General features: G+C 66.3%; 54 protein-coding genes and 1 pseudogene. 24 read left to right on the top strand and 31 right to left on the bottom strand.

Annotated features, from left to right (window positions below; all coding sequences use genetic code 11):
• Nucleotides 1-205 precede the first annotated feature (205 nt).
• Both G3W89_RS01075 and G3W89_RS01070 read left to right on the top strand, forming a co-directional pair.
• Nucleotides 206-811 (top strand): hypothetical protein, encoded by a 606-nt coding sequence (locus tag G3W89_RS01075; RefSeq protein WP_162572378.1) that lies wholly within the window; start codon nt 206-208, stop codon nt 809-811.
• Between the two features lie 10 nt (nt 812-821).
• Nucleotides 822-1,223 (top strand): phage holin family protein, encoded by a 402-nt coding sequence (locus G3W89_RS01070; RefSeq protein ID WP_162572377.1) that lies wholly within the window; start codon nt 822-824, stop codon nt 1,221-1,223.
• Here the strand turns inward: G3W89_RS01070 and G3W89_RS01065 are convergent.
• Both G3W89_RS01065 and G3W89_RS01060 read right to left on the bottom strand, forming a co-directional pair.
• On the bottom strand, nt 1,220-2,470 hold the full coding sequence (locus G3W89_RS01065; RefSeq protein WP_162572376.1) for an MFS transporter: 1,251 nt from the start codon (nt 2,468-2,470) through the stop codon (nt 1,220-1,222). The two genes, G3W89_RS01070 and G3W89_RS01065, sit on opposite strands and share 4 nt — an antisense overlap.
• 59 nt (nt 2,471-2,529) lie before the next feature.
• Complete coding sequence (locus tag G3W89_RS01060; protein WP_443083142.1) at nt 2,530-4,566, bottom strand: acetoacetate--CoA ligase; 2,037 nt, start codon at nt 4,564-4,566, stop codon at nt 2,530-2,532.
• Between the two features lie 128 nt (nt 4,567-4,694).
• Here G3W89_RS01060 and G3W89_RS01055 point away from each other — a divergent pair, with 128 nt between their 5' ends.
• The 3 genes from G3W89_RS01055 to G3W89_RS01045 are packed head-to-tail and all read left to right on the top strand — an operon-like array spanning nt 4,695 to nt 6,902.
• Nucleotides 4,695-5,402 (top strand): phosphatase PAP2 family protein, encoded by a 708-nt coding sequence (locus G3W89_RS01055; protein ID WP_162572375.1) that lies wholly within the window; start codon nt 4,695-4,697, stop codon nt 5,400-5,402.
• Between the two features lie 34 nt (nt 5,403-5,436).
• Complete coding sequence (locus G3W89_RS01050; protein ID WP_162572374.1) at nt 5,437-5,691, top strand: acyl carrier protein; 255 nt, start codon at nt 5,437-5,439, stop codon at nt 5,689-5,691.
• On the top strand, nt 5,688-6,902 hold the full coding sequence (locus G3W89_RS01045) for a beta-ketoacyl-[acyl-carrier-protein] synthase family protein (protein WP_162572373.1): 1,215 nt from the start codon (nt 5,688-5,690) through the stop codon (nt 6,900-6,902). Before G3W89_RS01050 ends, G3W89_RS01045 begins: the two co-directional genes overlap by 4 nt.
• Before the next feature lie 6 nt (nt 6,903-6,908).
• Here G3W89_RS01045 and G3W89_RS01040 read toward each other — a convergent pair whose 3' ends face one another.
• Nucleotides 6,909-7,151, bottom strand: coding sequence for a DNA-directed RNA polymerase subunit alpha C-terminal domain-containing protein (locus G3W89_RS01040; protein WP_162572372.1), 243 nt, complete (start codon nt 7,149-7,151; stop codon nt 6,909-6,911).
• Nucleotides 7,152-7,486: 335 nt separating this feature from the next.
• On the opposite strand from G3W89_RS01040, the gene G3W89_RS01035 reads away from it, so the two are divergent.
• The 9 genes from G3W89_RS01035 to G3W89_RS33460 all read left to right on the top strand — a co-directional run bounded on the left by G3W89_RS01035 (nt 7,487) and on the right by G3W89_RS33460 (nt 15,161).
• Complete coding sequence (locus G3W89_RS01035; protein ID WP_162572371.1) at nt 7,487-8,518, top strand: ABC transporter substrate-binding protein; 1,032 nt, start codon at nt 7,487-7,489, stop codon at nt 8,516-8,518.
• Nucleotides 8,519-8,520: 2 nt separating this feature from the next.
• Nucleotides 8,521-9,303, top strand: coding sequence for an ABC transporter ATP-binding protein (locus G3W89_RS01030; protein WP_162572370.1), 783 nt, complete (start codon nt 8,521-8,523; stop codon nt 9,301-9,303).
• A 14-nt stretch (nt 9,304-9,317) separates the two neighbouring features.
• Nucleotides 9,318-10,166, top strand: coding sequence for an ABC transporter permease (locus G3W89_RS01025; RefSeq protein ID WP_174258221.1), 849 nt, complete (start codon nt 9,318-9,320; stop codon nt 10,164-10,166).
• 119 nt (nt 10,167-10,285) lie between these two features.
• Nucleotides 10,286-11,665 (top strand): FAD-dependent oxidoreductase, encoded by a 1,380-nt coding sequence (locus G3W89_RS01020; RefSeq protein ID WP_162572369.1) that lies wholly within the window; start codon nt 10,286-10,288, stop codon nt 11,663-11,665.
• Nucleotides 11,662-12,834: a CaiB/BaiF CoA transferase family protein gene (locus tag G3W89_RS01015; RefSeq protein WP_232076249.1), complete on the top strand. Its 1,173-nt coding sequence runs from the start codon at nt 11,662-11,664 to the stop codon at nt 12,832-12,834. Before G3W89_RS01020 ends, G3W89_RS01015 begins: the two co-directional genes overlap by 4 nt.
• Entirely contained in the window at nt 12,831-13,607 is a 777-nt protein-coding gene (locus tag G3W89_RS01010) for an enoyl-CoA hydratase-related protein (protein WP_162572368.1), read from the top strand. Before G3W89_RS01015 ends, G3W89_RS01010 begins: the two co-directional genes overlap by 4 nt.
• 27 nt (nt 13,608-13,634) lie before the next feature.
• The gene (gene fdxA / locus G3W89_RS01005; protein ID WP_162572367.1) at nt 13,635-13,973 is read left to right on the top strand and encodes a ferredoxin; all 339 of its coding nucleotides are present in this window, start codon (nt 13,635-13,637) and stop codon (nt 13,971-13,973) included.
• A gap of 36 nt (nt 13,974-14,009) precedes the next feature.
• The gene (locus tag G3W89_RS01000; protein WP_162572366.1) at nt 14,010-14,924 is read left to right on the top strand and encodes a LysR family transcriptional regulator; all 915 of its coding nucleotides are present in this window, start codon (nt 14,010-14,012) and stop codon (nt 14,922-14,924) included.
• Between the two features lie 102 nt (nt 14,925-15,026).
• Nucleotides 15,027-15,161 carry a hypothetical protein gene (locus G3W89_RS33460; protein ID WP_269474938.1) on the top strand — a complete coding sequence of 45 codons (135 nt, stop codon included), beginning with the start codon at nt 15,027-15,029 and terminating at the stop codon, nt 15,159-15,161.
• Here G3W89_RS33460 and G3W89_RS00995 read toward each other — a convergent pair.
• The 3 genes from G3W89_RS00995 to G3W89_RS00985 all read right to left on the bottom strand — a co-directional run bounded on the left by G3W89_RS00995 (nt 15,126) and on the right by G3W89_RS00985 (nt 16,220).
• Nucleotides 15,126-15,329, bottom strand: a complete 204-nt coding sequence (locus G3W89_RS00995) for a DUF3606 domain-containing protein (protein WP_332107429.1) — start codon at nt 15,327-15,329, stop codon at nt 15,126-15,128. The two genes, G3W89_RS33460 and G3W89_RS00995, sit on opposite strands and share 36 nt — an antisense overlap.
• 289 nt (nt 15,330-15,618) lie before the next feature.
• Nucleotides 15,619-15,984, bottom strand: coding sequence for a DUF1161 domain-containing protein (locus tag G3W89_RS00990; RefSeq protein WP_162572365.1), 366 nt, complete (start codon nt 15,982-15,984; stop codon nt 15,619-15,621).
• Entirely contained in the window at nt 15,984-16,220 is a 237-nt protein-coding gene (locus tag G3W89_RS00985) for a hypothetical protein (protein WP_162572364.1), read from the bottom strand. Before G3W89_RS00985 ends, G3W89_RS00990 begins: the two co-directional genes overlap by 1 nt.
• 186 nt (nt 16,221-16,406) lie before the next feature.
• On the opposite strand from G3W89_RS00985, the gene G3W89_RS00980 reads away from it, so the two are divergent.
• Nucleotides 16,407-16,973 (top strand): GNAT family N-acetyltransferase, encoded by a 567-nt coding sequence (locus tag G3W89_RS00980; RefSeq protein ID WP_162572363.1) that lies wholly within the window; start codon nt 16,407-16,409, stop codon nt 16,971-16,973.
• Nucleotides 16,974-16,982: 9 nt separating this feature from the next.
• Here the strand turns inward: G3W89_RS00980 and G3W89_RS00975 are convergent, their stop codons facing one another.
• Nucleotides 16,983-17,204 carry a hypothetical protein gene (locus G3W89_RS00975; protein ID WP_162572362.1) on the bottom strand — a complete coding sequence of 74 codons (222 nt, stop codon included), beginning with the start codon at nt 17,202-17,204 and terminating at the stop codon, nt 16,983-16,985.
• Between the two features lie 59 nt (nt 17,205-17,263).
• Between G3W89_RS00975 and G3W89_RS00970 the strand changes: the two genes are divergently transcribed.
• Nucleotides 17,264-17,527 carry a helix-turn-helix domain-containing protein gene (locus G3W89_RS00970; protein WP_162572361.1) on the top strand — a complete coding sequence of 88 codons (264 nt, stop codon included), beginning with the start codon at nt 17,264-17,266 and terminating at the stop codon, nt 17,525-17,527.
• A gap of 424 nt (nt 17,528-17,951) precedes the next feature.
• Here the strand turns inward: G3W89_RS00970 and G3W89_RS00965 are convergent, their stop codons facing one another.
• From G3W89_RS00965 to G3W89_RS00930, 8 genes and pseudogenes are all read right to left on the bottom strand, one after another.
• Entirely contained in the window at nt 17,952-24,902 is a 6,951-nt protein-coding gene (locus G3W89_RS00965) for an autotransporter-associated beta strand repeat-containing protein (protein ID WP_162572360.1), read from the bottom strand.
• 543 nt (nt 24,903-25,445) lie between these two features.
• On the bottom strand, nt 25,446-25,910 hold the full coding sequence (locus G3W89_RS00960; RefSeq protein ID WP_162572359.1) for a cupin domain-containing protein: 465 nt from the start codon (nt 25,908-25,910) through the stop codon (nt 25,446-25,448).
• A 231-nt stretch (nt 25,911-26,141) separates the two neighbouring features.
• A complete protein-coding gene (locus tag G3W89_RS00955; protein WP_162572358.1) occupies nt 26,142-26,702 on the bottom strand; it encodes a YbhB/YbcL family Raf kinase inhibitor-like protein in 561 nt (186 codons plus the stop codon).
• A 64-nt stretch (nt 26,703-26,766) separates the two neighbouring features.
• The gene (locus G3W89_RS00950) at nt 26,767-27,414 is read right to left on the bottom strand and encodes a DUF938 domain-containing protein (RefSeq protein ID WP_162572357.1); all 648 of its coding nucleotides are present in this window, start codon (nt 27,412-27,414) and stop codon (nt 26,767-26,769) included.
• Nucleotides 27,415-27,500: 86 nt separating this feature from the next.
• A pseudogene (locus G3W89_RS33595) lies at nt 27,501-27,686 on the bottom strand (hypothetical protein); the annotation flags it as partial.
• Between the two features lie 108 nt (nt 27,687-27,794).
• The gene (locus tag G3W89_RS00940; RefSeq protein WP_093107968.1) at nt 27,795-28,172 is read right to left on the bottom strand and encodes a PH domain-containing protein; all 378 of its coding nucleotides are present in this window, start codon (nt 28,170-28,172) and stop codon (nt 27,795-27,797) included.
• Nucleotides 28,173-28,545: 373 nt separating this feature from the next.
• On the bottom strand, nt 28,546-29,337 hold the full coding sequence (locus G3W89_RS00935) for a DUF3750 domain-containing protein (protein WP_197893517.1): 792 nt from the start codon (nt 29,335-29,337) through the stop codon (nt 28,546-28,548).
• Nucleotides 29,338-29,437: 100 nt separating this feature from the next.
• A complete protein-coding gene (locus G3W89_RS00930; RefSeq protein WP_162572356.1) occupies nt 29,438-29,614 on the bottom strand; it encodes a DUF1328 domain-containing protein in 177 nt (58 codons plus the stop codon).
• A gap of 131 nt (nt 29,615-29,745) precedes the next feature.
• On the opposite strand from G3W89_RS00930, the gene G3W89_RS00925 reads away from it, so the two are divergent.
• Nucleotides 29,746-30,795, top strand: a complete 1,050-nt coding sequence (locus G3W89_RS00925) for a hypothetical protein (RefSeq protein WP_162572355.1) — start codon at nt 29,746-29,748, stop codon at nt 30,793-30,795.
• 9 nt (nt 30,796-30,804) lie between these two features.
• Nucleotides 30,805-31,605 (top strand): hypothetical protein, encoded by an 801-nt coding sequence (locus G3W89_RS00920; protein WP_162572354.1) that lies wholly within the window; start codon nt 30,805-30,807, stop codon nt 31,603-31,605.
• A gap of 74 nt (nt 31,606-31,679) precedes the next feature.
• Here the strand turns inward: G3W89_RS00920 and G3W89_RS33155 are convergent, their stop codons facing one another.
• The gene (locus G3W89_RS33155) at nt 31,680-31,943 is read right to left on the bottom strand and encodes a hypothetical protein (protein ID WP_232076245.1); all 264 of its coding nucleotides are present in this window, start codon (nt 31,941-31,943) and stop codon (nt 31,680-31,682) included.
• A 156-nt stretch (nt 31,944-32,099) separates the two neighbouring features.
• On the opposite strand from G3W89_RS33155, the gene G3W89_RS00915 reads away from it, so the two are divergent.
• Entirely contained in the window at nt 32,100-33,740 is a 1,641-nt protein-coding gene (locus tag G3W89_RS00915; protein ID WP_232076243.1) for a patatin-like phospholipase family protein, read from the top strand.
• A 597-nt stretch (nt 33,741-34,337) separates the two neighbouring features.
• On the opposite strand, the gene G3W89_RS00910 is transcribed toward G3W89_RS00915, so the two are convergent.
• Genes G3W89_RS00910 through G3W89_RS00900 form a run of 3 tightly spaced genes read right to left on the bottom strand, consistent with a single transcriptional unit; the run spans nt 34,338 to nt 35,925 of the window.
• Nucleotides 34,338-35,183: a PA4780 family RIO1-like protein kinase gene (locus G3W89_RS00910; protein ID WP_162572352.1), complete on the bottom strand. Its 846-nt coding sequence runs from the start codon at nt 35,181-35,183 to the stop codon at nt 34,338-34,340.
• Nucleotides 35,184-35,241: 58 nt separating this feature from the next.
• Nucleotides 35,242-35,505: a VF530 family DNA-binding protein gene (locus G3W89_RS00905; protein ID WP_162572351.1), complete on the bottom strand. Its 264-nt coding sequence runs from the start codon at nt 35,503-35,505 to the stop codon at nt 35,242-35,244.
• Nucleotides 35,506-35,565: 60 nt separating this feature from the next.
• Complete coding sequence (locus G3W89_RS00900; RefSeq protein WP_162572350.1) at nt 35,566-35,925, bottom strand: hypothetical protein; 360 nt, start codon at nt 35,923-35,925, stop codon at nt 35,566-35,568.
• Nucleotides 35,926-36,230: 305 nt separating this feature from the next.
• On the opposite strand from G3W89_RS00900, the gene G3W89_RS00895 reads away from it, so the two are divergent.
• Both G3W89_RS00895 and G3W89_RS00890 read left to right on the top strand, forming a co-directional pair.
• Nucleotides 36,231-37,271, top strand: a complete 1,041-nt coding sequence (locus G3W89_RS00895; RefSeq protein WP_162572349.1) for a chemotaxis protein CheB — start codon at nt 36,231-36,233, stop codon at nt 37,269-37,271.
• Nucleotides 37,272-37,742: 471 nt separating this feature from the next.
• Nucleotides 37,743-38,636 carry an SDR family oxidoreductase gene (locus G3W89_RS00890; protein ID WP_162572348.1) on the top strand — a complete coding sequence of 298 codons (894 nt, stop codon included), beginning with the start codon at nt 37,743-37,745 and terminating at the stop codon, nt 38,634-38,636.
• Between the two features lie 10 nt (nt 38,637-38,646).
• Here G3W89_RS00890 and G3W89_RS00885 read toward each other — a convergent pair whose 3' ends face one another.
• Both G3W89_RS00885 and ku read right to left on the bottom strand, forming a co-directional pair.
• Nucleotides 38,647-39,087, bottom strand: coding sequence for an NUDIX hydrolase (locus G3W89_RS00885; protein ID WP_162572347.1), 441 nt, complete (start codon nt 39,085-39,087; stop codon nt 38,647-38,649).
• 21 nt (nt 39,088-39,108) lie between these two features.
• Nucleotides 39,109-40,020, bottom strand: coding sequence for a non-homologous end joining protein Ku (ku, locus tag G3W89_RS00880; RefSeq protein ID WP_162572346.1), 912 nt, complete (start codon nt 40,018-40,020; stop codon nt 39,109-39,111).
• Nucleotides 40,021-40,166: 146 nt separating this feature from the next.
• Between ku and G3W89_RS00875 the strand changes: the two genes are divergently transcribed.
• Together G3W89_RS00875 and ligD are read left to right on the top strand one after the other, a co-directional pair.
• Nucleotides 40,167-40,493, top strand: a complete 327-nt coding sequence (locus tag G3W89_RS00875) for a hypothetical protein (RefSeq protein ID WP_197893516.1) — start codon at nt 40,167-40,169, stop codon at nt 40,491-40,493.
• A 45-nt stretch (nt 40,494-40,538) separates the two neighbouring features.
• The gene (gene ligD, locus G3W89_RS00870; RefSeq protein WP_162572345.1) at nt 40,539-43,919 is read left to right on the top strand and encodes a DNA ligase D; all 3,381 of its coding nucleotides are present in this window, start codon (nt 40,539-40,541) and stop codon (nt 43,917-43,919) included.
• A gap of 64 nt (nt 43,920-43,983) precedes the next feature.
• On the opposite strand, the gene G3W89_RS00865 is transcribed toward ligD, so the two are convergent.
• Complete coding sequence (locus G3W89_RS00865) at nt 43,984-44,394, bottom strand: SgcJ/EcaC family oxidoreductase (protein ID WP_162577257.1); 411 nt, start codon at nt 44,392-44,394, stop codon at nt 43,984-43,986.
• 312 nt (nt 44,395-44,706) lie between these two features.
• On the opposite strand from G3W89_RS00865, the gene G3W89_RS00860 reads away from it, so the two are divergent.
• Nucleotides 44,707-45,651, top strand: a complete 945-nt coding sequence (locus tag G3W89_RS00860; RefSeq protein ID WP_162572344.1) for a lipase family protein — start codon at nt 44,707-44,709, stop codon at nt 45,649-45,651.
• Between the two features lie 15 nt (nt 45,652-45,666).
• Here G3W89_RS00860 and G3W89_RS00855 read toward each other — a convergent pair whose 3' ends face one another.
• The 9 genes from G3W89_RS00855 to G3W89_RS00815 form a co-directional block, all read right to left on the bottom strand.
• The gene (locus G3W89_RS00855) at nt 45,667-46,779 is read right to left on the bottom strand and encodes an ABC transporter substrate-binding protein (RefSeq protein WP_232076241.1); all 1,113 of its coding nucleotides are present in this window, start codon (nt 46,777-46,779) and stop codon (nt 45,667-45,669) included.
• Nucleotides 46,780-46,853: 74 nt separating this feature from the next.
• Complete coding sequence (locus tag G3W89_RS00850) at nt 46,854-47,705, bottom strand: ABC transporter permease (RefSeq protein ID WP_162572343.1); 852 nt, start codon at nt 47,703-47,705, stop codon at nt 46,854-46,856.
• Nucleotides 47,702-48,466, bottom strand: coding sequence for an ABC transporter ATP-binding protein (locus G3W89_RS00845; RefSeq protein ID WP_162577255.1), 765 nt, complete (start codon nt 48,464-48,466; stop codon nt 47,702-47,704). The genes G3W89_RS00850 and G3W89_RS00845 overlap by 4 nt, the downstream gene beginning before the upstream one ends.
• 74 nt (nt 48,467-48,540) lie before the next feature.
• On the bottom strand, nt 48,541-49,365 hold the full coding sequence (locus G3W89_RS00840) for an enoyl-CoA hydratase/isomerase family protein (RefSeq protein ID WP_162572342.1): 825 nt from the start codon (nt 49,363-49,365) through the stop codon (nt 48,541-48,543).
• Nucleotides 49,362-51,545, bottom strand: a complete 2,184-nt coding sequence (locus G3W89_RS00835) for an acetate--CoA ligase family protein (RefSeq protein ID WP_232076240.1) — start codon at nt 51,543-51,545, stop codon at nt 49,362-49,364. Before G3W89_RS00835 ends, G3W89_RS00840 begins: the two co-directional genes overlap by 4 nt.
• A 1-nt stretch (nt 51,546) precedes the next feature.
• Nucleotides 51,547-52,530, bottom strand: coding sequence for an acrylyl-CoA reductase (NADPH) (gene acuI, locus G3W89_RS00830; protein ID WP_162577253.1), 984 nt, complete (start codon nt 52,528-52,530; stop codon nt 51,547-51,549).
• Nucleotides 52,531-52,678: 148 nt separating this feature from the next.
• Nucleotides 52,679-53,608: a LysR family transcriptional regulator gene (locus tag G3W89_RS00825; RefSeq protein WP_162572341.1), complete on the bottom strand. Its 930-nt coding sequence runs from the start codon at nt 53,606-53,608 to the stop codon at nt 52,679-52,681.
• 12 nt (nt 53,609-53,620) lie between these two features.
• Complete coding sequence (locus G3W89_RS00820; RefSeq protein ID WP_162572340.1) at nt 53,621-54,739, bottom strand: PAS domain-containing sensor histidine kinase; 1,119 nt, start codon at nt 54,737-54,739, stop codon at nt 53,621-53,623.
• Nucleotides 54,736-55,551, bottom strand: a complete 816-nt coding sequence (locus tag G3W89_RS00815) for an alpha/beta fold hydrolase (protein ID WP_162572339.1) — start codon at nt 55,549-55,551, stop codon at nt 54,736-54,738. Before G3W89_RS00815 ends, G3W89_RS00820 begins: the two co-directional genes overlap by 4 nt.
• Nucleotides 55,552-55,614 lie beyond the last annotated feature (63 nt).

Raw genomic sequence — 55,614 nt, 5'->3', positions numbered from 1 at the left:
TTTCGTCAGCGCAATGTAGGTCACACTGCGCGGTGCCTCCGTCAGCCACGTCCGCGCCGCAGCTGGCGCCATAGTCCTTATGGCGGAAGACGCCGCTCAACTGGCCCTTCATCATCCGCAATTGCCCGCAAAAATCGACGAAATCGATGAAACAGAGCGCCTGCAAAGCAACGCGCCGAACTACAGTGGGGCACTCAAGGGAATCATGACCAGAGCGAAACTGCGAATCACTGGGCCCCATTCAAGCTCCTATGTGCTGGGCGAGCCGATGTACCTGTACGACGGTCCGCTTCACGTCGCGACCCTGGACCCCGTGCCCGTCAACCGCGAAGGCACCGAGGTCCACATCGAGCATTTCTCGCCGAGCCCCACCGTCACGCAGCAGAAGCTCGAGATCAGCAAGCTTGCGCTGGTCGAGATGGTTTACTTCATTGCCGAGAACTTCACCTCGGTACAGGCCATCAGCCTGTCGCTGAGCCGCCAGGTCGAGGGCTACGGCGACGGCATGCGGCTCGCCGGCGCCCGCTCGTCATTCCTGCAGAGCCTGGGCGCGAGCCACATCGTGATCGCGCCCAAGCCCAACGCCGAGCACATGGGCCACTTCATCGTCAGTGGGCTGTGGGAGTACAACCCGGCGAACCTCGAGGCACTGGTCTCGGTCCTTCAGCACGAGCGCGAGACCTACTATGGGCGTCCTGCAGCGGCCGAGGACGCGCGGCGTCCGGGGCTGGGCGCGTGGGTGCGGCGTTTCATTCCTGGCGCCGCGCCGCGCGCCGGCAACGGCAGCGATACCCGCGAAAACGAGGGCTGAGATCGATCCGATGCTGAGCACCCTCGCCCCTTTTCTCCTCCACTGGGCCATCATTGCCCTCTCGCTCTGGGTGGCCAGCCACATCTTCAGCGGCATCCGATTCGAGAGCACCTCGGCGCTGGTGGTCTCTGCGCTGCTGCTCGGCTTTGCCAATGCGATCGTCAAGCCGATCCTGATCCTGCTCACGCTGCCGCTGACCCTGCTGACCTTCGGCCTCTTCCTGCTGGTGATCAACGCGCTCGTGCTGCTGCTGGTGGCGGCGCTGGTCAAGGGATTCAAGGTCTCCGGCTTCTGGACCGCCCTGTTCGCCAGCCTCTTCGTTTCGCTGCTGAGCATCGTCTTCGGCGCGCTGGTCGGCAGCGGCGATCCGGCCACGACGATCCAGATGCCGGACCGCGGCAACTGGCTCTAGCCCGCGTCCGGATCGCGCGGCCGCGCCCAGCGGCCGGGGCTTGCCGCCACGGCACGCAGCCGTCCGCGCTCGCTGGCCAGCGACCAGCCGAACACACCGAGACCCGCGAGCGCCAGCAGCGCGCCGACCCAGCCGGTCGAGGTCCAGCCCAGGCCGGCCGTGATGGCGGCGCCGCCCAGCCAGGCCCCGAGCGCATTCGCCATGTTGAAGGCCGAATGGTTGAGCGCCGCAGCCAGTGTCTGCGCGTCGCCCGCCACGTCCATCAGGCGGATCTGCAGCGCCGGGCCGATGGCGACGATGGTGCCGATCAGGAACACGTTGACTGCCGCTGTCGCGACGTGTTGGGCCGCGAAGGTGAAGGTGGTCAGCACCAGCGCCGCCCAGACCAGCACGCCGCCGATGGTCGGCATCAACGCCTTGTCCGCCAGCCGCGAGCCGACCAGGTTGCCGCCGACCATGCCCAGCCCGAAGAGCGCCAGTACCAGCGGCACGCCGGGCAGCGGCAGCCCCGCCACTTCGGTGAGCGTGGGCTTGATGTAGCTGAAGACGGCGAACATGCCGCCGAAGCCGATCGCGCCGATGCCCAGCGTGAGCCAGACCTGCTTGCGCTTGAGCGCGCCCAGTTCGCGCAGCGGGCTCGCGCCCGAGGGCGCGGCGAGGCCCGGCAGGTCGCGGCGCAGCATCGCCATGGCGAGCAGTGCAATCAGTCCGACGAAAACAAAGGCCGCGCGCCAGCCGAACTGCTGGCCCAGCCAGGCCGCGATCGGCACCCCGACCAGCGTGGCGCCGGTGAGCCCGAGCATCACCAGCCCGACGGCACGCGCGCGGCGGTCCGGCGGGGCCAGCGCCGCGGCCACCAGGGCCGCCACGCCGAAGTAGGTGCCGTGCGGCAGGCCGCTGGCGAAGCGCAGCAGGTTGAGGGACAGATAGCCGGGCGCCAGGGCACTCGCGAAGTTGCCGGCCGCGAACACCGCCATGAGCGCGATCAGCAGCGCACGGCGGGGCCAGGCCGCGGCCAGCACTGCGAGCACCGGCGCGCCGATGACCACGCCCAGCGCGTAGGCGCTGATCACATGGCCGGCCTGCGGAATGGTGGTCCCGATGTCGCTGGCGACTTCGGGCAGCAGGCCCATGATGACGAACTCGCCGGTGCCGATGGCAAAGCCGCCGACGCCGAGCGCAAGCATCGCGCGCGCAAAGCCGGGGGCAGGCGCGGAGGGGGTGACTGAAGGTGGGAATGCGGACATGCGCCGAGGGGTCGTCGCTAGGGTTAACCCTAGGGCCGCGACCTTAGCACGCACCGCTGTTATTTGCTGCGCTGCGGCGATGACCCCACGGCCGGGTCCCGCGCCCGCTGGGCGGCGAAATCCACGTACCAGTCCAGACTGCCCGGGTTGGCCATGGCCTCGCGGTTCACCACCTTGTCGATCGGCTGGCCCAGCAGCAGCTTCTTGATCGGCAATTCCTGCTTCTTGCCCGAGAGCGTGCGCGGGATCTCCGCGACCTGAAAGATGTCGTTGGGCACGAATCGGGGCGACAGCCGGATCTTGATCGCGTCGTTGATCTTCGCGCGCATCGCTGCGTCGAGCGCAACGCCGGGCCGCAGCACCACGAAGAGCGGCATATAGCTTTCGCGGCCCAGGAACTCCAGGTCGACCACCATGGAGTCGAGCACTTCAGGCAGGCCCTCGACCGCGCTGTAGACCTCGCTCGTGCCCATGCGCAGGCCCTGGCGGTTGATGGTGGCGTCGCTGCGGCCGTAGATGATGCAGCCGCCGTCCTCGCCGATCTTGAGCCAGTCGCCGTGGCGCCACACGCCCGGATAGGTGTCGAAGTAGCTCGACAGGTAGCGGGCGTTGCCCTCGTCGCCCCAGAAGCACAGCGGCATCGCCGGGATCGGCTTCGTGCACACCAGCTCGCCGACCTCGCCGATCACCGGCTCTCCCTGCTCGTTCCAGGCCTCGACCGCCGCGCCGAGGAAGCGGCATTGCATCTGTCCCGGCACTTCGGGCAGCTCTCGGTTGCCGCCGACGAAGGCACCGCAGAAGTCGGTGCCGCCCGAAATGTTGTACCACCACACCTCGGGCGAGCCGGCCGCGAGCAACTGCGCCGTGCCCCAGCGCTGCACCTCCTCGGAGAGCGGCGAGCCGGTGCTGCCCAACGCACGCACGCGCGAAAGATCGCCGCAAGCCTTCGCCTCGACGCCGGCCTTCATGCAGTTCGCGAAATAGGCCGCGCCGGCGCCGAGAAAAGTGACCTTGTGCCGCGCCGCGAAGCGCCACAGCACGCCCCAGTCGGGCTTCTCCTTGCTGCCGGAGGGATTGCCGTCGTAGATACAGCAGGTCACGCCGAAGGCCAGTCCCGACAGCTGCGAGTTCCACATCACCCAGCCCGTCGAGCTGTACCAGTGGTAGCGCTCGCCGAAGTTGTTGGCGCTGTAGCTCGCGCCCAGGTCGTGGTGCAGGCCGCAGGCGTACATCGTGAGCAGGATGCCGCCCTGCCCGTGCACGATGGGCTTGGGCAAGCCGGTCGTGCCGCTGGAGTAGACGATCCAGATCGGATGGTCGAAGGGCAGCCATTCGGGTTCGAAGGCCGCGGTTTCGGCGTCGTCGCGCGAGACGGCGTCGGTCCATTCGGCATCCGCGGGGATCTGCCGCGCCGCGAAGGGTGTGCGCAGCAGCAGCAGCTTCTCGACGCTGGGCAGTGCGGCGCGCAATTCCTGCACCACGGCACTGCGGTCCAGCGCCTTGCCGCCGTAGTGCACGCCGTCGGCCGCGATGAGCAGTTTCGGCTCGATCTGGCGGAAGCGGTCGACGACTGCGGCCGTCCCCATGTCCGGCGCACACACGCTCCAGACCGCGCCCAGGCTCGAGCAGGCGAGGAAGGCGACGATCGTCTCCGGCACGTTCGGCAGGTAGGCCGCGACGCGGTCGCCGCGCCGCACGCCCAGCGCGCGCAGCGTGAGCGCGCAGGACGCGATTTGCCGGCGCAGCTCGGGCCAGGACATCTCGCGCACCTCACCCCGCTCGTTCTCGCTGACGATCGCCGGCAGGCCGGCCGCGTGCGCCGCATCGACATGGCGCAGCACCTCGTGCGTGTAGTTGACCTGCGTGCCCGGGAACCAGCGCGCGCCCGGCATTCGCGCGTCCGCCAGCGTGACCGTCGGCGGCGCGGGCGAGCGAACGCCGCTCCAATCCCAGACGCTGCGCCAGAACGCATCGAGGTCGGTGACAGACCAGCGCCACAGCGCGTCGTAGGACTCGAAGGCGAGGCCGCGCTGATCGCGCAGCCAGTCCTGGTAGAGGCGGATCTGGGGAACACAGGGTGAGGAGATGGGTTTCACGGGTGCAGCCTAACGCCCCGGTGCCAGTGGCTTCAAGCGGGAAAGCACACGCCACGGCGATCAGGCAAGCGGCAACCTTGGGGCCTGGGTTTCACGCCGGCGCGAAAACGGGCATGCTCGGCGTTCACATGCCCCCTTTTCATCCCCCGCACTGGCGCGCCGAGCTCGTTTTCCGCATGCGCCACCTGCTGGCCCTGAAGTTCATCGGCGTCACGGTCTTTACCTGGCTCTTCTTCATCGGCTACTTCCAGCTGCTTCGCCATCCGGTCCACCCGATGACCGTGATGCCGCTGACCGCGCTCGACCGGCTGATCCCCTTCCAGCCCGAGATGCTGGTCGCCTATTTCTCGCTGTGGTTCTACGTGGGCCTGGCGCCCGGCCTGCAGCGCAACTTCAGCGAACTGGTGGTCTACGGGCTCTGGGTGGGCGCGCTGTGCATCGCCGGGCTGAGCCTGTTCCACTTGTGGCCGACACAGGTGCCGCTGCTCATGGCCGGCAGCTCGGACTTCCCCGGCTTCGCGCTGATGCAGGGCGTGGACGCGCCGGGCAACGCCTGCCCCTCGATGCACGTGGCGGTCGCCATCTTCACCGCGATCCGGGTAGACGACGTGCTGCGCCGCACGCGCTCGCCGGTCGCGCTGCGCCTGGCCAATGGGCTCTGGTTCGCGGCCATCGCCTATTCGACCCTCGCGGTCAAACAGCACGTGGCGCTGGATGCGCTGGCCGGTGCGCTGCTGGGCATGGCCTTCGCGTGGCCCTCGATGCGCTGGCGCCCGGCGCCCCGCGCCAGCGCCCCTGCAGCCTTCGGGGGAGCGGATATCATCCCCCACAGATGACCCACGGCCCCGCATGAAGACGGACATCGCCCCCATGAGTTCGCTGAAAGAATTACAGAACCTGATCCAGGAAAAGTACGGCCTCGACCCGGCAGCGCTCGACCCCAACGCATCCATGCGCGACAAGGGTTTCGATTCGCTCACGCTGGTCGAATTCGTGTTCGCGGTCGAAGACCATTTCAAGATCTCCATGCCCGACCAGGACGTGAACGTCGACACGCTGGCCGAGCTGGCAGCCATGGTCGACAAGACCCTGGCCGCGCAGCCGGCATCGGCCCAGGCCAAGTGAGCGCCGTGGAGGTCGCGGTCACCGGACTGGGCGTCGTGAGCCCGCACGGCGACGACCCCGGCGCGATGTTCGATGCCCTGATGCGCGGCGAGTCGGCGCTGCGGCCCGTCCTTCCCGAGCTGCCCAAGCCCACCGCCGCCGCGCTCGCCCCCTTCGACGTGTCGCGCTGGTTCACCAAGCTGCAGCTGGCCGGCGTCGACCGCGTGAGCCAGATGGCCGTGGCCGCTGCCGACCTGGCGGTGCGAGACGCGGGCACGCTCGGCGATGCCGACCCCGAACGCATCGGCGTCTATGTGGGCTGCGGCATGGGCGGCGCCGCCGCGGTCGAGACCGCCTATCGCGGCGCCAGCACGCGCATGCCGCCGCTCACCATTCCCGCGTTCATGCCCAACGCGCCGGCCGCGCAGGTGGCGATGCGCCAGCAGGCGCAGGGGCCGGTGCTTACCTACTCGGTTGCTTGCGCCTCATCCAGCGTGGCGCTGGCCGAGGCGGCCAAGGCGGTGGCGAGCGGCGAGGTCGACGTCGCCATCGCCGGCGGCACGGAGGCGCTGATCGTGCCCGGCGTGGTGCTCGCCTGGCAAGCCATGCAGACGCTCGCCACCTTCGCGCCCGGCGAGGAGGCGCGCGCCGTACGCCCCTTCTCCAGCGACCGCAGCGGCTTCGCGCTCGGCGAAGGCGCCGCCTTCGTGGTGCTCGAATCCGCCGAGCGCGCCCGCGCCCGCGGCGCACGCACCTATGCGCAGCTGGCCGGCTGGGGCATTGGTTCGGACGCCACCCATCTCACCAAGCCCGACACGCCGGGACAGGCCCGGGCCATGCGCGCCGCGCTGCGATCGGCCGGGCTCGCGCCGCGCGACATCGGCTACTGCAACGCGCATGGCACCGCCACCCGCATCGGCGACGTGGTCGAGCGCAACGCGCTGGCGGAGGTCTGGGGCGATGCCGCACTCGACGATCTGCAGGTGAGCTCGACCAAGGCCCTGCACGGCCACCTGCTCGGCGCCGGGGGCGCGCTCGAAGCGGTGATCACCGTGCTGGCCCTCTACCGGCGGCAACTGCCGCCCAGCGCGCACTGCACGGCCATCGACCCGGAGTGCCGGCTGAACCTGGTGCCGCAGCCCGGCGTGGCGGCGCCGAACCTCGAAGCGGCAATCAGCAACTCTTTCGCCTTCGGCGGCACGAATTCGGTGTTGGTCTTCCGTCGCGCCTGAGGGCGCTCACTCCGCGAGCCGCAGCCCCCGGCGGTTCACGCTCTCGACGATCTCCCGCAGGGAATTGCGGCCCAGGCGCGAGAGCACGAAAAGCTTTTTCGCCGGCACGCGGGTCACGTCGCGCACCGTGTGCAGCTCGTTGAGGCGCAGCACGTTGGTGGTGCGCAGCGAGAGTTTGAGAACTTCGATGTCGGCATCCAGCAGCGACTCGGTCGCGGGCCGGATTGCGATGGCTTGACCATCATCCATGGGGTGTCTCCGGAAAACGATGGCTGGAACTTGCACAGTTCATGCCACCGGGCGAATGTTCGACGCACCGGGAATTTCTATTGGGCAGACGCCCCATCAGCCTGAATTCCGGGCAAACGAAATGCCTTGATTTCAGTCACCTGCCTTGTGACCACACAGGGTTTTCCAGCGGTCGTGGCGAGCTAATTTTTCGCCCACCGGTTGCGAAAAACGGTTCTTGGAGGCAACGCCTCCAGCTCCTAGCATTCCTGCATCGAGGCCTTCACCGCCGCAGTTTTCGCGACAAGAAGGCCCAGGTCGCGCTTTCATTTTTCTTGCCCACAAAGGAATCTGCCATGGCCAATCTCCGGGACCCCGGTCGCCGTCGCCTTCTCAAGACCTCGCTCATGGCCGCCGGCCTGTCCAGCGGCGGGTTGCTGTCCATCGACGCGTTCGCGCAGGGCAAGACGAAGATCAACATGCAGCTCGGCTGGATCGTCGGCGTCAACCAGATCGGCGAAGTGGTCGCCAAGCGACTGGGCTTCTACGAGCAGGAGGGCATCGACTTCGCGATCCAGCCCGGCGGGCCCAACATCGACGGCGTGGCCATCGTCGCTTCAGGGCGCTACGAGGTCGGGCAGGTGTCCTCCAGCCCCTCGGTGATGCTGGCGGTCTCGCAAGGGCTCCCGATCAAGTGCTTCGCGGTGGGTGCGCAGAAGCATCCGTTCACCTTCTTCTCGCTCGCCAAGAACCCGGTGCGCAAGCCGGCCGACCTGGTCGGCAAGAAGGTGGGCATTCCGTCCACGGCGGCCATCCTGCTGCGCGCACTGCTGGCGAAGAACAAGATTCCCGAGAAAGACGTCAAGGTGATTACCGTCGGCTCCGACATGGCGCCGCTGCTGACCGGCCAGGTGGACGTCGTCACGGGCTGGCTCACCAGCACCACCGCGCTCAAGGTGCTGGGCCCTGACCGCGTCGACCTCACGCTGTGGGACGCCGGCGTGCAGCTCTATGCCCTGCCCTACTACGCCTCGACCAAGACGCTGGAGTCGAACCCCAAGGCGATGGAGGCCTTCCTGCGGGCCACGGCCAAGGGATGGCAGCACGTGCGCGCCAACCGCGACCAGGCGGTGGAGCTGCTGGTCAAGGAGTACCCCAACCTCAAGGCCGAGGACGAGCGCATGGCGGTCGACGTCATGCTCGACTACAGCTTCGGCGGCCTCGCGCAGACGCAGGGCTGGGGCGCGATGGACCCCGCCGTCTGGCAGCAGCAGATCGCGACGTATTCGGAGCTGGGCCAGTTCACCGCACGCACGCCGAAGGTCGAAGAGGTGGTCACGCTCGACGTGCTGAAGGCGACTGCCGCCGCGCGTGCGGCCAAGGCCTGACCATGGCCGCCGTCATGAACGCCGCGCCGGCGATCTCCTGCCGCGACATCGGCATGCGCTTCTTCACCGAGCGCCGCGATGTCACCGCGATCAAGAGCCTGGACCTCGACGTCGCGCAAGGCGAGTTCCTGACCTTGCTCGGCCCTTCGGGCTGCGGCAAGTCCACCTTCCTGCGCGTGGTGGCCGACCTGCTGGAGCCCAGCCGCGGCCGTATCGAGGTGCTCTCCGTCAGCCCGCAGGCCGCACGCAAGAACCGCGACATCGGCTTCGTGTTCCAGGACGCGGCGCTGCTGCCCTGGCGCACCGCGCTGCAGAACGTGGAGCTGCCGCTGCAGGTGGGCGGCGGCGCAAGCCGCAAGGGCCGCCGCTCGCCCACGGAGCTGCTGGAGCTGGTCGGCCTCAAGGACCGCGCCAATGCCTGGCCGCACGAGATGTCGGGCGGCCAGCGCCAGCGCGTGTCGATTGCGCGGGCGCTCGCCAGCGACCCCAAGATCCTGCTGATGGACGAGCCCTTCGGCGCGCTCGACGAGATCACCCGCGACCGGCTCAACGAGGAGATCCGCCGCGTGTGGAAGGAAACCGGCGTGACCATCCTCTTCGTGACGCACAGCATCCACGAGGCCGCCTACCTGGGCCAGCGCGTGCTGATGCTGGCAGCCAATCCGGGCCGCGTGCGCGAGATCGTCCCCGTCGAGCTGCCCGAGGACCGCACCCTCGACATCCGCGACACCCCCGAGTTCGTGCGCCTCACCGCCCATCTGCGGCGCGTGCTGGAAACCTGCTGAGCGAGGCCCAAGCCATGAACACGACTTCCATCGACGTGAGCAGCGCAACCGCCGCCACCCTCGCGGTCGCCGACGCCGCCGACAACGAGTACCAGGCCTGGGCCACGGCGCGGCAGCGGCGGCTGTGGCGCCGTCGCATCCTGCCCGCGGCGGGCATCGCCGGCCTCATCGTGCTGTGGTGGGCGGTGATCGCCGTCTTCGACGTCAAGCCCTTCATCGCGCCTTCGCCCTGGGCCGTGCTGGAGACGCTCTACGCCAAGCGCGCGGTGCTGCTCGACAACCTGCTGCCCACCGCCATGGAAGCGGCCGGCGGCTTCCTGCTGGGCAACCTGGCGGCGATCGCCATCGCCACCGTCTTCGTGCACAACAAGACGCTGCAGGACATCTTCTTCCCCGTGGTGCTGATGTTCAACGCCGTGCCGCTGGTCGCCAAGGCTCCGGTGCTGGTGCTGATCATGGGCAACGGCATGGAGCCCAAGATCACCATCGCCGCGCTCGTGTGCTTCTTCCCGACGCTGGTGAACATGGTGCGCGGCCTCGAGTCGGTCAACCCGCAGGCCATGGAGCTGATGCGCGTGCTGTCGGCCAGCAAGACAGAGATCTTCTTTCGCCTGCGCCTGCTCAACGCCCTGCCCTACCTGTTCTCGGCGCTGCGCATCGCGGCCTCGATGTGCGTGATCGGCGCGGTGATCGGCGAATGGGTCGGCGCCACGGTGGGCATCGGCGCCATGATTTTGCAGGCCACCTTCAACTTCGACTCGCCGCTGCTCTACGCCGCGATCGTGATGAGCGCCACCCTTTCGGGCCTGTTCTTCCTGCTCGTGACCCTGGCCGAGCGCTGGGTGATCCGATGGGAGACCTAAGCCCACCCCCGCATCGGCTCACTCCGTGTAGCCGAGTACCCCCTCGAGGGGGCAACACCGGCGGCCTGGCGAAGCCAGTTCCGCGGTGTTCCCTGAACAGATTTCACTAGGAGAGCCCTATGAGCCGTATTGGCGACTGGATGCAAGAACCTGCGCACGACATTCGCGTGGCAGCCGAATCGGACGTGGTGGTGGTCGGCGGCGGCCCCGCCGGGCAGGCCGCGGCCGTGGCGGCTGCGCGCAACGGCGCCAGCGTGACCCTGCTGGAGCGCTACAACCACCTCGGCGGCCTGGCGTCGGGTGGCATGGTGCTGGTGCTGGACGACATGTGGGACAGCCACCTGCGCGAGATCTCGGTACGCGGCATCTGCCTGGAGATGATCGAGCGCATGGCCGAACGCGGCCTGGCCGAGTACCCGAAGCAGCAGGACTGGGGCACCCTGCCCGAGTCCGTGCGCCGTTGGAAGCGCTGGGGCACCTTCGACTTCCACAGCAAGACCAAGCCGCACCCGATCTGCTTTGCCGCCGCCTTCGACCCCGACGCCTTCAAGCGCGCGTCGCTCGAGATGGTGCAGCAGGCCCACATCAACCTGCGCCTGCACTCGTGGTTCTCGCGCACACTGGTGGCGGACGGCCAGGTCAAGGGCGTGGTGGTCGAATCCAAGAGCGGGCGCGAAGCCATCCTGGGCAAGGTGGTGATCGATGCCACCGGCGACCTGGACGTTGCGGCCTCGGCCGGTGCGCCGAACATCAGCGGCGCCTACATCGTGACCACGGTGTTCCGCCTGGGCGGCGTTGATACCGACCAAGCCGAGCGCTTCGAGCACGAGGAGCCGGAGGCCTTCGCAGCCATCGACCGCGAGGTCAAGCACATCCTGGGCGGCGCGTGGGACTCGTGGTGGCTCAAGACCCCGCTGCGCGGCGTGGTGTGGTGCAACTGCCCGCACATGTCGGGCCTGGACGGCCTCAAGGTGGCCGACCTGACGCGTGCCGAAGTGCAGGGCCGCGCCACCATCCACAAGGTGATCGAGTTCATCCGCGCCCGACTGCCCGGATTCAAGGATTGCTACCTGGTCGACCTGGCGCCGCAGACCGGCATTCGCCAGACTCGCCTGCTCGAAGGCGAGTACGTGATGACCAAGGAAGACGTGGCACAGCGCGCCCGCTTCGAGGACAGCATCGCACGCGGCCGCGACTACTACTACCCCTTCCGCACCCTCGTGCCCCGCAGCGTGGAGAACCTGCTCGTGGCCGGCCGCCACTACTCGTCGACCTCGGCCGCGCAGAAGATCTCGCGCGAGATCCCGCCCTGCATGGCCATGGGCGAAGCCGCCGGCACCGCCGCCGCGCTGTCGCTGGATGCGGGCGTCGCAGTGCGGAACGTGGACATCGCCCGGCTGCAGCGCACCCTGCGCGCCCAAGGCGCCGACCCTGGCGACCAGAAGGGCCAGAACGCGGACACCCCGGCCATCGCCCGTTCCTTCGCGGAGGCCGCATGATGAATTCGAATGGCAACAACCTGCCGCTCGCCGGCATCCGCGTGATCGACTTCACGCAGGTCATGATGGGCCCGGTCTGCACGCAGATGCTGGCCGACCACGGCGCCGACGTGATCAAGGTCGAGCGCAAGGGCGCGGGCGACCTCAGCCGCTCCACCTTCGCGCCGGTGGCGGGCGAGGACAACCCGATCTTCTGCAGCCTCAACCGCAACAAGCGCAGCGTCGAGATCGACCTGCGCGACGCTGCCCAGATGGAACTGGTGAAGGCGCTCATCGCCGATGCCGACGTGGTCTGCAACAACTTCCGGGCCGGCGTGATGGAGCGCCTGGGCCTGGGGTACGAGGACTGCCGGCGCATCAACCCGCGCATCGTCTACGCCGTGGGCACCGGCTTCGGCGAGACCGGGCCGTATGCGCACAAGGGCGGGCAGGACGTGCTGGCGCAGGCCTTGACCGGCGTGATGGCACGGCGCGCCGACGCCTCGGTGCCGGTGTCGATCTACCCGACCGCGCTGGCCGACTACACCGCCGGCATGCACATGGTGCAGGGCATTCTCTTCGCGCTGCTGCAGCGCGAGCGCACCGGCGAAGGCCAGAAGATTGCCGTGTCGCTCTACAACTCGATGCTCGCCATGCAGATGCAGGAAGCCGCGATGGTCATGATGGAGGACTCCGAGGTCAACTGGGCCGCGATGCCGCTGTCGGGCGTGTTCGAGACGCAGACCGGTCCGCTGGTGCTGGTCGGCGCCTTCAAGGCCAACCCGCTGCGCGACATCTGCGCCGCGCTGGACATCGAGGACCTGTCGCAGGACGCGCGCTTCGCCGACCTCTCCGCGCAGTTCGCGCACAAGGCCGAGCTGCACGCGATCTTCCGCGAGCGCTTCGCCAGCCACACGCGCGAACACTGGCTCGCGCGCCTGGAAGCGCAGGACCTGCTCTCGGCGCCCGTGCGCGACATGCGCGAGGCGCTGGTCGATGCGCAGACGCTGCACAACGAAATGATCCTGGAGGCCCATTCGCCCTCCGGCCGCAAGCTGAAGTTCATCGCCAGCCCGATCCAGATGTCGGGCGCGCAGGCCGAACTGCGCCGCGCACCGCCGAAGCTCGGCGAGCACACGCAAGAGCTGCTCGCCGAGGCGCGGGCCCTGATCGAGGAGGCCGACGCATGAGCGTTCTCTTCAACGTCGCGAACCACGTCGCGACCGTGACCATCGACCGCCCCGAGGTGCTCAATGCCGTGGACATGGCCACCGAGGCCGAGCTGCTGCGCATCTGGGACGAGATCGAGCGCCGCGACGACGTGCGCGCGGTCGTCCTTGCCGCCACCGGCGAGCGCGCCTTCTGCGCCGGCGCCGACCTCAAGAACACCTCGAACCTGAAGGGCGTCGAGTACTGGGCCGCTGCCCGTCCCGGCGGCTTTGGCGGCATCGCGCTGCGCGAGACGCTGGACGTGCCGGTGATCGCCCGCGTCAACGGCCTCGCGCTCGGCGGCGGGCTCGAGATGGTGCTGGGCTGCGACCTTGTCGTGGCCTGCGAGGAGGCGAGCTTCGGCCTGCCCGAGCCGCTGGTCGGCCGCCTGCCGCTGGACGGCGGGATGGTGCTGCTGCAGCGCCAGATCGGCTTTCGCAACGCGATGGGGATGATGCTCACGGGCCAGCGCGTCAACGCCCGGCGCGCATTGGAGATGGGGCTGATCAACGAGGTGGTGCCGCGCACCGAGCTCGACACCGCCGTCGAGCGCTGGGTGCAGCAGCTGCTGGCCTGCGCCCCGCTTTCGCTCAAGGCCATCAAGCAGGTGGTGCGGCAAACCGGCACGCTGTCGCCGACGCAGGCCCACGGGCAGCGCCTGCCCGCACTGATGGCCGCGCTGCGATCCGAAGATGCCAACGAGGGCGTGCTCGCCTTCCAGCAGAAGCGCAAGCCGCAATGGCTGGGCCGCTGACCTGAACAGCACAGAGCAGCAGCCGCCATGGCCCACGTCATCACCACCGCCTGCATCGACTGCAAGGACGGCGCCTGCGTGCCGTGCTGCCCGGTCGATTGCATCTACGAAGGCGAGCGCACTCTGTACATTCAGCCCGATGAATGCATCGACTGCGGCATTTGCGTGTCCGCCTGCCCCGTGCAGGCGATCTACGAGGAACATCGGCTGCCGCCCGAGCTCACCCGCTACATCGCGATCAACCGCGAGTTCTTCGAGGCCGAGATCAGCGGCCTCGGCTCGCCCGGCGGTGCCGATGCGCGGCGCATCGCCTGCGACCATCCGCGCATCGCGCTCGAGATGCCTCGCTCCGCGACAGCGGAATAGCGCAGTCGGCGCATTCTTCTTCGGGAGGGTGCGGCCATGCACGCCAGCGTCCTGAAGTATTTCATCGAGGTGGCGAGCTGCGGCTCGGTGCGCAAGGCATCCGAGCGGCTGTTCGTCGCGGCCAGCGCGGTCAACCGCCAGATCCACAAGCTGGAGGACGAACTGGGCGTCGAGCTCTTCGACCGCCTGCCCAATGGCCTGCGCCTGAATCCCGCCGGCGAGCGCCTGCTCAAGCATGCGCAGGAAACGCTGCATCAGTTCCAGGTGATGCGCACCGAGCTCGACGCGCTCAAGGGCGAGCGCACGGGCCATGTGAAGGTCGCGGCGATGGATTCCTTCTTCGAGGAACTGCTGCCGGCCGCCGTCGAGGAGTTCCTGCAGATCTTTCCCGCGGTGACGTACACCATCACGTCGACCCAGCCGATGGAGGTGCCGCAGCTCGTGATGTCGGGCCAGGCTGACGTGGGCCTGAGCTTCGTGGGGCGCCTGCCGGGCGGCGTGAAGGCGGTGAGCCTTGCCAACCTGCCCATCGGCATCGTGCTGCCGCCCGGCCATCCGCTTGCCAAGCACGAGCGCATTGCGCTGAAGGACTGCGCGGCCTATCCCTTCCTGCGCTCCAGCTCGCACCCGGTGATCAGCGCCACGCTGTCGGCCGAATTCGCAGCCTTCTGGGACGACATGGAACCGGCCGCCACCTGCAATTCCACGCCCCTGCTCAAGCGATTGATCATGGGCGGCAAGGGCATCTCGTGCTTCTCGAAGATCGCGTTCATCGAGGAGCTCAAGCGCGGGGACCTGCTGTGGCGACCCTTTGCGCTGCCGGCGCTCAACCAGATGCAGGTCGGCATCGTGGTGCCGAGCCAGCGGGCGTTGCCGCATGTGACGCAGAACTTCGTGGGGCGCATGGCGCGCAGGCTGACGCAGCTGGAGCTGACCGCCGCCGCGCTATGACCGGGCTGTCGGCTGACAGGCGGCGCATCGCGAGGGCACCAGAATGACTCTTCGGGCCAGCAGCGCATCCGCACAGCCGCGGCCCGCACGAAGGAGACGATCATGAAGCTTCGGACACTCTCCCTGGTCCTTGCCTCCCTCGCACTCGCGGCCCTCGCCGGCTGCGAGCCCAAGCCGCAGCCGCCCAAGGCGCAGCAGGCCTTACTTGCCGAGGTGGTCGCGCACGTCCTGGACTGAACTGCCCACTGCGGCGACGGCGAGGCGAAGCTCGGTCTCGCTCACGCCGAACGCCTCGGTCCAGTAGTCGACGTCGTTCGAGTCGGTCACGTCGATGAGGCGCACGTTCGCCATGTTTGCGACGGATGGGATGAACAGATGGGCGGGGGAGGTCGTGGCTTGTCGCATGGCAGTGGTGAATCAGGTGGATCTTGGACTTGAGCCTGCCCGCGCGCACAGCCCGGCCTCGTAGGAAAAGCCTGCATCGTCCTATGCGCGAAAGGCGGACGCGGCTCTCCGCCGCGAGTCAGGCCCGGGGTGTCCAGCACGGAGGCCCGCACCGCGTCTATCGCGGCGCCCGCAGGCTCTCGGGCTCGATCCAGCACAACCAGGTGTGCGAGCGCCGGCGCCGGTTCAGCCGGGCAGGGCTTGCAGCGCGGTCTCGTGGTTGCCTGTTGCAGGGCGGCGAGCGCCGGCGCTACCTGCGGCAGTCGCCGCCCATCCTCACCGTGCCGTCCCGGCATTCCGTGAGCATCGGGTCATCGCGAGGGCGCACCGGCGCTGGCGCCGCTTGCTGCGCGGGGCGCGTTGCGGAAACCGCCCCATGCGTGGGGCCCGGCTCGTACACGATCTTCCTGGTGCCGAGCTCGCAGGTGCCGACCACGCGCCCGCCGGCATTGGCTGCGGCATCCACCGTCGTGAGGGTGAACTGCGTCACCCCTGACGCGCGAATCTTCGCGTCGATCTGGGCCGCGATCGCCTCGCAGTTGCCAGCCTGCGCCTGCGCAATTCCCGCGAAGGCCAGCAGCGTCGTGGCGGCGAGGAAGCGATTTGCGATGCCCATCAGGCGTAATTCGTGATGCGCCGGCGCGGGTAGGAGGTTGCCGCCAGGCGGCTCAGCAGTTCGAGCTCGTGCGCTTCTTCCGCCTCGCGCAGGCTGCGTCTCGCACGCACCGCGACGTACTCGTCAAAGAGCGCGTCGACGGCTGCACGCCAAGGGCCGGTACCCTCGGCTGACAGCTCGGGAATGGCAACGCCATTGCGGCGCAGCAAGCTGGCCTTGTATGCAGTGTCGAGCATGGAGAACCTCTTTTTCCGCGGTGTCCCCAGCAATCTAGCCAACGGAGGCGGCCACCAACATCGGCCGCATGGCCTATGCCCGTGTCGGACAAGATGTCGCGTTCCTTCAATAAGGGGCGGGCCCCCGCGCCTAAGCTGGGCTCCTTCACCGGTCGACCGACCGCCAGAGGAATGAAGGAGAAAGCCATGCTGGACTTGGACGGGACCATTGCCGCAGCCGCGCGCTGCCGCATCCGCCCCGCTGCGCGCCACGAGGCCACGCCGATCGCGTCGATCCGCGTGGCTGCCTATTCGCAGTACAGGAAGAGCTTGCCGCCGGCCGTCTTCGAGGCCTACCTCGACGACCTGCGCCAAGTCGAGAAGCCGGGTGACGGCACCCAGCTGCTGGTCGCTGAATGGCAGGGCCGGGTCGTCGGCAGCGTGGTGTTCTACCCCGACGCGGGGCTGGAGGGCCTGGGCCTGCCCAAGGGCTGGGCTGGCTTCCGCAAGCTTGCGGTGCACCCGGACGCCCGCGGCCGCGGACTGGGGCGTCGGCTGGCGCAGCAATGTGTGGACCGGGCGCACGAGCTCGGGGCGCTCACGATGGGGATTCATAGCTCGTCATTCATGACGGCGGCTTGCAAGCTGTATCACAGCATGGGGTTCATCCGCTGCCCGGAGCATGACCTGCGTGCGACGGCGATTCTGGGGTTGACGCCGGTGGTGGAGGACGTGATGGTGATTGCGTTTCGGATGAACCTGCGCGGGCGCTGATACCCCGTCTTACTCCCTCGACCGCTTCAACATGTCCCCCCCCGCCGCCGTGAGCTCCGTCACGACGACCCCCACCTGCGGACCGCCGCCCCAAGGATCGAGCGTCACCGGCATCGCGGCCTTCACATGGCCTGCGTGGATGAGGGGGAGGATGGCTTGGATGTCGGGGTCGGTGGTGAGGACGAGGGGGAGGGGGTGGTGGGCGATGCGGTGGAGGAGTGCTTTGGGCATAACGCCTCCAAAGTTCAGACGCGTGATTGTGACGTAAACGCGGCTGACTTAAAAGCGGCATGCAAGGAGACTGCCGCCCAGTGTCCCGCTCACCCAACTCCACCAAGCAACCCGAACCATCGGCAAGGGAGGTTCTTGCCATCAATCTCATACGTTCGCGAACGGAAAAGGGCTGGTCGCAAGAAGCGCTGGCCCACGAGGCAGGATTGCACAGGACATTCGTGGCGCATGTTGAACGACAGGCGCGGAACATCTCACTAGACAACCTTGAGCGCCTAGCGCTTGCGCTGCAACTGAAGCCATATCAGCTTCTTAAGCCATGACCGTCTTAAGGAAGCGTGTTCGAACAAACTGCGGTTCAGACGATCCCCACCTGCGGACCGCCGCCCCAAGGATCGAGCTTCACCTGCATCGCGGCCTTCACATGGCCTGCGTGGGCGAGGGGGAGGATGGCTTGGATGTCGGCGTCGGAGGTGAGGACGGGTTCGCGTCCGATACCTCATCTGCAACACTCCTTCTGCCTAAGCAGTGGTTAGTGTGTTGCACCGACCAGTTGCGTCCCTAAGGGCGCAAAGCGGCTGTACCGCGTCGCTTTGAAACGGTAGTTCGCTATTGCGCAGTTTTAGTTCATTTGCATGCGAGCGGAGACCTCACGGCGTTGAACAGGCCGCTGGAATAGCTGGCCATCGGGCTGAATCAAGGCGCCATCGGTCGCCAATGGACCTGAGTCGAGTTCTTTTAATGGGCTCAGAACGCCACGTTCACGCCAAGCGTGCCCTGCGCCGACGACCTGACCCGAGCATCGCCGCTGCCGGTATGAAACAGCCTGCCGATCTGGCCGTAGACCGATACGCTCGGCGTGAGCCCGAGCGTGAAGCCGACCGTGAGTTCGGTTGACATGTAGCCGATGGCGCTTTCGATCGATGTCGCACCCGCCGGGCCGCCAAAGGTGGTCGAGTCGTTGCCCGAAAAGCCATGCCATAGATTGACGCCAGCGTAAGGCTTCAAGCGGCCCATCGAAGTCGACAGATCGCCCGCGACGCGCGCCCCGATGCGACCGATGACTGCGTTGTCGGTGTCCTGCATCACGCTCGCACCGCTGATGCCGGTATTGTCCAGGCTCATGCGGTGATAGATCAGCTGGGCCTGCGGCTCGATGCCCCATCCGTTGCCGAGCGCAAAGCGCTGCCCTACCTGGGTGGAGGCCATCAGGCTGGTGGCGCCCGAGAGCGTGCTCCGTCCGAAGCTGCCGGCGGTCACGTCGTGGTATCCGTACTGCAGCACGAAGTCTGCATGGAAGCCTTCTGTATTGGCGTATGCGGCGTAGCCGCCCACGTAGGTGTTGTCGGTGCGCAAAGTACCGGCATAGCCGACGAATCCGCCGGGGCCGTAGGCGCCTCTTACATCGGCGTCGGCGCGCAGGTGCCCCGCATACAGGCCAGCATTCCACAGGCGGTTGGCGAACAGGTCCACGCCGGCCTGGAAGCCGCCCATGCTGGTGCGGCTTTCGGCCTGCGTCACGCCGCCCTGGCTGATGGTGGTGGTGCCGCCGAGCACGCGGCCCCAGGCACGCCGGTTTGCGCCCCCCCAGCCGTTGTCCGACGCATCGGCGCTGCCGGCTTTGGCGGCAGCCATGCCACTCTCGTCGCCCCCGCGGCGGTGCAGGCCTCCAAGCATTGCCAGGTCGCCCTGGCGCAGCACGCTGGGCAGCGCCGCATAGAGCGGCACTTCAGCGCGGTACATCGGTGTTGCCGGTAATACAGGGATGGCCGGGGTGGTCGCACCGGGGGTGGTCGCGGCAGGGGGCGCCTGCGTGCTGAGGAACCAGCTGCCCGCTTGCCCATTGGCATCGGCGACGAACAGTCGGTACTGAAACGCACCGGCGTCAACGTGGTCGCCGTCGAGCGTGAATGCCGTAGCGGTGGTGGTGGCGCCGTTGCGCGCGGAGACGACCTCGATGCCGTTGCCGGTGGTCTGTGCGCCAAGGCCACCGAGGTTGGTGATCTGCAGCGTGGTGCGACCGCTGGCCACTGCGCTCGGTCCGCTCAGCACAAGCTGGTCGCTCAGGCTGTTGCTGCCGACCAATGCCGTGCCCATTTTCAGTACGCCGTTGTTGCCTACGTAAGGGCCGGAGACGGTGAGGACCGTGCCGGGCCCCGCAGACAACAGGTTGACGGTGCCCGCGTTGTCAAGGGCAGCAATCGCCTGGCTGTGGCCGGCAAGGTCGAGCGTCGCGCCCGCCGCGATCGTGTGGGCCGAGGGAGCGCTGAAGGCGTTGGCCACACCGGCTCGGAGGGTGCCTTGGCTGACCAGGGTGGCGCCCGTGTAGTTGTTGTTGGCTGCCGCGAGGACCAAAGTGCCGGTGCCTAACTTCGTGAGGGCAGAAGGGCCGCCGATGCCACCTGACAGCGTCGCGGTATTCGCGCCGGTGTCGACGATTGGGTCGACCACGCCGGTGAAGCGGATCGGGTTGGACAGCCTCAATCCATCGGCGACGAAGGCCAGCGTGGTGTTGTCGTCCATCGACAACTCGCCGGTGCCCAGGGCGCTGTTACTCCCCACGGCCAGCGTGCCGCCTTCCAGAAAGGTGCCGCCGCTGTAGCTGTTGACGCCAGAGAGCACTTGCGTCCCGCTGCCGCGCTTGATCAGTCCGCCAGCGCCGACGATGCTGCCCGTGTAGGTCTGGTCGTTGCCGCTGATGCTCAGCATGCTGCCAGCGCCGACGGTGGTAATGCCCGAGCCGGACAGCGACTGCAGGTTGACCGAGCCGCCCAGGTTCAGGCTGGTGCCCGTCGCCAGATTGATGCCGGCATGGTTGCCCAGCGCCGCACTGCCGCTGATGGACAGACTCCCGCCCCGCACGTTGAAGACGCCGCTGAAGCTGTTGTTGCCCGAGAGCGCAAGGTCGGCCGGACCGTCCTTGTTCACCGTGCCGGCGCCGGCCAGCACGCCGGTCAGGCTCAGGTCACTAATGCCGGCCAGCGTCAAGGCGGCGTTCACGTTGAAGTTGTTGGCCAGGGTGAGCGGCACAGCGTGGGTCAGTGTCGATCCGCCGTTCACCGTGACAGCGCCCGTGCTCAGCGCGGCGGCGTTGGGCAGGGTCAGGGTACCGGCATTCAGCACGGTGCCGCCCTGGTAGGTGTTGACGCCGGTGAGCGTCAGGTTCGCGGCGCCGTTCTTGGTCAGGCTGCCGGCGCCGCCGATGACGCCGCCGAGCGTCATGTCGTTGCTGCCGCCTACGGCAAGGCCGGCGTTGAGCGTCACTGCATTGGCCAAGGCAACGGCCGTGCTGCTGTCCAGCGTAGAGGCGCCGCTGACGATGAGGTTGCCCAGGCCCAGCGCGCCGTTGTTGCCGACCACCAGCTGTCCCGCATTGAGGGTGGTGCCGCCGAGGAAGCCGTTGGCTGCTGCGAGCGTCAGCTTGGCGCCGCCGTTCTTGGTCAGGCTGCCGGCGCCGTTGACCGGCCCGTTCAAGCTCATGTCGGCAGTCCCGCCGATGCCGATCGCGCCGCCCAAATTCACGGCGTTGTTCAGCGCCACGATGCTGCTAGCGTCCAACGTGGTGCCGCCAGCCGCGTTGAGTGTGCCCGCACCCAGCGCCGTATTGGCGCCTAGCACCAGGCCGCCGGCATTGAGCACGGTGTTGCCGAGGTAGCTGTTGTTGCCGCTCAGGGTCAAAGACGCGGCGCCGTTTTTGATAATGCCGCCGACGCCGTCGATCGGGCCTGCGAGCGCCAAGCTGTTGCTGCCGGCGACGGTCAGCGTGCCTGCCAGATCGAAGGCATTGGCGAGGCTCACCGGCGTGTTGCTGTCCAACCTGGTGCCGTTGGCTGTCGTCACTTGGCTCGTGCCCAGCGCCGTGTTGCTGCCCACGACCAAGGTGCCGCCGTTGAGCAAGGTGCCGCCGGTGTAGCTGTTGGCCCCGTTGAGCACCAGCGTGCCGCTGTCGAGCTTGGCCAGCGTGCCGGCGCCGTCGATGTTCACGCCGATGGTGCCGGTGAAGCCCGGATCGACGCGCACTGCCGTGTTGCCGCTGCCGCCGTTCACCGCCGTTAGTTGGCCTGCGCTCCCGCTGACTAGGTTGTAGCCGTCGCTGGCGAACTGCATGCCGTTGAAGGTCTGCGTTCCGTTCACCGTCACGGTGCCTGCCGTGCCCTGGAAGACCGCGAAGTCGCTGGCCCAGGGCTGGTTGACCAGGCCGTTGGAAGAAGTCCAGTTGGTGCCGCCCGCACTCCAGGTGCCTGCGCCACCTTCGACGCTACCGTTGGCGATGGTCTGGCTGCCGTCCCAGAAGCGGATATTCAAGTTGGGCGCCGACACCAGCAGGTTGACCTGGTTGCCCACGGCGGTCTGCAGTGCGAGGTCCCCCGTGCCGAAGCCGATCGGAACGCTGCCCAGGACAAGACCCTGGTTCGTCAGGCCACCGGTGTAGTTGATCAGCCGATACACACCCACGCCGAAGCCGCCCGCGTCGGTCACGTTGAGCGTGCCATTGAGCGTCACGTTGCCGCCGACATTGAGAAGGGACGTGAGCGAAGCCGGGCCCAGGTTGGCGTCGAGGTTGGAGCCGCTGCCCATGACCAGCGAGCCCATCGACAGCGTGTTGCCCGAATTCAGGGCCAGGTGGCCGCCGTTGGCGACGTTCACCGCGCCGAGCAGCGAGCCCGTGCCGGTAAGGGTCGCGCCGCTGCCGACGCCGACATTGGCGCTGGCCAGCGACCCGTTGAGATTGAGTGTGCCGCCGTTGACCGCCGTGTCGCCGGTGAGGCCGTTGATCCCCGTCAAGCTGAGCGAGCCGCTGCCGACCTTGGTCAGTCCGCCGCTGCCGCTCAGGCTGCCGTCGAAGAGGCTGTCGGTGCTGACGCCGCCCACCGACAAAGTGTTGCCCGCCCCGATCTGCACATCGCCGCTGCCGGACAGCGCCGCCAGGCTGGCATTGCTGCCCAGGTTGAGGCTGGCACCCGAACCGATGTTCGCACCCGAGGTGTTGCCCAACGCGCCCGCACTGAGGGTGGTGACGCTGCCCGAGACAACGTTCAATGCGCCGGTGAATGTGTTGTTGCCGCTTAGGGTCAGATCAGCCAGGCCGTTCTTGTTCAACGCCCCGGCGCCGCCGAGCACGCCGCTCAGGGTGAGATTGTTGTTGCCCGCCACTGTCAGGCCCGCGTTGAGCGTCAGGGCATTGGCCACCGCAAGCGCAGCGCTGTTGTCCAGGGTCGCGGCGCCGCCCACGACGAGTCCGCCGGTTCCAAGCGATCCTGCATTGCCCAGGGTGAGCGTGCCGGCGTTGAGGGTGGTGCCACCCTGAAAGCTGTTGTTGCCGTTGAGGGTCAGTGCTGCCGCGCCGTTCTTGGTCAACGCGCCGGTACCGGTGATGACGCCGCCGAGGGTCAGGCCCTGGGTTCCGCCGACGGTCAGGCCGGCGTTCAAGACGACGTTGTTTGCCGCGCTTGCCGCCGCGCTGCTGTCCAGCGTCGCTGCGCCGCCGACGGTCAGGTTGCCGAGGCCCAGGGCAGAGTTGCCGCCGACGGTCAGTGTGCCGGCGTTGAGCGTGACGCCGCCGAGGAAATTGTTGTTGCCTGTGAAGCCCAGGTTGGCGGCGCCATTCTTTACCAGGCTGCCGGCACCGTTGATCGTGCCAGCCAAAGTCATGCCGGCCGAACCGCCGATGCTCAAGGCACCGGCAAGATTCACGCTGTTGTTCAGGCTGACAGCGGTGTTGCTGTCGAGCGTGGTGTTGGCGGCCGCATTCAAGGCGCCATTGCCCAGGGCCGTGTTGGAGGCAAGGACGAGCCTGCCGCTGTTGAGGCTGGTTGTGCCAAGGTAGGTATTGGCGCCGCCCAAGGCCAGGTCGGCGGCGCCGTTCTTGACTAGCCCACCGATACCGGCGACCACGCCGCCAAGGGTCAGTGCATTGGTGCCTCCCACGCTAAGGGTGCCGCCGAGGTTGATGTTGTTGGCCAGGGTTGCTGCGGTGTTGGCATCCAGCGTAGTGCCGTTCGCCGCGTTTACGCTGCCCGTGCCCAGCGAGGTGTTGGAGCCGACTACCAGCGAACCGGCGTTCAGCGCGGTGGTGCCGGTGTAGGCGTTATTGCCGCTAAGGGTCAGGCTGCCACTGCCGGTTTTGGTGATACCACTGCTGCCGGAGATCAATCCGCCGAGGGTCAGTGCGCCGGTGCCGGTAGCAGTCATTGTGCCGCCGAGGCTGACCGCATTGTTCAGGTTAATAGTTCCCGGCGCCGACAGACTGGTCGCGCCGGTGAAGTTGAGGGTGCCGGTACTGAAGGCCCGATTGTTGCTGACCTGTACCGTGCCGCCATTGAGCGTGGTGTTGCCCAGATAGGTGTTGGCCGCGCTGAGGTTCAACTGACCGGAACCGACCTTGGTCAGGCCACCGCTGCCGGAAATCACCCCGCTCAGCGTGGTGGCGTTGGTGCCTTGCACCGTGACACCGCCTGCGCCCAACGAGATCAAATTGCTGACGTTCAACCCGGCGTTGCTCGCCTGCAAAATCCCGCCGTTGGAGGTGATCACACCGCTGCCAAACGTGGCGTTGTTGTTGAACTGGGCGACGCCGCCATTGAGCGTGGTCGCGCCACTGACCAATGGTCCCTGCAAGGTCCAGGTACCGCTGTTGATGGTCAGGTTGTTGAAGTTGACGTAGGTGGCGCTCGACGCTGTGCCGACTCCGGTGGTGCCGCCTCCGACGCCGATCGGGTTTTGCAGGATCAGGCTGTTGGTGCCGCCTGCGCCGCCGTCGACGGTGCCGGTCGGGGCGAAGGTCAGGTTGACGCCGATCAGTCCACCGAGACCGACGCTGACCTGAACACCGTCACCGACCTGCACCGTAGAACCGGTAATCGCCGTGAACGTGTTGGTGCTGCTTGCGCCCATCGAGACGCCGCCGGTAATTGCGCCGGCGTTGGTAAATGTATTGCCCGCGGCCGACGTCTCGAACGCGATCCGGCCGTTGATGACACCGGTGCTGCTGTTGGTCATGTTGACCTGCGAGCCGCCGTAGACGCCGACCACCGGAGTATCGGCCAGGGTAATGCCGCCCACCGACAAGCCGGTCGAGGTAATGGTGCCGTTGTTGGTGATTCTGGTGGTACCGGCCGCAGCGTTATTCACGCCGATGGCGAGGCCATCGATGCTGGTCAGGTTGAGCCCAAGGAGCATGCCGGTGCCGCGCATGATCCCGCTGGCATTGTTGAGCACGCTTACCGTGCTGGTGGCGCCAGTGCCGATGAAGGCGCCGCCGCTCAACACTGAAACCAGGCCCAGCAACGCCGGATCAAGAGTGCCTGAGTTGTTGAGTGAGATATTCACCCCGGTCAAGTCCATCACGTGGCCACCGAGGGTCGCGTTCATCTGCGCCCCGCTGTTGACGTTGACCGTGAGGCCGTTTGTAGCGCTGCTGAAGTTGTTAAGAAACAGCGGCAGGGTCGGCACGCCGGTACAGGTCACTGTGGAACCGGAGGTGGCGCAGGTGGCCATCGCGGAAGGGGCGGCCAAGCCGCCGACGATGCCGACAATGCCCAGGCGGATCGCAAGTCCCAGCGGCGAGAGACGTGCAACAAAGGTACTCACATTCAATTCCTGGCCGCCTTGCCCCGCCCCGGATTTCCGGCCAACCTCCGATACCGCTTGAGGAGCGCCAGTGGCGCGATTGAATATCAGGCGGTAAATGTGATTCATTAGTTCTAATTAAGTGCGTGAGGAATTCGTTGAGCAGGGTACATCACTACAACAGCTCAATCGGAGAACTGCCGAATTTTGGAGGCTCATAACTCGCGCAACGAGGCAACGTTCACGAAATCCCGCGCTGCGGTGCCGGTGATCATGCAGACGTTTCGGCGTCGCCACTGTGGGGCGCCCCTCTTGGGACAGCTAAGAAGCGCCGCAGAGATGTGGGTCCTTCGGAACGCCGAAGCTCATTGGGAGCTTTCATTCAACAACCAAATTACCGGCCGGATCGACATGAATCAATCGTGAAATGGGTCCACCGATGACTCAAGTTAGAGAATCGCGCCGTGTCTGCTTCTAAGGGCGGATTCAACTGGTCAACGCAACACATTCGCTGAACATCTCAGCGGGCGTGTGCTGATCGATACGGCATCGGCAATCTGGCCATGAATCGCGGTCTTCAGCGTATAGGAGCGAGAGCGTCGAAGCATGTCAGCCACGACGCCAGTGCTGCCACCCGGATAAACACCGTGTCGGGTAGAAGCCGCCTCCAATTCACGTAGCCAGGAACTGGAGGCCGTATTTCGCGGCGATATCCTTGGCCTCCTGCGAAGCCTGGCTCGTCGGGCTGCCGGTATCGAGCGCTGAGACTTCGGCTATCAAAGCATCGAAGACTCCACCGGGCGAACTGATGATGAGCTGGCGGCCTACTTCCGGCCCTGTGCTCAAGAATCCGTGCGGTGTGCCGCGGGGCACAAACACAACGTCCCCAGGGCCGAGCTTGAGCAGCTTGCCGTCAAGGCGAAAGTCGTAGTGCCCTTCGCAAATCACAAATGTCTCGTCGTAAGTTGCGTGACGGTGATAGCCAGCGCCAGAGTCCGGCGGCTCGATGGCTTCGCAGACCGTATATGCATTCCAGCCCTCTGCAGCGGTCGTCTTGAACGTCATCGTCATCCTGCCGAGCCTATAGCTCTTACCTTCGCCCGGCTGAAAATGCGTGGGATGCATCGCTCTTTCCATCGTCACCTCCGGTTGGACTGGATACGACAGCGCTTCAAGGAAGAAGCTGCACTGAGTAGGCACCGGCTGCCAACGGCCGGCGTTCCCTGCCCCTCGCATTGGGAGCTGGATTCACTTGCGAAGCGTCCTGATACGCGGTTGCCGGTGCTCTGCAGTGATTCTGCCCTTGTGCAGGCATCGTTCACTGGCGATCGCTCATCGTCCCCTGCCGTGAGCACGGAGGCCGCGCTGCTACTTCTTCTCTGCAGGACGACCATACCTGGCGGTGAAAGTCGCTGATGCAATCTTGTTCGCGTTGGTCATGAAGCCTGCGACTGCGGCTGTCGCGTCCGGCGGCAGTTCGAGCTTGTCCGTCTTCAGCGCATGCACGGTGAACACGTAGCGATGCGGCTTGTCACCCGCCGGCGGGCAGGCGCCGCCCCATGCGGCGAAGCCATAGTCGATGCGGTTCATCGCGGCGCCCTTGGGCAGGTTGGCGCCGCCTTGCGCGCCGGCATTGGCGGACAACTCGGTGACGTTCGCCGGGATGTTGTAGACGAACCAGTGCCAGAAGCCCGAGCCCGTCGGCGCATCGGGGTCGTAGACGGTCACGACGAAGCTCTTGGTGTCCTTGGGCGCGCCGCTCCACTTGAGCGCCGGCGACTTGTTCTCGCCGTTGCAGCCGAAGACGTTGGCCTCAAACTTCTTGTCCATCGTGGAATTGGCCTTCACGTCCGGGCTCTCGAGCTTGAAGCCGGCGGCGTGGGCGCTCGCGACGCTGAAGGCCGCGACGATCATGAGCGTGGTCCGCATATGCATCTCCTTGACAGCAAGGCAGGATGATGCGGCGCAGGCTCGAGGGCGGTCAAGCGATGCGTCAGCGGACGGCAAACTGCTGACCGTCCCGCGCGCCGGGGAATGCGCCGTTCAATTTCCGCCAGACCAGCGTGAAGTTGTTTGCCGGCATGGGTACGGCCTCCTCCAGCGCAAGGCCTTCATTGCCCGCAACGTGCGCCACCTTGTCGATGTCGCGCACGCCCCAGAGCGGATTCCTTGCGCGCAGGTTCGCGTCGAACGCTTCATTGCTCTGCGACGTATGCGCAGCGCCGCGCATGTACGGGCCGTAAGTCACAAGTACGCCCCCTGCAGGCAGGATCCTGGCAGCGCCCGCCATCAACGCGAGCGTGGCCTCCCACGGGGAGATGTGGATCACGTTGATGCACACGACCGCGTCGGCCGCGGATACCGGCCAGGGGTGCTTCATGACGTCGATGGCGAGGGGCGGCTTTACGTTTGACAGGTTGCCTGCGGCCACCCACGCCTCGATGGAAGCATGGCGCTCCACGTCCATCTCGCTGGGCTGGAAGGTGAGGGCTGGCAAAGCCTTGGCGAAGTGCGCCACGTGCTGCCCGGTGCCACTGCCGATCTCAAGCACGAGGCCGCGTGGCGGCAAAGCGCGCGCGAGCACCTCGAGGATCGGCTGCTTGTTGCGCTCGGGGGAGGGGGCGGTCTCGCGTGCGTCCATGCGGCAATGGTAGGCGAATGCGGGGCCCCAGTCGCGCCTGGCGCCTGCGGTCGCCGCGGCGACGAGATGGCGCTCCGGGACGATGCGATTTGCTTGGCCGCCACGACCCAGCGCGCCAATCCACGAGGACAAGCTGGCCGATCTTCGCCATGTCTCGCGGTCGGTCGCAAGCGCAATCCTCCACCGGCATCGGTATCTCCCTTGACCCTGCTCCACTCAACGTCGCTAATCCCCAGAGGTTCGAACAACAGTTCTCGGGCAAATGCATCCAGGGGGCGTCCGGTCGCTTTTCGGACAATCGCGGAGACGAGGTAAGCGCGCCGGTGTTGTAGAAGAACTCCCGGCCTGGCGGCGCCGTTGATGACATGACCAATGTCGCCTCACCTCAACACATAACTCGCCAGCACACTCTGCACCTCATAAATACTGAGCTTCTTATTGAACTGCTTCTGTATCGGCGCAGCAGTCCCCGAGATCCAGATCTTCAGTTCCGCATCCAGGTCGAAGGTACCCGCTGTCTCCACGCTGAAGTGCGTGATGCTCTTGTACGGGATGGAGTGGTATTCGACCTTGCTCCCCGTGATGCCCTGCTTGTCGACCAGCACGAAGCGCTTGTCCGTGAACACGAAGTAATCCCGGATGAGTTGGTAGGCGTGCTCGACCACTTCGCCCTTCGCCAGGATCTGGCTGAACTCCTGTTGGATTTTCGCGGGGTCGATCTTGGCTGCGTTGCCAAGCATTCCATCTAGTAGGCCCATGGTTGCTTCCTTCCAAACTCCATCAATACACGCGACCGTAGCCGGTCGTCGAAGGCTGCTCGGGGGCGCAGCGCGTGGCTAATGTAGGTGGCGCTGGGGCGACACTGCGCAGTCGGATGAATTCTCCCGGCCCAAACCGGCAATAGTGCGCACCACCGCGGAACCGCCCTCTACGCGGCACAGATGCGCGTGCTTCGACGACGGGTCAGGCTGCAGGGGCCGGACCAGCAAGCATGTACGCGGCTCGATAGCCAACTTCCGACGCTGGAGCTGGAAGCCCGGAAGACGCAAGGACCAGCAAAAGCCCGGGCGGAGTTTGATTTGTATGGGGCGCGGAAAAGGTACTTCGAACTGAAGTGCTGAGGAGCCTGCATCAAGGCAGCCGTCCAAAACCCGGCACCCGCAAGGCCCTGTCGTCCACGTCGATGCCGAAGCCCAGCCCCAGCAGATTCAACTCCAGCCCCTCGTCCCGTGCCACCGTCACGCCCGCCAGGCCCAGCAAGGACAGTTGCCACCCGGTGCCGCTAGGTGCGTGGTCGACAAAGGTGGTCAATCCGAGGTAGTCCTTGCCGATGGCGGTGGGTGGCAGGTCCAGTCGCAGGTCGGGCACTTGTCGGGCCACCCAGGCCACGAATGTGTTGCTGTTGGGGCCGGGCCAGAGGCGGTAGGACGAGCGCCAGGGATAGGCCGCAACTGCAGATTCGATCTGGTCGATCATCGCTTCTGCCTTGGCACCTCGATGGTCAGCCAGCAGCTGCGGATCGGCGCCAAACCATTGAACGCTCGGATCGTCGACTTCGCTGGTCACCAGGGCATCACCGCCGCGCCGCGCCCGCCAGCCGACGATGTGGTACGTGGTGTAGCGTTCCGCGCCGGCGCGCTTGACCGCGATCCAGGGGTGGATGCCGAAGGCGCCGCGCCACCGCACGATGCGAGCGCCGTAGACCTGCACGACGGCACCGCGTTCGGACGCAGGGTCAGGCGCCTGTTGGGTGCTCTCACGACTTGCCATGTACCAAGGCGTGTCCAAGTCCAGGCCGCCGGACGCCAGCACACCGACCGGGCCGAGCATCAAAATTGCGAGCAGGCCCAGGAACATCAGCGGCCAACGTGACCACCGCGTGGAGCGCTTCCGGATGGGAGGCGGATTGGAGGCGTCGGTCATGTCGGGAGTATGTGGGGAGAGCGGCCGTGTCGTCGACCTTGCTCCCCGCCATGCCCTGCTTGCCCGCCGTCGAAGGCTGCCGAGGGCGGCACCACCCAGCTTACGATGCGATGGCGCCGATACCCAGGACCGTCAAGGCCACGAACACGATGGCGACGATCAGGAAGATGAAGAACAGGATCTTCGCGATCTTTGCCGCACCGGCGCTGAGCCCGGTAAAGCCGAAGACACCTGCGACGACTGAAACGATGGCGAAGATGATGGCCCACTTCAGCATGAGGTTTTCCTTGTTGGACCCCGGTATTGTTCGCAGCGATCAGCACGCCTGAGTAAGGCTGAGGCTCATAGCAGCGTCAGCGAAATGTCACGACGAGTACTGCCTTCCACTTCGATGCCTGCCTCGGCGGCATGGAACAGCAGCGCTCTGCAGGCTCCCCATTGCTGTGGATGGCAGCGCCCTGGCAATCGCATACGTTGCGGTACCGGCATCAGGCCTCGACCGATCGAATGTCAACCCACGAGGTCACCATGGTCCTTGCACTCCGTCACGCCGTCTGGGTCTGTGCGATTGGCTTCGCCTTGTCCTTGCTGCAATCCTGTGCTTCCTACCGCAACTATTCACAGCTGGAAGTCGGGCCGGGCGCAGAGATGAAATCCAGCGAGGTCACGACCTACGTGACCAACCAGACGGCGGCAATCGACGCGCTGCGCGAAGCGGCTGGTGAGCCTTTGGCGCCAGTTGCGATCGGCAACTGGGACGCCATCATCCATGCCGGCATGGACTTCTCCGACTCGAAGTGCGAAGCCTACATGCATGCGCTGTTTCGCCTGAATCGAGACCGCCGCACGACAGTGGCGCAGGTCGGCCTGCTGGGCGGCGCGACGGCAGGCGTCATGGCGGCTGCGCAGGCGGCGGCCAAGGAAGTCGCGATTGTCGCGATCGCCTTTGGGCTCGCCTCGTCGACGGTCGACAACCTCAGCAGCAACCTGCTCTACGAGCTAGACCCCTCCTCGGTGCGAACGCTCGTCAAGACCATGCAGCAGACCTACCGCCAGGAACTCGGAACCGGCTACACGAACCGCCCGGCCGCGCTGACTGCGATCAGGCGCTACGCGACCCTCTGCGTGCCCGCCAGCATCGAAGCAGAGGTCAATCTGTCGGTCAAGCGAGCGCAGCCCGGGGCCACCGAGGGACGACCCGATGAGGGACGGCCGCCCACCGTGACGAACGCGATCCCGGTCACGGCACAAAACAGCATCGTGCCCCCCGATGATGCTGCGACAAGGCTGCGCAATTTCATTCGGCCAGGCGGCCAGTTGAACCCGAAGAACCAGAAGGTGCTCATCGACTATCTCGCCAAGAATGTTCCGAAAGTCACCATTGCCGCATTTCTGAATTTGCCTGACTTCGCGACAGCCAGAGCCAAGGCAGTCTCGGACCTGAAACTCCCTGTCTAGGAGGAGACCATGTCGTTCCAAAACATCATCCGGGACATTTCGCCCGCCCAACTCCAGCAGGTGCTCGAGGATTCGCAACAGCCCGGCGTCACTGCATCGGTCATTCGGCAGCAAGATGGCAACTCGACGGTCGTTCTCGTATTCGACGACTCCGCTCCTTCGGCAACGGAATCCGACGAAGAAGCGCTCAAGCCCGCCGCATCAACCCAGCTTGGGCCCGTGGCGCCTCCCATGAACGCGACGAAGTTCGCACAGCTTGCATCCGAGTACACCCAGTACTTCGATGCTTGCGTCATCACGAGTCCTCAGCATGTGATGGAGGTGAACAAGCGAGTCGACAAGATGCAGGTGTCAGCGGCACGCTACAAGGCGTTGGCTGGCCCGCTGGGCATCCCGTGGTACTTCGTTGCGATCATCCATTCGCTGGAATCGGGCTGCGACTTCGGCACACACCTGCACAACGGTGATCCGCTTTCAGCGCGGACGAAGCAGGTACCGAAGGGCAGGCCTGTGGCGGGCTCGCCGCCCTTTACCTGGGAAGCCAGTGCCAGGGACGCACTGGAGCTCAAAGGATTTGTTGGCCAGGCCGACTGGAGCATTGCCAGGATGCTGTACCGCTGGGAGTCGAACAATGGCTTTGGCTATCGCCCACGGCACATTCCCTCTCCCTATCTCTGGAGCTTCTCCAACCTTTACGTGAAGGGCCGTTTCGTCGCCGACCACGTTTTCGATGCCAGCAGCGTTTCCAAACAGTGTGGTGCGGGCGTGCTGTTGAAAGCGCTGACTGTGCGAGCAGTGGAACATCTGTGAGCGTGTTCGAAAGCACCACCATGTCATCGAAGGAAGCGTCGCCGTCCTCGGTCCCGGAAAGTTCATCTGCCGCTTCAGCCATCGCCTACTGCGACCTGATCATGAAGGGCGGTATCACCAGCGGCGTGGTCTACCCCAAGCTGATTTCGGGGCTCGCGGCCAAGTACCGTTTCAAGAACGTCGGCGGCACGTCCGCGGGTGCCATTGCTGCGGCCGGATGCGCCGCTGCCGAATTCCGGCGCCTCACGGGTGATGCCGCTGGTTTCGCGAAGCTCGACAAGCTTCCCGACGAACTCGGCCGCGAGGTGGGCAAAGGCGAAGGGTCGGTGCTTCGGCATCTGTTCCAGCCAAGCCGTGCCTTGGCACGTCACTTCGATGTGCTGGTCGCATCGTTGAACCAGCCAAGCAAGGTGGCAATAGTCGTCAACGGACTCGGTACGCTGCTCCTGCGCTACTGGGGCATCGTCGCAGCCGTCGCGCTCCTGATGCTCGCTGTGCTGGTCGCGCTCATCCGCTCGATCGGCCCCGTTCCCTGGGGCGAGGCATCGATCATTGCCGGCGTCGCTTCGGCGGCCTGGCTGGCCGCGGGCTGGTTATTCATTTGGCGGCATGCATGCCGCGCAACCAAGCCTGCGCTCAAGGCGCGCATCGGGCTGTGGTGGCTAGGCGGCATGGCAGCGCTCTTTGCGGCAATGTCACGGATCGATTCGCAACCCTGGGTGACGGCGTGGCCGGCGGATCTGCTGGCGACCGTCTCATGGGGGCTCGCCCTGCCGCTGGCGCTGGGCCTTGCGTTCGGCCTCTGCGGGTGGAGGTTCGTCGCGTCACTGCTGACGGGGCTACACGACAACCTTTGGGGAATCTGTTCGGGCCTCAGTACGCAAGGCGACACACCCGTTGCAGGACTCACTGTCTGGCTCACCCGCTATTTCAACGAAGTCGCAGGACTCGACACCGCCGCACGGCCGTTGACGCTGGGCGACCTCTGGAGCGGCGATCGAGTGCTCGGCGACGATCCTTCCGAAGCAGAAGACACGCCGTTGTCCGAAAGAAAGATCAACCTCGAGGTCATGACGACGGCAGTCACCCGGCAGATGCCCTATGCCCTGCCGTTGCGGCCAGGTGCCGGTGCGTATTTCTTCGATCCCGAGGAATGGAAGCGCCTGTTCCCACCTTCCGTCATGAATTGGCTGCTCGAGGCCAGCCCGCCCATTCCGGCGAATGGCGGTGCCCGCACGCGAGACGGCAGGCCGCTGCGCCGTCTGCCCTGTAACCGGCATCTGCCGGTTGTGCTGCTCGTGCGAATGAGCCTGAGCTTTCCGGTACTGCTGTCCGCCGTGCCCATGTATGCATTCGACTACAGCGGAAAGGCCGAGAGCGCGTTTCCAAAGAAGGTGTGGTTCTCCGACGGCGGCATCGCAAGCAACATGCCGCTCCACTTCTTCGACGCACCGCTCCCGGGGCATCCGACCTTTGCCGTCAACCTGAAGGATGAACATCCCGATCACCCCATCCGAGCCGACGTGGACGCGTGTGCGCTCGACAATGGCCGCGTCTATCTCCCCGACAACAACGCGGCCGGCTTGCAACAGTACTGGAAGGAGATCGACGAGTCCTCGTCGCTGGGCCTGTTCAATCTTCTGTGGAGGATGGTCGAGACCATGCGCACCTGGCACGACGAGATCCAGCTACCGATGCCTGGATACCGCGATCGAGTGGTGCAAATTGCGCATAAGCCCAGGGAAGGCGGCCTGAACCTCGACATGCCCAGCGGACACATCGAGGCTTTGAGCGCGGCCGGCGCATGCGCTGCGAAACGGTTGATCGAGCGGTTCTCGTTCGCGGCCGGCCAACCGTTGTCCGAGGGCTGGAAGAATCATCGGCAGATTCGAATGAGGATGTTCATTGCGCTTTCCGAGATGCTGGGCCGGCACCCATCGGTTCACGATCCCGCGTGGCGCGAACTACTCGCGACTGGCGATGTTCCATACGACGCAGTGCAGCGGCAGATGGCCGTGCACACATTCGATGCGCTGGGCACCATCGGCCCCGCGGTCGACCGCGAGTCGCAGCTCGCGTTGCTCGAAAAGGCACCCCGCCCTCGCCCCGTGTGGCGAATCGTTCCGCGCATCTGAAGGGACTGGAGGGCCATGGCGTTGCGCGATGTCGCGCCTATGCTGGCGTTGGCCAGCGTAGGGTCCCTCCGACAGCAACCGGGGCCCACCTCGCACAGCACGAACGCGTCGCAGGCGCCAAATGAAGTTCAGGTTCGACTTCAAGGAGACGCAGTATGTCCACGTTCAGCACCGCGCTCGGCGCGACTTGCCTGGTGCTCGCATCTGTCTGCGCCACGGCCCAGACGGGACCCACGGGAGCACCCCCCACCCACCCCGCGACAGGTGGCAGCGATGCCACGGCGACTCCGAGTCCGACCACTCCTCCCACGCACCCGGCAGTTGGCACCAGCGGGGCCACTCCGGAGGCAGCACGCAAGCAGAACCCCTTGATGGACAACAACGATGCGAGCGGCGACGCAAGGCGTGGCAACGCCCGCACAAGTTCCAAGCAGGGTCAGGGCGGCAGCGCCGGGCGCAATCCCACGAGCACGGACTCGATGGGAAAGGACAACATGCCGAAGCAACCGGCCACGCAGTCCAGGTAATCGACAGGGCCTGCCGTAGAGATCGCGTCAGGCCGGCGGTGCTCCCTGGCGGAGAAAGCCGCCAGCCGAGTCAGCGCACGGCCATGCGAACAATCCGCGCCGCCTCTTCGGCGCGCGCGTCTTCCACCTCGCGCATCACCCCGCCCAGGTCCACCGGCCCGCTCGGACGCGCGAAGCTGCCCGTGAGCGCCGAGCCCGTGTGAAGCTCGCCACGCTCGTAGAGGTTCCAAATCTCCTCTCCGTAGCGGGTGGACAGCAACTCGGGCGCGAACTGCCCGAAGAAGCCGGCAAGATTCCCCACATCGCGCAACAGCATCCGCCGTGCGTGGTTGTTGCCGGCGGCATCGACGGCCTGCGGCAAGTCGATGATGACGGGGCCATCAGCGGCGAGCAGCACGTTGAACTCGGAAAGATCGCCATGCACCACGCCCGCGCACAGCATGCGAATCACCTCGACCAGCAGCGTCGCGTGATGCCGCCGCGCGTCCTCCGGCGTGAACACGACATCGTTGAGGCGCGGTGCTGCATCCCCGTGCTCGTCGGTGACCAACTCCATCAGCAGCACGCCGTCGGCAAAGTTGTAGGGCTCCGGCACGCGCACGCCCGCCGCGGCCAGCCTGTAGAGCGCATCGACCTCGGCGCTTTGCCAGGCTGCCTCTGTCGCTTGCCGGCCGAACTTGGTGCCCTTGGCCATGGCGCGCTGCAGACGCGTGTTCTTGACCTTGCGGTTTTCGGTGTAGTCGACGGCCTGGCGGAAACTGCGCTGGGTCGCTTCCTTGTAGATCTTGGCGCAGCGCGTCTGGTCGCCGCAGCGCACCACGTAGACCATTGCTTCCTTGCCGCTCATGAGCTGGCGAACCACGCTGTCGATCAATCCTTCGTCGATCAGCGTCTGTAGTCGAGGGGGTGCTTTCATGGCTCATTCTGCCTGTCTGCCGGTTGGGCCCGCGATGCGGAGGCCCACGCACCCCGATCTAGGGCTGGTGGAGGCGCCTGCGCTTTTCTTCCCGAAGCATGTACAGGTAAAGACCTTCGACCTTCTCTCGTGCCCACGGCGTCTTGCGCAGAAACTTCAGGCTCGATTTGACGCTCGGGTCGTGCGAGAAGCAGCGCACCGGTATTCGCACCGCGAGATCGTCCCATCCGTAGCGGGCTTGCAGTGCGACCACCATGGCCTCGAGCGTCACGCCGTGCAGTTGATTCCGCGGCTGGGCGGGGTGGGAAGAGGCGTCTTGCATGGGGAGATTCTGCACCGCTGAATCGCTTGCCCGTGGGCGGAAGGCGCCTTGATGGGCCAGTCAATCCGAATCAGGAAACGTCTCGGTGAAGGCTGCCGCAAAAGCGGGCGACCCGGTGAGAGTGAGGGCAAGGGTCACTCGCCCAGGCACGCGCGGCATGGAAATCATCGCGCGCTCGCAGTCGTAGGTGATTTCAAGCGGGACATCTTGCTCGGCCACTGCCTGCAACTCGAAGTCCCACTCGCCGCTCTCTTCGACAGAAGAGGGTGCGCCGAAGTCGAGACAGGCCCAGCCGAGCACGGTTTCGACCTCATGGATCAGGGCCGGCAAGCGATCCGCAAGGACCGACGCCATCGCGTCGAAGCTGCAGGCGCCGGTCTCCTCGTCGGTCGATTCGAAGAGCAGGTAGTCGAGTGGCATGCCTGGAGGATGCCGCAATGTCGAAAAGTCGGCTTCCGCGGAAGGACATCTTCAATGGCGGGTGCGGAGGCTCGCCTTGCGGTGCTCGGCTGCCTCGGCGACTGCCAGTCCCGCCCTACCTTCGACCGTCAGCGCCGTGCGGGCGGCAGGTCGGGAAGTGAACAAGGTTGTGGATTCGCTCAGGCGTGCAGTCGAATCGCAAGGCAGCGCGCCGGCGTGAGCGCGAGGAGGATGCGGCGAAATTTCCAGGCTGACGTCGGCACCAGGCATGCCGCTTGCCGGGGAAGGTGCTCCGGGACGAGTTTATGGACGCAACGCATTCGAAGCAGCCGCTCTACAGACCCACCGCTTCGGCGAACATTCCGCGCTTGATCGTGGTCGGCGCATCTGTTGGCGGGGTGGCTGCGCTCTCGACCATGGCTGCGAGCCTGCCGGCCGACTTTCCCGCGCCAGTACTCATGGTGCTCCACACCGGCAGCCATCCGAGCGTCCTTCCGGAACTGCTTGCCGCGCGCGGCGCCCTGCCCGCCCATCATCCGGTGGACGGCGAACCCATCGAAAATGGACACATCTATGTGGCACCGCCAGACCATCACATGCTGGTGGAAGGCGCGCACGTTCGACTGAACCGGGGGCCGAAGGAACACCACACGCGGCCGGCAGTCGACCCGCTGTTCCTGTCGGCGGCCCTCAGCTACGGACCTGCCGTGGTTGGGGTCGTGCTCACGGGCACGCTGGACGACGGCACCGCAGGCCTGCAGGCGATCAAGGCCTGTGGCGGACTGGCTTTGGTACAAGACCCTTCCGATGCACTCGAGCCCGGCATGCCGTCGAGTGCGATGAAGTACGTCGAGGTCGACCATTGCCTGCCGCTCGCGCAGATTGGCGGGCTGCTGAGCAGCCTGGCCTCCGTGCCCGTCCTCTCGAGCAGGCCCGCCGTCGATAGCGCAAGGCACGCACGCCTTGCACACGAGCTGCGGCTCGCGACAGCCGAAGGAGACTTCATGGAACACCTCGAAGCGATTGCGCAGCCATCGGCCTTTGCATGTCCGGATTGCAAGGGCGGACTCTGGCAGCTCGACGGTGCAACGCCGGTCCGCTACCGCTGCCACACGGGCCACGCCTTCACGCTGAACACACTGCAGCACGCCTTGACCGAAACCATGGACGAGGCGCTCTGGGGCGCGGTGCGTGCACTGCAGGAGCAAACCGTGCTGCTGGGCATGATGTCCCTCGTTCACCGCCGGGAAGGCGAAGAGGGCGAGGCGCTCAAGATCGAAGCGATTCGCAGCGGCCTCGATACGCAGGCTCGCAGGTTGCGAGAACTGGTCGAAAAATCGAACTGAAGCAGCTGGAAGCCGAGCGAGCACCGGAACTTCCTCGCGCTGCTGCAGCGGCTGGGCACCGAGGGCCGGCGCGAGTGAGCGATTCATTCGATGGTTCTGGGCATCGGCGATGCTGGCGCTGCTGAACGTGTCGCTGGAACGCTGCTCGGCGGCCTCGATGATGCGGGTCTTCCGGCTGCTGCTGGGCCGCAGCGGCTACTGCTTCGGTTTCCCGAAGGTCGGCTTGGCAGCATGCCTTGGCGGCCGAAGCTGTTGCAGCTGCGCGAGGGCATGCGCTGCGCATTGCATTGCCTGCTCCCGAGACGCAAGGCCTGCCCGGCTTGCTCAGGCGACGCCGGCACTGATCGCCCGACGCACCAGCAGACCGCCGCGACTCATCAATCCAGACCTACATTCTTTCGCGGGCTTTCCAGCATCCCGCACTCGGCCGTTTGCATGGAGCCTGTCCCTCCACCACGAACGGAGCACGACATGGGACACCGCGGCAAGAGCCTCGACAAGCAGGTCATGGTCATCACGGGTGCCTCCAGCGGCATCGGCCTGTGTACGGCGAAGCTGGCGGCGGAAGCCGGCGCCAGCCTGGTGCTGGTCGCACGCAGCACGGATGTGCTGGAACAGCTGGCGGCCGAGATCCAGGCCAAGGGCGGACGTGCGGTCGTCGCAGGCGCTGACGTGGCGGAGCGCTCGCAGATCGAGGAAGCCGCACGAACCGCGATCCAGCAATTCGGGCGCATCGACACGTGGGTCAACAACGCGGGCGTGTCGATCTACGGACGTCTCGACGAGGTGAGCGATGAGGACAGCCGCCGGTTGTTCGACATCAACTTCTGGGGCATCGTCAATGGCTCGCTGACCGCCCTGCCCCACCTGCGAAAGGAAGGCGGCTCGTTGATCAACGTCGGCAGCGAAGTCTCCGATGCAGTGGTTCCGCTGCAGGGCATGTATTCGGCTTCGAAGCACGCGGTCAAGGGGTTCACCGATGCGCTGCGCGTCGAGGTCGAGGACGTGGACAAGGCGCCGGTGCACATCGTGCTCATCCAGCCGACGGCGGTGAACACGCCATACCCGGAGCACGCGAGAAACTACATGGACCAGGAGCCGAAGCTGCCCACGCCCATGATCGACCCCGAGGATGTGGCGAAAGCGATCCTCAAGGCTGCGACCGACGGCGGGCGCGACGTCAAGGTGGGATCGATGTCGGTGCTGAACACCACGATGTCGAAAGTCTTGCCTTCGCTGGCCGACAAGATGTCCGCCAAGCAGGTCGATCGCCAGCAGCGGTGGGAAGACCCGGACAAGCCGCAGGGGACGCTCTACGAGGCCGGGCATTCCGGCCGGACGCACGGGCGCCCCGAGGCGGCGTGAACCTGGCGCATCAGGCACCCGGCATTGCTTCGAAACCAGGGAGCGTCCGAAGCAGCGCCGTCATCGACTTGGCCGCAAGGTCCGGTATGTCGGCGACATCGACCCACCTGAACTGATCGACCTCGGGCGTCATGGCGCCCGAGACATGGTGAGGAAAAAAGCTCACGCACTTGCACGCCGTGATGTCGCATCGATCGGTATGGACGAGCGCCCTGAACAAGTGAAGGTCCTTGCGGGAGTGATACGGCATGAGGCCCAGCTCCTCCATCTCCGCGGCCGTCAGGTCGATGCCGGTTTCCTCCTGGACCTCGCGGATGGCCGCATCTCGCGGGGCTTCGCCTTGCTCCGCGCCGCCTTTGGGGATGTCCCAGTGTCTCTGTCCCGTGGCATGCGCCAGCAGCAGTTGGCCGTGCTCATTCAAGATGAGAACGCCATAGGAAGTCGTCTTCATCGCGTGGCGGCACAAGCCGAGCTACGCCGCCTTCTGCTCGGCGGTGGTCTTCTTCGCTGCCGCACGCCTTGGCTTCGACTTCTTAGCGGGAGCCGCCTTCGCAGCAGACTTGCCGGCGGCCTTGCCATGGGCCTTCGAGCCGCCCTTCAAGCTCCTTTGCAGCAGCTCGGTGAGGTCGATGACGTTGGAGCTTTCCGGCCGCGCTTCCTCTTCCGGCTCGATGACGGTTTCCGTCTTGCCCGCCTTCGCCTTCTTTTCGACCAGCTTCATCACCTGGTGCCGGAACTCGTCCTTGAAATCTTCCGGGTCCCACTTGCCGGACATTTCGGCAATCAGCTGCTTGGCCATCTTCATCTCCGCGGCGCTGACGTTCTTTCGCCCCGCGGGCGGAAGGTCGAGCGAATCCAGCGCCTTGACTTCGTCACCCCAGCGCAGCAGGTTCAGGACCAGGGCTGCGCCGGACGGCACCAGCGCGGCAAGGTGCTGCTTGGTGGCAATCACCACCTTGGCGAGCGCAATCTTCCCGCTGTCGATGAGTGCCTCGCGCAAGAGGGCGTAGACCTTGTCGCTCTTGTCGATGGGCGCCACATAGTAGGGCCGCTCCAGGAAGATGAACGGCATTTCGGCTGCATCGATGAAGCGCTCGATCTCGATGGTCTGCGTCGTCCTGGGAAAGACGGCCTCGATCTCTTCGGGGCTGATGATGACGTACTTGCCGTCCTCGTACTCGACGCCTTTGACAATGTCGTCCTTGTCGATTTCCTTGCCCGTCCGCTTGTTGACGCGCTTGTAGCCGACACGGTCCATGGAGCGCTTGTCGAGCCAGTCGAAGTCCACGCCTTCCTCGGTCGCTGCCGTGTGAAGACCGACGGGGATGTGGACGAGGCCGAAGGTGATGGCCCCCTTCCAGAGCGTGCGACTACCTGTTGCCATGCCTCAGCTTCCTTGCGGCGGGACGACCCCGCAGCGCGCAGCCTGGGCCCGCCAGGCCAACCGCCGCGTAGGTGCGCGTAGCACCGTGCCGTAGGGAGGCTGCGCGTTCCAGCAAGACCCCATGCCGGAAGCGCTACCCTACGGGCATGCCAAGCCTGCGCCACATCGCGGTCTACGTCGAGGAGCCGAAGGCGGGCCGCTTCGCATGGGTCCTTGCCGAGCTCGAGGGCCGCAGTTGGCGACAGCTGGACAAGTCCGACTCGCCGGTGGCGAGCTACAAGACAGCCATGGCCGAAGGGCTGCTCGCGCTGCAGGCCATGGTCGACGACCTGGATGCCGGGCCTCGCGAATCCGATGCGCCCGCTCGCCCAGGCGATGCTGGCGAGAGCCGCGATCAAGAAGCGGAGCGCGCTGCTCCCGCGAAAGAGGCCGCACCCGGAAAGCGGTACTTCGGATTCGGACCCGCGCAGTGACGCTGGCAACGTCGGTGGCTGGCAGCGCCTGAGAGTCCCAAAACCGTGCGGATAGCGACCTGGAACATCAACAACGTCACGAAGCGGCTGGCGCTGCTGTGCGACTGGCTCGAACGCACCCAACCCGACGTGGTGGCACTGCAGGAGCTGAAGACTTCGACGGCCGAGTTCCCGACCGAGCGGCTGCGGTCGCTCGGCTACGAATGCCTGGTGGTCGGCCAACGCAGCTGGAACGGCGTCGCCCTCCTCGCCCGTGGACATGAACCTCTGCCGGTCGCCACGGCGCTGCCGGGCGATTCGAAGGACAGGGAGGCGCGCTATGTCGAGGCCGCGATCAACGGGGTGCTGTTCGCCTGCCTCTACCTGCCGAACGGCAACCCTCAGCCCGGACCCAAGTTCGACTACAAGCTGCGCTGGTTCGAGCGCATGCGCGAACGCGCCGAGGAACTCTGGGCGTCCGGGCAGCCGGTCGTGCTGCTGGGCGACTGGAACGTCGTCCCGACGGACGCCGACATCTACAAGCCCGACACCTGGCGCGACAACGCATTGCTGCAGCCCGAGCCGCGCCAGGCCTTTGCCGCGGTGCTCGCCCAGGGCTGGACCGATGCGCTCCAGGCCGTGCATCCGAAGGAGAAGCTGTTCACCTTCTGGGACTATCGCCGCAAGCGATGGGAGCGCGATGCGGGCCTGCGCATCGACCACATCCTCGTCGGCAAGTCGCTGAAGGTCGTGGATGCGGGCGTGGACCGCGACGAACGTGGACGCGAGAACGCCAGCGACCACGCGCCGGTCTGGGCGGAGCTCCGACCTGCCAGGCCGACCCGGACCGCCGCTGGAAAGTCCCGCGCGCCTGCGCCCAGGAAAGGACAGCCGCCCGAGCCGCTCACGCGCTACAACGCCAAGCGCGATTTCTCGAAGACCGCCGAGCCGGCCGGCACTCGCGCGCGACGAAGCAGGGCAAAGCACGAGGGGCAGCCCGTCTTCGTCATACAGAAGCACTGGGCCTCCCGGCTGCACTACGACGTGCGCCTGGAGCTCGACGGCGTCATGGTGTCGTGGGCCGTCCCCAAGGGGCCGTCCTACGACCCGGCTCTCAAGCAGATGGCCATCCATGTCGAAGACCACCCCATCGACTACAACACCTTCGAAGGCGAGATCCCCAAGGGCGAGTACGGCGGCGGGTCGGTCATCGTGTGGGACCAAGGCACCTGGGAACCCGTCGGCGACCCACGGGAAGGGCTTGCCAAGGGCAAGCTCATCTTCAAGCTGCATGGACAGAAGCTTGCCGGGCTGTGGGAGCTGGTGCGCATCTCGAAGCCCGGGGAGAAGAAGCAGGAACAGTGGCTGCTCCTGAAGAAGCGGGGCGATGCGTGGGCCCGGCCCAGCACCGAGTACGACGTGATTGCCGCCCTGCCGGACAGCGTGGTCGCGCACCCCCTGGGCGCGATCGAGGAGCGCGAACCGCGCGGCGTTGCCGCACCGCGGCCGCGTACCGACACGGCCGACCTGCGTCAGGCCAGGCCGGCACCGTTGCCCGCCAAGCTGAAGCCCCAATTGGCCACGCTGGTCTCGTCGGTGCCGCGGGGCGACTGGGTCGTCGAAAGCAAGTTCGACGGCTACCGCCTCCTCGCACGCATCGACAAAGGCGAGGTCCGGCTATTGACGCGCAATGGCCATGACTGGACCCGCAAGCTCGAGTCCATTGCAGCGGCGATTGCGGACCTTGGGCTGGACAACGCCTGGCTCGATGGTGAAATCGTGGTGCTGAACGAGGCGGGCGTGCCCGACTTCAACCGGCTTCAGAACGCCATCGACAACGCACGCACCGGCGACATCCGGATGTTCGTGTTCGACGCGCCTTTCCTTGGCGGCCTGGACTTGCGCGATGTGCCGCTGGCGAGCCGGCGGGAGGCGCTCAGACAGCTGTTCGAGCAGCACGAGGACGGCATCGTCCGCTTCAGCCAGTCGTTCGACGTGCTGCCGGGACAACTGCTGGATGCCGCCTGCCGGATGGGCATGGAAGGCATCATCGTCAAGCGTGCCGACTCGCCCTACACCTCGGGCCGCACGGAAACATGGTTGAAGCTGAAGTGCACGCACAGGCAAGAGTTCGTGGTGGTCGGCTACACCGACCGCGCGGGTGCCGCTCGCGAGGTCGGGAGCTTGCTGTTGGGCTATCACGAAGGCAAGGCATTGCGGTTTGCCGGCTCGGTAGGAACGGGGTGGGACTCGGCGAAGGGGCAAGCGTTGAAGACGGTGCTGGCCAAGCTGCGGGTCAGCCAGCCCACCGTCGCGCCCGAAGATGCCAAGCCCGGCCGGTGGTCAAGGCGCGGGCCCGGCTCCGAGCACTGGGTCGAACCCACGATGGTGGTGGAGGTGGCGTTCTCGGAGTGGACGCCGGATGGCCGCATCAGGCATCCGGTGTTTCGCGGCGTGCGCACCGACAAGGCAGCGACGCTCGTCGTGCGCGAGGACGCCATGCCCATCGGGGCAGCCCCTTCCGCCCCGAAGCTGCCGCCGGGCACCGGCGTGAAGGTCACGAACCCCGAGCGGGTGATCGACCCCTCCACCGGCTTGCGAAAGGTGGACCTGGTCCGCTACTACGAGAGCGTGGCCGAATGGATGCTGCCGCACCTGAAGGGCCGGCCGGTGTCTTTGGTGCGGGGGCCCACCGGCATCACGGGCGAGCTGTTCTTCCAGAAGCACGACGACAAGCTCTCTATTCCGCATGTGCGCAACTTGCCCGCGCATCTCTGGCCCGGCCACGCCGAGCTGCTGGAAGTTGGCGGTGCGCGTGCGCTGGTGGCCTGCGCGCAGATGAACGTCATCGAGTTCCACACATGGAACTCGCTGGCCAGGAACATCGACAAGCCGGACCGGATGATCTTCGACCTGGACCCGGGGGAAGGCACGAGTTGGCAGTACGTGCAGGAGGCCGCGACCCTGGTGCGCACCTTGCTGTCGGAGCTCGGGCTCGAGTCATGGCTGAAGACGAGCGGTGGCAAGGGCCTGCACGTCGTGGTGCCGTTGGCGCCGCGCTTCGACTACGACACCGTCAAGGCGTTCTCGCAAGCAGTGGTGCAGCATCTGGCCAGGACCATCCCTTCGAGGTTCGTCGCCAAGAGCGGAGCGTCGAATCGCGTCGGCAAGCTCTTCGTCGACTACCTGCGCAATGGCCACGGCGCCACGACTGCCGCGGCGTTCTCGGCGCGCGCACGTCCGGGCCTCGGCGTGTCGATGCCGGTGAGCTGGGATGAGCTGCCCAAGCTCAAGAGCGGGGCCCAGTGGACGATCGCGACGGCGCGGGAGTACCTGTCTTTTCAAAGGACGGACCCGTGGTCGGCGTACTGGGCCACCAGGCAATCGCTGAATGCGGCGATGAAGACCCTGGGATTCGTCGCGCCCAAACAGAAGTCTCGGGCCTAGCTGCTCGAACTCCGCGTCAGGCTTGCGATCGGCTCGACGCCGCACGCGCACCCACTGGCGCTGTCTACTTCTCCGGCATGGCCGAAGAATGATGGCTGGTGATCAGCCATTGACTGCCGTCCCACTTGTAGGTGTACGTGTACCGCGCCTTGACGACAGCACCAGTCCTGGCGAAGGTAAAGGTGTACAGGCCGGCATCCACTGCCGAGGTGCAACCGATCTCGATGGTCCTGGAGTCGATGCGACCGAACGGCTTGTTCTCGAGAAAGTGCTGGAAGTAATCCAGCTTCTGCGCCGCATCGAGACGCGGCGTGTTGGAGACGGTGGGCAGCAGAACGGATCGGTCCGCGTAGTTCGCAACCACCTTGCGTGGGTCGCCGGTCTGCAATGATTGGTTCCAGCGGTCAAACAGCGCAGCAATCTCTCGCTCGCTGGTCGACTTGCAGGTCTCAGTTCTTGCCGATGTGGAACCCATCGGGCTCGAGACACAACCGCCGAGCAGAGTGCCCGCGGTCAGAAGAGAAAACAGGACAGCTTTCTTCACGAGCGCTCCTTTTATCGCGGCAATTCGACCGCACAGAACACGGTGCGTGCCGAATGTATATCGATACACGCCTGAATAGCTAATTCGGCAATGCGCTGGACGCCGCGTCGGAGTCGGGATCGAGCCTTCCAAACTGCGCAGATAGATCGAACAAAGAGCGTCCTTTGCGTGTCAATGCTCCTTCTTGCTGTGGATTGCGCCCCCGGGCTGAAGCTCCTATCCTCGCCTCGGAGGTCAGGCGCCATGAACACAATGATTCGCACGCTGAGTGCGTCGCTGCTGGCATTTGCGTGCACCGGGTGCATCTCGCTGCAGCAGACAGAGGCCCAGGTTGCCATTCGGCCGCCCGGCAAGCGGGTGATCAACGAGCTGCGTCCCTTCGAGCCCGAGGCAAAGCGGCACCTGCCCTATGCCTGGTTGTCCCAATCCGCGTACGAAGAGACGCCGGCGGCCCAGCAAAAGCCGGACCCTTGCCGAGACGCGGATCAAGCGCTGGGCGAGGCCCGCTGGAAACGCTGGGACGGGTTCCCGCGCGAAGAGAGCCTGAAGACCGACATCGAGAACTACCACCTTCGCGTCGAGGTGTGGAGCAAGGAAAGCCCGCCTCAGGTGGCCGTGGCTTTCGGCGGGACGGTCTTCGACAACCAGAACGACTGGCGGGCCAACCTGCGCTGGTTCCTTCCCAAGCACGACGACCAGTACACCCTCGTGGTGAAGCGCCTTGGCCCTGCTTTCAGCGAGGAGCTCAAGCGCAGGATGGCGCAACGGGAATGGGGTGACGCCAAGCCTTCGATCGTGGCCACCGGTCATTCACTGGGCGGGGGCCTTGCGCAGCAGTTCGCCTATGCGCTCCCGCTGGATCGCGACGTTCCCAAGGTGTCGATGGTCTATGCCTTCCACCCCTCCCCCGTGACCGGCTACTTCTCCGTGGAGCAACACACCCGCGAGGAGAACGCGAAAGACTTGAAGATCGAGCGGATCTACGAACGCGGCGAGATCCTGGCCTTGCTGCGCTCGCTTCAAAGCGTCTTCTTCAAACCATCGGAAGCAGCGCCTGTGATCACCGGGTATCGGTACAGCGTCGTGCACAAGGCAGACCCGGTCCAGGATCACTCCCTTGGGAAGTTTGCGTGTGCCCTGGCCGCGAAGCTGGGGATGAACGGAGCCCAGGAGGCCCAGGCCCGGTGACCTTGGCGAGCGCAGCTATCGCGCCGCTGCGCAGGCCTGCGCCTGCTTCGCAACTGCCTGCGCGTCGAAGTCGTTCACGCGCTCGAAGAATCCTTCGGTCGCGACAATGAAGGTCGCCGGCGGGAGCTTGCGATCGATCAGCTTGGCGTCGAGCATGAAGTCCTGCATGCGTCCGAAGCCCTCGGCTGTGGCGCGGCCCCAGAGCTTGCCGCCGTTCATCTCGAAGGCCGCGTTCATCGACTGCACCTGAGCGCGCAGCAGGTTGTCGTCCCAGCGTGCGAGCGTGGCGTCATCGGACCCGGTGGGCTTGCTCTCGGGGAAGCGTGCCCAGTGGAGCTTGCGCACGCACTCCGGGTTGGACACGGCAAACAGGCTGGCCTTGGCTGCCCCGCGCACGATCGCCTCGACCATCGCCGGATCGCGCTCGATGGCGCGCTGGGTGGTGGCCAGCGAAAAGTCGGGCAGTCGCTGCCAATCAGGGCTGCGGAAGAGGCGCAGCTTGGCACCGGCGTTCTCGAAGCCGGCGATGGCGGCATTCCAGAACATCAGTCCCTGCACGCGATTGGACTTCAACGCCTCCAGCGCGGGCGCGCCGGCGCCGGTCGCGATGATGTTGACGTCCTTGTCGGGGTCGAGGCCGTTGGCCTTCAACAGCGAGCGCAGGAGCGGCAGGCCGCCGCTCGCAAGACTCACGATGCCGATGTTCTTGCCCTTGAAGTCGCTCACCTTGTGCATGGCACCGTCGGCCTGTACGGCAACGGCCCAGTCGATCACGCTGTTGTTCATGACGACGCGTGCCGGAATGTTGCTGGTGACGTTGGCCTGGATGGCGACGTTGGAGCTCACCTGCGCGAAGTCGACGTTGCCGGTGGCGAGCTGCTGCACGGCCTGCACCGAACCGGGCGCGGCGATGACCTGGACGTCATAGCCCTCGCTCCTCCAGTAGTCCAGCGCGATCGGCATCATGAGCCACGGGTACGTCACGTTCAGGACCGTCACGCCGCCGGCCGCGATGGTCACCTTCTTCAGCGGCTTGGCGGGCTGTGCCGGCGCCGTGGCCGGCGAGAGGGCCGCGGCGACAACGCCCAGGGCGGCCAACACACACTTGATCTTCATCAGTTTCAGCATCTGGAAACCTGCCTTCTTTGCTTGAATGAATGGAACGAACGAACGAACGAATGAATGAATGGCGATCCGGCTGGTCAGGCGCCCGAAACGCGACGGCGTTCGTCCTCCGCCCAGAACACCACCTTGCGCTGGACCGCGTGCACGAGCCAATGCAACCCCAGTCCCATTGCCGACAACAGAATGAGGATGGCGAACATGCCTGCCGTGTCCATCGAGAAGGTGCGCTGCAGGATGAGGTAGCCCAGCCCGGCCTGCGCACCGACGAACTCGCCCACGATGGCGCCGATCACCGACAGGACGATCGACACATCGAGCCCCACGAAGATATAGGGCAGCGCGTGGGGAATGCGCGCCATGCGAAAGACCTGCCAGCGCGAGGCCGTGAAGGCCTTGAGCAGTTCGAGCTGGTCTTCCGGCACCGAGCGCAGGCCGGCCACGGTGTTGGCCAGTACCGGAAAGAAGGCGATGGTGGCGGTGATCACGATCTTCGAAGTCACGCCGTAGCCGAACCAGATCACGAACAGAGGCGCGATCGCGACCTTGGGTATGGTCTGGAAGGCGACGACGTACGGGTAGAGCGTGCGCTCGACCAGCGGAAACTGCGCAATCACCGCGCCCAGCATCAGTCCCAGGGCAGCACCGAGAACGAAGCCCGCCATGGTCTCGTAGAAGGTAACGCCGAGATGGTAGGTGAAGGTGTTGTTGCGGATGCCTTCCCACAGCGCAGCGGCCACGGCCGTCGGCGCAGGCAGCAGCAGCGGCGTGACCCCGAGCACACGCACCGCCAGCTCCCAGCCGCCGACCACCACGATGAAGAGCAGCGCCGAGAGCGGCAGCTCCGGCCTGGGGCCGAGCCAGGCGAGCGCGGGGCGTTGTGCGGCCGGGTCGTCCGGCGCTGCGGCGAGGGCAACGGAAGCGGTGTTCATGCGTCGAGTCCCAGCGAATGAAAGTGCTTGCGAATGGCGGACACGTAGCCGCCGAAACGCTCCGAATTGATCATCTCCAGCGTGCGCGGGCGCGGCAGGTCGACTTGCAGGATCTCGCTGATGCGGCCCGGGCGCGGCGACATCACGATCACGCGATCGGCAAGGAACACCGCCTCCGGGATGCTGTGCGTGACCAGCATCACCGTCTTGCGGCTTTGCGACCAGATGCGCAGCAGCTCCAGGTTCATGGTCTCGCGCGTCATCGCGTCGAGCGCGCCGAAGGGTTCGTCCATCAGCAGGAAGGCCGGGTCGTGCACCAGGCCGCGACTGATGCCTACGCGCTGCTGCATGCCGCCCGACAGTTCGTTCGGGTACTTGTTCTCGAACCCCTCGAGGCCGACGAGCTTGAGGTAGGCGCGCGCCCTCGGCTCGTAGTCCTTCATGCTCAGGCGCTGGATCTCGATCGGAACCAATACGTTCTCGAGCACAGTGCGCCACGGCAGCAGCACCGGCGACTGGAAGACCACGCCGACGTCGCGGCTCGGCCCGTCGATCGGGCGCTGGCGCACCTTGACCGAGCCGGTGGAGCGCCGCAGCGTGCCGGCCAGGATCTTCAGCAACGTGGACTTGCCGCAGCCGCTGGGGCCGACCACGGTGACGAACTCGCCATCGGCGATGTCGAAGCTCACATCCTTGAGCGCCTCGATGTGCTGGCCCTCACGGCTGCGATAGATCTTGTCGAGACCGGAGACCTCGATCATCGCGCCGTCGCCGCGTTCGGCCGGCGGGGCGGAAGCGATGACGCTGAGCTTCGCGGAGGCTGTCATGGGGGGCCTCAGGCGACGGTTTCGCCAGCGAGCGCGAATCGTGCGTCGCGCCACTTGAAGGCGGCCTTCAGGCCCTCCTTGGCCGCGACCTCGAAGAAGTCGCGCGACTCCTGCGACTCCGACATCAGCACCAGCGTGAAGATCTCTGCCCCGAGGTCGACCGTCGACTGGAAGCCTCGAAGGTCGTAGGCGCGGTTGAGGCCCTGCTTGTTGAGCTGCATGGCGGGCGGCGGGATCATCGCCAGCTTCAGCGCCAGGCGCTGCGCTTCTTCCATCAGCTTGGCCGCCGGGACCACGCGATTGGCCAGCCCGATGCGCACTGCTTCGTCGGCGCCGATGCGATCGCCCGTGAGCAGCAGCTCCTTGGTCTTCTTCATGCCCAGCACCCAGGGCATGATCGCGAAGGGCGGAGCGGACTGGAACTGGATCTCGGGCTCGCCGAACTCGGCCTTGTCGGACGCGAGCGTGATGTCGCACACCATCGACAGGTCGCAGCCCCCGCCCAGGCAATAGCCGTTGACCGCCGCGACCACCGGCAGGCGCGAGCGCCAGATGCGAAACCAGGTGTCGTTGCCGAGCTTCACGTGGTCGCGCCAGTCCTTGACGCTGGTGAGCGGCTCTTCGCGCGGGCTCAGGTCGAAACCGGCGCAGAAGGCGCGGCCTTCGCCGGTGATGACCAGTGCGCGCACTGATTCGTCCTGCTCCAGCGCATCGAGTGCATGCTGCATTTCCAGCAGGATGTCGTCATCGAGCGCATTCATCTTCTCGGGACGGTTGAGTGTGAGGGTGGCAATCCAGCGGTCGACGGACACGCTGATGCAGCGGTAGTTCATGGTGAGTCTCCTGAGTTCATGGATGGAAGGCCGGCGCTCCGGAGCTCGACGAGCGCATCGAGCACTCGCACGCCCTCGCCCTCTGCGAGCACGGCAACGGGATTGAGGTCGATGGCCTCGATGTAGTCGGCATAGGCGCTGCCGATCTGCGACAGGCGCACGATCAACGCCTCGAAGGCGGCGCGATCCGCCGGCGCGGCGCCACGAAATCCGTCGAGCAGCCGTGCGGCACGCGTGCTGCCCACCAGCGCAGTGGCGCGCTGCGCGTCCACCGGCGACAGCGCGAGACTGCTGTCGCGCACCAGTTCGACCCACACGCCCCCCGAACCCGCGACCACCGCATGGCCGAAAGGCGCCTGGCGCGACAGACCCGCGATCATCTCGATGCCGCCCCGCACCATTTCCTGGATCAGCACACCGTCGATGCGCGCCGCGGGCATGCGCTCGCGCACCGTCGACAGCATGTCGGCGAAAGCGGCGCGCACCTCGTCCTGCGTGCGCAGCGCCAGGCGCACGCCGCCGGCCTCGGTCTTGTGGGGAATGTCGGGCGAGTCGATCTTCATCACCACCGGGAAGCCGATTGCCTCCGCTGCCTGCACGGCCTGCTCCGCGTCGGCAGCGCGTGCTTCGCGGGTGGTGCGGACGCCATGCGCCTCGAGGAAGCGCTTGGCCTCGTACTCCGAGAGCGCCCGTCCGCTGGCGAGCCGATCGCACCATGCCGCGTCGGCTTCGAGCACGTCGACATCGTTCGGCGCGGGGGACGGCTGCCACAGATGCCAATCGATGAAGTGCCGCATGGCCACCAACGCAGCGCGCGCGCCCTGCAGCGCGGCCACGCCGCTGCCCGCCAGGGGCTCGATGGCCCGCGGGTGCAGGCCGCCACCCACATTGCTGTAGAAGGCAATCGGCTTGTCCGTCCGTGCGGCCGCGGCGGCAGTGGTGGCCGCGATGGCCCGGTAGGTCTCGGCTCCCTGGGCGCCCAGGCTCACCGGGCAATCCTGCGAGACGGCCAGCAGCGCGACGCCCGGGTCCGCGAGCAGGGCATCGACGGCGCGTGCATACATGGTCATGTCGAACACGGCCGCGCCGGTGGCATCCAGCGGATTGCTCGGTGTGGCGAAGGCCGGCAGGCAAGCGCCCAAGGCATCGAGCGTGGCCGGTGCGAGCCGCGGGAAGCGAAGCCCTGCTGCCTGCGCCAGGTCGCAGGTGAGGGCCACCTCGCCGCCACTGACGTTGATCACCGCGAGGCCATCGCCCACCGGCCGCCTGGCCGATTCGACCATGAGCGTGCAAGTCTCGACCATCTCGTCCATGTCCTCGACCAGCACCACCCCGGCCCGGCGAAAGAAGTCAACGGCCGCCGCGTGCGAGCCCGCCAGCGAACCGGTGTGGGCGGCGGTGGCGGCCGCGCCTTCTGCCGAGCGCCCGACCTTCAGCACGACGACCGGCTTGCCGGCCGCACGCATGCGCGCCGCGGCTTCGAGAAAGCGCCGGGGGTGCCGGACCGATTCCATGAAGAGCGCGGCCACCCGCGTGTTCGGATCGTCGGCGAAGAAGGCGAGGTAGTCGTCCACGTCGAGCACGGCCGCATTGCCGACCGACACGAGGTGGCTCAGCCCGAACCGGCCCACCCCGCCCAGCGCAATGCAGCCCGAGCCCGAATGCGACGCAATGGCGACACCGCCCATGCGCAGCGGTTGCGGCAGCGGTGCGCTGTAGAGCGAGATGCGGTCGTGCAGATTGGCGAGTCCCAGGCAGTTGGGCCCGCACACCAGCAGCCCGGTGCGCGCGCACAGCTCGGCGAGCTGTGCCTGCAGTGCGCGGCCGGCTTCGCCCAGTTCGGCAAAGCCGCTGGCGAAGATCACCGCCGCACGGATGCCGCGCCGCGCGGCCTGCGCCAGGGCGGGCAGCACCTTGTCGGCCGGCAATGCAACCACCGCGCAGTCGGGGGCCTCGGGCAGATCCTGCAGGTCGGCGAAACAGCGCAGGCTTTCCACCTCGGCAGCCGAGGGATGGATCGGGTAGATGGTGCCGCCGTAGCCCGCGGCGAGCAGGTTCTTCACCACCGAGTTGCCGAAGGAATCCGGCCGCGGTGAAGCACCGAGCACGGCCACGGAGGCGGGGCGCATCAAGGGGGTGAGATCGCGCAGCGGCGCGGCGTCGGGCAAAGGAGTCTGCATGTCAGGCACGCACGTTCACGACGGTGCGACCGCGCACGCTGCCCGCAAGCAGCGCAGGCGCGGCGTCGAGCGTCGATGCCAACGGGATCTCGCGGGTGATCAAGGCCAGCCGCTCGCGGTCGAGTTCCTGCGACAGGCGCTGCCAGGCACTCAGCCGGTCCGGGCGCGGCGCCATCACCGAGTCGACGCCGACCAGGGTGACGCCGCGCAGGATGAAGGGCGCCACCGTGCCGGGCAGGTCCATGCCCTGCGCCAGGCCGCAGGCGGTGACCACGCCGCCGTAGCGGGTGGTGGCGCAGGCATTCACCAGCGTGTGGCTGCCCACCGAATCCACCACGCCGGCCCAACGCTCCTTGCCGAGCGACTTGCCCGGAGAGGAAAGCGTCGCGCGGTCGATGACCTCCGCTGCACCGATGCGCTTGAGGTAGTCCGCTTCGGCCGCGCGGCCGGTGGATGCGATCACGCGGAAACCACGGCCCGCCAGCAGGCTGATCGCCACGCTGCCGACGCCGCCGGAGGCGCCGGTCACGAGGATCTCTCCATCGTCGGGGCGCACTCTCTGGCGCTCCAGCGCCTGCACGCAGAGCATGGCCGTGTAGCCGGCCGTGCCGACCGCCATGGCGGTGCGCGCGTCGAGCCGATCGGGCAGCGGCACCAGCCATTCGCTCTTGAGGCGCGCGCGCTCGGCCAGGCAGCCCCAGTGCTGCTCGCCGGCGCCCCAGCCGTTGAGGATCACCCGGTCGCCGGCAGAGAACTCGGGATGCCGGCTGTGCTCGACGACCCCTGCGCCGTCGATGCCCGGCACCATCGGCCAGTGGCGCACCACGGGGCCACGGTTCGCGATGGCCAGCGCGTCCTTGTAGTTGAGCGACGAGTATTCGACCCGCAGCGTCACGTCGAAATCGGGCAGTGCCGAGTCGTCGAGTTGACGCAGCGACGCTTCGAATCGCTCCTCGCGACGCTCCAGCAATATGGCCTTGAACACGCCCATTCCGGTCCTTCTTGGTTGTCGATGAGCGCGAATCTATCGACCGCCAATGCGCGGAGCAAGAATGAAAAACGTCGATATGCGTTCGCATTATTCGAACGCAAGGGGAAACCCTCCCCGCCCGTTTCTCCCTGAGGCCGTCCCCTCAGAGCTTGTGCCGCAACGCGTTGCGGATCTCTTCGATGAGCGAAAGGCTGGCCACCGAAAGATGGCGGCCCGCGCGCGTGCAGCACACCAGCACTTGCGGCTTGATGCGCGAGTCGCGGATCGGGACGAAGGCCGCGTCGGGATGGTTGGGGTCACGCCCGAAGATGTACTGCGTGAGGATCGCGATGCCCACACCGGACGATGCCGCGCTGCGCATCAGCTCGTAGGAATTGGTGGTGAGCACCGCGCGCGGCTTCATGCCCACGCGCGCGAACATCTGGTCCAGCGTCGCGCGCAACGCGAGGCTGGTGTCGGGCAGTACCAGTTCGTAGGCCGCGCAGTCGGTCAGCCGCACCCAGCTGCGCTGGGCCAGCGGGTGCTTGCGCGGCACCATCACGCAGGAGCCCACGTCCCGCTTGGCCAGGATGGTCAGGCCCGCATGCGCTGGCGTGTTGTAGCCGAGCGCGAAATCGATCTCGTCGCCGAGCGCCAGCTCCACCAGCCGTGGCGAGCTCGCGACCGTGACCTCGTAGTTCACGCCCGGGTACTTCTTGTGAAAAGCGGCCAGCATCTGCGGCAGCAGTTCGCGCGAAAAGCCTTCGTTGACGCCGAAGTTGATCGTGCCGCGCTGCAGCCCGCGAAGCGCATCGACCTCGGTGCGAGCCGTCGCGATCTCGCCCATGGCGCGCTTCACGTGATGGATGAAGACCTCGCCGGCGGAGGTGAGCTTGAGGCCGCCGCGCCCTCGGCCGCGCTCGAAAAGCAAAGCGCCGATCTCCTCTTCGAGGTTCTTCACCTGCCGGTTGATCGCGGATGCCGCGACATGCGTGCGCTCCGCCGCACGCCTGAAGGAACCGGCCTGCGCCACTTCGTAGAAGTAGCGCAGCGAGGTCGGGTTCTTGAGGTGGAGTCCAGGGTCTCGGGACATGGTGAGCCGGATCTAGCGTGCGGGAAATCGAAGCGTGAAGGTGGTCCCTTCAGTGGAAGACGACGTCACTTCCATCACGCCACGGTGGGCCTTCGCGATCTCGTTCACGATGAAGAGGCCGAGGCCCACGTTGCGGGCCGAACTGCCCTGGGGTACACCGCGCACCATCGGCTCGAACACCGTGGGAAGGAGGGCGGACGGGATCGGCTCACCTTCGTTGTGCACCATGAGCGTCGCAGTCGCGCCATCGACCTGCGAGCGCACGACGATGGGCGTGCCGATGCGGCCGTAGGTCGCCGCATTGCTGACGAGATTGCCGATGAGCTGAGCGAGCCGATCCGCGTTAGCAATGCACGCCCCTGATCCGCTCGAGTGGTGGGTGATGACCCGGTCCGGAAAGGCGAGCATCAACTCGCCGATGACCTGGGCCGCGATCTCATGCAGGTCGATCGGGCCGAGCGTCACGCTCAGGCCCTGGCCGACGCGCGCCTTGGTGAAGTCCAGCAGTTCCTCGATGAGGCGCTGAGCACGCTCGGCCGAGGTGCGCACGTGACCCAGCACGCGAGCTCGCCGCTCGCCCTCGGTTCGCCCCAGCAGCTGGATGCCCATCAGGATGGCGGACAGCGGATTGCGCAGGTCGTGGCTCACGATGCCGACCATCTGTTCGGCAAAGAGCGCACGGTCTCTCAACAGGTGCTGGGCTTCGCGCTCGTTTTCGAGCAAGGCGTCGGCCTTCTTGCGCGCGCTCATGAGCTCGCGCTCATAGCGGTTGCGATCCTCGGCCACGAAGGCGGCGATCTCGTCGAACTCGCCCTCTTCGCGCTTGCGCCGGCGCGCGTTGAGAATCATCGGAATGCTCTGCCCGCCGCGGTGCCGCACGTCGAACTTCACCTCGGCCAGCGAGCCCTGCATCTGCAGGGTTGGCGCCCAGTGGGTGTGATGGAAGATGCGCCCGCCCACCGTGAACAGGTCCTGCACGCGCTTGCTGCCGACGAGCTCTTCGCGCGCGAAGCCGACCCATTCGCAGAACGTGGCATTGACCTTGAGGATGGTGCCGTCGAGCGCCGTGACCAACAACCCGCAGGGCGCCTCGTCGAAGAGCTCGCCGGGCTCGGGAAGCGCGGCGGTCATCGGTCTTGCTGTCGACCGAGCGCGTCGAGGAACTCCTCCATGGCATCGCAGCTCGCGCCGGGCGCGCTCAGGTGCGGGCAGTGGCCCGTGTTGCTCACCACGCGCAGGGTCGCGTTCGGCATGGTGCGCTGCATGTAGTCGCCCACGGCCAAGGGCGCGATGAGATCGTCGGACGACTGGATGACGAGGGTGGGCGTTTGCAGCCTGGCCACGTCGCGGCGGTTGTCGGACAGGAAGGTGACTCTGGCGAACTGCTTGGCAATGTCGGGGTCGGTGCGGCAGAAGCTGGCGGTGAGCTCTGCGGCCAGTTCCGGCCGCTCGGGCACGCCCATGATCGCGGGCGCCATGTTGCTGGCCCATCCGAGGTAGTTGCTCTCCAGCGTGTCGAGCAGCGAATCGATGTCCTCGCGCGAGAAGCCGCCGACGTAGTCGCCGTCGTTGATATAGCACGGCGAGGGGCCGATCATCATGTGCGTCGCGAACGTGCCTGGCGCCTTGAGATCCGCCAGCACCCCGATCATGGCGCTCACGGAATGCCCGACGAACAGCGCCGGCCCGCTGCCGAACTCGTTGACGATCTCCAGCAGATCGTCGGCATAGCCTCGGAGGTCCGAGTACTTCGCCTTGTCGTAGGCGTGGAGGTCAGACTGGCCCGACCCGACGAGGTCGAAGGTGACGACACGAAAACGTTCGGCAAACCTGGGCGCCATGAGGCGCCACATGTTCTGGTCGCAGCCGAAACCGTGCGCGAAGATCATCGTCCGGTCTCCCGCGCCACGGACATGGACGTTGTTGCGTTTCTGAATATTCACAGGCTGCCCTCGAGGATCTGAAGGGGATTCATTCTGCCCTCGGCCGAACTCCTCGGTGCAAGC

The organism is Variovorax sp. PBL-H6, assembly GCF_901827155.1.
Lineage (GTDB): Bacteria > Pseudomonadota > Gammaproteobacteria > Burkholderiales > Burkholderiaceae_C > Variovorax.
This window is presented reverse-complemented; position numbering and strand designations above follow the sequence as displayed.

Coding starts and splice junctions, on each gene's coding strand:
- G3W89_RS01075 (WP_162572378.1), top strand. CDS start 206: ATGACCAGAGCGAAACTGCGAATCACTGGGCCCCATTCAAGCTCCTAT.
- G3W89_RS01070 (WP_162572377.1), top strand. CDS start 822: ATGCTGAGCACCCTCGCCCCTTTTCTCCTCCACTGGGCCATCATTGCC.
- G3W89_RS01065 (WP_162572376.1), bottom strand. CDS start 2,470: ATGTCCGCATTCCCACCTTCAGTCACCCCCTCCGCGCCTGCCCCCGGC.
- G3W89_RS01055 (WP_162572375.1), top strand. CDS start 4,695: ATGCCCCCTTTTCATCCCCCGCACTGGCGCGCCGAGCTCGTTTTCCGC.
- G3W89_RS01050 (WP_162572374.1), top strand. CDS start 5,437: ATGAGTTCGCTGAAAGAATTACAGAACCTGATCCAGGAAAAGTACGGC.
- G3W89_RS01040 (WP_162572372.1), bottom strand. CDS start 7,151: ATGGATGATGGTCAAGCCATCGCAATCCGGCCCGCGACCGAGTCGCTG.
- G3W89_RS01035 (WP_162572371.1), top strand. CDS start 7,487: ATGGCCAATCTCCGGGACCCCGGTCGCCGTCGCCTTCTCAAGACCTCG.
- G3W89_RS01030 (WP_162572370.1), top strand. CDS start 8,521: ATGGCCGCCGTCATGAACGCCGCGCCGGCGATCTCCTGCCGCGACATC.
- G3W89_RS01025 (WP_174258221.1), top strand. CDS start 9,318: ATGAACACGACTTCCATCGACGTGAGCAGCGCAACCGCCGCCACCCTC.
- G3W89_RS01020 (WP_162572369.1), top strand. CDS start 10,286: ATGAGCCGTATTGGCGACTGGATGCAAGAACCTGCGCACGACATTCGC.
- G3W89_RS01015 (WP_232076249.1), top strand. CDS start 11,662: ATGATGAATTCGAATGGCAACAACCTGCCGCTCGCCGGCATCCGCGTG.
- G3W89_RS01010 (WP_162572368.1), top strand. CDS start 12,831: ATGAGCGTTCTCTTCAACGTCGCGAACCACGTCGCGACCGTGACCATC.
- fdxA (WP_162572367.1), top strand. CDS start 13,635: ATGGCCCACGTCATCACCACCGCCTGCATCGACTGCAAGGACGGCGCC.
- G3W89_RS01000 (WP_162572366.1), top strand. CDS start 14,010: ATGCACGCCAGCGTCCTGAAGTATTTCATCGAGGTGGCGAGCTGCGGC.
- G3W89_RS33460 (WP_269474938.1), top strand. CDS start 15,027: ATGAAGCTTCGGACACTCTCCCTGGTCCTTGCCTCCCTCGCACTCGCG.
- G3W89_RS00995 (WP_332107429.1), bottom strand. CDS start 15,329: ATGCGACAAGCCACGACCTCCCCCGCCCATCTGTTCATCCCATCCGTC.
- G3W89_RS00990 (WP_162572365.1), bottom strand. CDS start 15,984: ATGGGCATCGCAAATCGCTTCCTCGCCGCCACGACGCTGCTGGCCTTC.
- G3W89_RS00985 (WP_162572364.1), bottom strand. CDS start 16,220: ATGCTCGACACTGCATACAAGGCCAGCTTGCTGCGCCGCAATGGCGTT.
- G3W89_RS00980 (WP_162572363.1), top strand. CDS start 16,407: ATGCTGGACTTGGACGGGACCATTGCCGCAGCCGCGCGCTGCCGCATC.
- G3W89_RS00975 (WP_162572362.1), bottom strand. CDS start 17,204: ATGCCCAAAGCACTCCTCCACCGCATCGCCCACCACCCCCTCCCCCTC.
- G3W89_RS00970 (WP_162572361.1), top strand. CDS start 17,264: ATGCAAGGAGACTGCCGCCCAGTGTCCCGCTCACCCAACTCCACCAAG.
- G3W89_RS00965 (WP_162572360.1), bottom strand. CDS start 24,902: ATGAATCACATTTACCGCCTGATATTCAATCGCGCCACTGGCGCTCCT.
- G3W89_RS00960 (WP_162572359.1), bottom strand. CDS start 25,910: ATGGAAAGAGCGATGCATCCCACGCATTTTCAGCCGGGCGAAGGTAAG.
- G3W89_RS00955 (WP_162572358.1), bottom strand. CDS start 26,702: ATGCGGACCACGCTCATGATCGTCGCGGCCTTCAGCGTCGCGAGCGCC.
- G3W89_RS00950 (WP_162572357.1), bottom strand. CDS start 27,414: ATGGACGCACGCGAGACCGCCCCCTCCCCCGAGCGCAACAAGCAGCCG.
- G3W89_RS00940 (WP_093107968.1), bottom strand. CDS start 28,172: ATGGGCCTACTAGATGGAATGCTTGGCAACGCAGCCAAGATCGACCCC.
- G3W89_RS00935 (WP_197893517.1), bottom strand. CDS start 29,337: ATGACCGACGCCTCCAATCCGCCTCCCATCCGGAAGCGCTCCACGCGG.
- G3W89_RS00930 (WP_162572356.1), bottom strand. CDS start 29,614: ATGCTGAAGTGGGCCATCATCTTCGCCATCGTTTCAGTCGTCGCAGGT.
- G3W89_RS00925 (WP_162572355.1), top strand. CDS start 29,746: ATGGAACAGCAGCGCTCTGCAGGCTCCCCATTGCTGTGGATGGCAGCG.
- G3W89_RS00920 (WP_162572354.1), top strand. CDS start 30,805: ATGTCGTTCCAAAACATCATCCGGGACATTTCGCCCGCCCAACTCCAG.
- G3W89_RS33155 (WP_232076245.1), bottom strand. CDS start 31,943: ATGCCGAAGCACCGACCCTTCGCCTTTGCCCACCTCGCGGCCGAGTTC.
- G3W89_RS00910 (WP_162572352.1), bottom strand. CDS start 35,183: ATGAAAGCACCCCCTCGACTACAGACGCTGATCGACGAAGGATTGATC.
- G3W89_RS00905 (WP_162572351.1), bottom strand. CDS start 35,505: ATGCAAGACGCCTCTTCCCACCCCGCCCAGCCGCGGAATCAACTGCAC.
- G3W89_RS00900 (WP_162572350.1), bottom strand. CDS start 35,925: ATGCCACTCGACTACCTGCTCTTCGAATCGACCGACGAGGAGACCGGC.
- G3W89_RS00895 (WP_162572349.1), top strand. CDS start 36,231: ATGGACGCAACGCATTCGAAGCAGCCGCTCTACAGACCCACCGCTTCG.
- G3W89_RS00890 (WP_162572348.1), top strand. CDS start 37,743: ATGGGACACCGCGGCAAGAGCCTCGACAAGCAGGTCATGGTCATCACG.
- G3W89_RS00885 (WP_162572347.1), bottom strand. CDS start 39,087: ATGAAGACGACTTCCTATGGCGTTCTCATCTTGAATGAGCACGGCCAA.
- ku (WP_162572346.1), bottom strand. CDS start 40,020: ATGGCAACAGGTAGTCGCACGCTCTGGAAGGGGGCCATCACCTTCGGC.
- G3W89_RS00875 (WP_197893516.1), top strand. CDS start 40,167: ATGCCAAGCCTGCGCCACATCGCGGTCTACGTCGAGGAGCCGAAGGCG.
- G3W89_RS00865 (WP_162577257.1), bottom strand. CDS start 44,394: ATGGGTTCCACATCGGCAAGAACTGAGACCTGCAAGTCGACCAGCGAG.
- G3W89_RS00860 (WP_162572344.1), top strand. CDS start 44,707: ATGAACACAATGATTCGCACGCTGAGTGCGTCGCTGCTGGCATTTGCG.
- G3W89_RS00855 (WP_232076241.1), bottom strand. CDS start 46,779: ATGCTGAAACTGATGAAGATCAAGTGTGTGTTGGCCGCCCTGGGCGTT.
- G3W89_RS00850 (WP_162572343.1), bottom strand. CDS start 47,705: ATGAACACCGCTTCCGTTGCCCTCGCCGCAGCGCCGGACGACCCGGCC.
- G3W89_RS00845 (WP_162577255.1), bottom strand. CDS start 48,466: ATGATCGAGGTCTCCGGTCTCGACAAGATCTATCGCAGCCGTGAGGGC.
- G3W89_RS00840 (WP_162572342.1), bottom strand. CDS start 49,365: ATGAACTACCGCTGCATCAGCGTGTCCGTCGACCGCTGGATTGCCACC.
- G3W89_RS00835 (WP_232076240.1), bottom strand. CDS start 51,545: ATGCAGACTCCTTTGCCCGACGCCGCGCCGCTGCGCGATCTCACCCCC.
- G3W89_RS00825 (WP_162572341.1), bottom strand. CDS start 53,608: ATGTCCCGAGACCCTGGACTCCACCTCAAGAACCCGACCTCGCTGCGC.
- G3W89_RS00820 (WP_162572340.1), bottom strand. CDS start 54,739: ATGACCGCCGCGCTTCCCGAGCCCGGCGAGCTCTTCGACGAGGCGCCC.